The 56829-nt window shown below is 66.3% G+C and carries 50 protein-coding genes and 1 riboswitch (1 of these 51 only partly in view); of the genes, 27 read left to right on the forward strand and 23 right to left on the reverse strand.

Features of this window, described 5'->3' with window-relative positions:
• The 7 genes from ACQR0W_RS31660 to ACQR0W_RS31690 all read left to right on the forward strand — a co-directional run.
• A partial coding sequence (locus tag ACQR0W_RS31660; RefSeq protein WP_434840571.1) for a chemotaxis protein CheW occupies positions 1-189 on the forward strand: 189 nt, incomplete at its 5' end.
• 68 nt (positions 190-257) lie between these two features.
• Positions 258-623, forward strand: coding sequence for a response regulator (locus ACQR0W_RS31665; RefSeq protein ID WP_006613312.1), 366 nt, complete (start codon positions 258-260; stop codon positions 621-623).
• A gap of 74 nt (positions 624-697) precedes the next feature.
• A complete protein-coding gene (locus ACQR0W_RS31670) occupies positions 698-1894 on the forward strand; it encodes a protein-glutamate methylesterase/protein-glutamine glutaminase (RefSeq protein WP_316186697.1) in 1197 nt (398 codons plus the stop codon).
• A complete protein-coding gene (locus ACQR0W_RS31675) occupies positions 1891-2760 on the forward strand; it encodes a CheR family methyltransferase (protein WP_316186698.1) in 870 nt (289 codons plus the stop codon). The genes ACQR0W_RS31670 and ACQR0W_RS31675 overlap by 4 nt, the downstream gene beginning before the upstream one ends.
• Positions 2761-2983: 223 nt before the next feature.
• Positions 2984-4738: a circadian clock protein KaiC gene (gene kaiC / locus ACQR0W_RS31680; RefSeq protein ID WP_316186699.1), complete on the forward strand. Its 1755-nt coding sequence runs from the start codon at positions 2984-2986 to the stop codon at positions 4736-4738.
• On the forward strand, positions 4735-5031 hold the full coding sequence (locus ACQR0W_RS31685) for a circadian clock KaiB family protein (RefSeq protein ID WP_012046401.1): 297 nt from the start codon (positions 4735-4737) through the stop codon (positions 5029-5031). Before kaiC ends, ACQR0W_RS31685 begins: the two co-directional genes overlap by 4 nt.
• 11 nt (positions 5032-5042) lie before the next feature.
• On the forward strand, positions 5043-6530 hold the full coding sequence (locus ACQR0W_RS31690; RefSeq protein ID WP_316186700.1) for an HWE histidine kinase domain-containing protein: 1488 nt from the start codon (positions 5043-5045) through the stop codon (positions 6528-6530).
• Positions 6531-6543: 13 nt separating this feature from the next.
• Here ACQR0W_RS31690 and ACQR0W_RS31695 read toward each other — a convergent pair whose 3' ends face one another.
• From ACQR0W_RS31695 to ACQR0W_RS31720, 6 genes are all read right to left on the reverse strand, one after another.
• Positions 6544-7665 carry a DUF2252 family protein gene (locus ACQR0W_RS31695; RefSeq protein WP_316186701.1) on the reverse strand — a complete coding sequence of 374 codons (1122 nt, stop codon included), beginning with the start codon at positions 7663-7665 and terminating at the stop codon, positions 6544-6546.
• Positions 7666-7701: 36 nt separating this feature from the next.
• The gene (locus ACQR0W_RS31700; RefSeq protein ID WP_315714020.1) at positions 7702-8094 is read right to left on the reverse strand and encodes a hypothetical protein; all 393 of its coding nucleotides are present in this window, start codon (positions 8092-8094) and stop codon (positions 7702-7704) included.
• 117 nt (positions 8095-8211) lie between these two features.
• Positions 8212-9375: a glutathionylspermidine synthase family protein gene (locus tag ACQR0W_RS31705; protein WP_316186702.1), complete on the reverse strand. Its 1164-nt coding sequence runs from the start codon at positions 9373-9375 to the stop codon at positions 8212-8214.
• A gap of 339 nt (positions 9376-9714) precedes the next feature.
• Positions 9715-10110, reverse strand: a complete 396-nt coding sequence (locus ACQR0W_RS31710) for a hypothetical protein (RefSeq protein ID WP_316186703.1) — start codon at positions 10108-10110, stop codon at positions 9715-9717.
• A gap of 2 nt (positions 10111-10112) precedes the next feature.
• Positions 10113-10517, reverse strand: a complete 405-nt coding sequence (locus ACQR0W_RS31715) for a DUF350 domain-containing protein (RefSeq protein ID WP_316186704.1) — start codon at positions 10515-10517, stop codon at positions 10113-10115.
• A gap of 69 nt (positions 10518-10586) precedes the next feature.
• Positions 10587-11342 (reverse strand): GntR family transcriptional regulator, encoded by a 756-nt coding sequence (locus ACQR0W_RS31720; RefSeq protein WP_316186705.1) that lies wholly within the window; start codon positions 11340-11342, stop codon positions 10587-10589.
• Between the two features lie 204 nt (positions 11343-11546).
• Here ACQR0W_RS31720 and ACQR0W_RS31725 point away from each other — a divergent pair, with 204 nt between their 5' ends.
• From ACQR0W_RS31725 to ACQR0W_RS31750, 6 genes are all read left to right on the forward strand, one after another.
• A complete protein-coding gene (locus ACQR0W_RS31725) occupies positions 11547-12548 on the forward strand; it encodes an ABC transporter substrate-binding protein (protein WP_316169628.1) in 1002 nt (333 codons plus the stop codon).
• A 1-nt stretch (position 12549) separates the two neighbouring features.
• A complete protein-coding gene (locus ACQR0W_RS31730) occupies positions 12550-13359 on the forward strand; it encodes an ABC transporter permease (protein ID WP_315767806.1) in 810 nt (269 codons plus the stop codon).
• A 2-nt stretch (positions 13360-13361) separates the two neighbouring features.
• A complete protein-coding gene (locus tag ACQR0W_RS31735) occupies positions 13362-14138 on the forward strand; it encodes an ABC transporter ATP-binding protein (protein WP_316169362.1) in 777 nt (258 codons plus the stop codon).
• Between the two features lie 238 nt (positions 14139-14376).
• Positions 14377-15105: a maleate cis-trans isomerase family protein gene (locus ACQR0W_RS31740; RefSeq protein ID WP_316169361.1), complete on the forward strand. Its 729-nt coding sequence runs from the start codon at positions 14377-14379 to the stop codon at positions 15103-15105.
• Positions 15056-16534, forward strand: coding sequence for a dihydropyrimidinase (gene hydA, locus ACQR0W_RS31745; protein ID WP_315752687.1), 1479 nt, complete (start codon positions 15056-15058; stop codon positions 16532-16534). Before ACQR0W_RS31740 ends, hydA begins: the two co-directional genes overlap by 50 nt.
• A gap of 596 nt (positions 16535-17130) precedes the next feature.
• Positions 17131-19278: a phospholipase D-like domain-containing protein gene (locus tag ACQR0W_RS31750; protein ID WP_316169360.1), complete on the forward strand. Its 2148-nt coding sequence runs from the start codon at positions 17131-17133 to the stop codon at positions 19276-19278.
• A gap of 199 nt (positions 19279-19477) precedes the next feature.
• On the opposite strand, the gene ACQR0W_RS31755 is transcribed toward ACQR0W_RS31750, so the two are convergent.
• The 4 genes from ACQR0W_RS31755 to ctrA form a co-directional block, all read right to left on the reverse strand.
• Positions 19478-20479, reverse strand: coding sequence for an SDR family NAD(P)-dependent oxidoreductase (locus ACQR0W_RS31755; RefSeq protein ID WP_315752689.1), 1002 nt, complete (start codon positions 20477-20479; stop codon positions 19478-19480).
• Between the two features lie 12 nt (positions 20480-20491).
• Entirely contained in the window at positions 20492-22183 is a 1692-nt protein-coding gene (locus ACQR0W_RS31760) for an alginate export family protein (protein WP_316186706.1), read from the reverse strand.
• A gap of 697 nt (positions 22184-22880) precedes the next feature.
• Positions 22881-23285, reverse strand: a complete 405-nt coding sequence (locus tag ACQR0W_RS31765) for a hypothetical protein (RefSeq protein ID WP_315714033.1) — start codon at positions 23283-23285, stop codon at positions 22881-22883.
• Between the two features lie 1216 nt (positions 23286-24501).
• Positions 24502-25203 carry a response regulator transcription factor CtrA gene (gene ctrA, locus ACQR0W_RS31770; protein ID WP_012046382.1) on the reverse strand — a complete coding sequence of 234 codons (702 nt, stop codon included), beginning with the start codon at positions 25201-25203 and terminating at the stop codon, positions 24502-24504.
• 423 nt (positions 25204-25626) lie between these two features.
• On the opposite strand from ctrA, the gene fliI reads away from it, so the two are divergent.
• The 4 genes from fliI (at position 25627) to ACQR0W_RS31790 (ending at position 29223) form a co-directional block, all read left to right on the forward strand.
• Entirely contained in the window at positions 25627-26949 is a 1323-nt protein-coding gene (fliI, locus tag ACQR0W_RS31775; protein WP_315714035.1) for a flagellar protein export ATPase FliI, read from the forward strand.
• Between the two features lie 109 nt (positions 26950-27058).
• The gene (gene fliJ / locus ACQR0W_RS31780; RefSeq protein WP_315714036.1) at positions 27059-27478 is read left to right on the forward strand and encodes a flagellar export protein FliJ; all 420 of its coding nucleotides are present in this window, start codon (positions 27059-27061) and stop codon (positions 27476-27478) included.
• A 153-nt stretch (positions 27479-27631) separates the two neighbouring features.
• Positions 27632-28180: a sigma-70 family RNA polymerase sigma factor gene (locus tag ACQR0W_RS31785; RefSeq protein ID WP_315714037.1), complete on the forward strand. Its 549-nt coding sequence runs from the start codon at positions 27632-27634 to the stop codon at positions 28178-28180.
• A 50-nt stretch (positions 28181-28230) separates the two neighbouring features.
• The gene (locus ACQR0W_RS31790; RefSeq protein WP_316169358.1) at positions 28231-29223 is read left to right on the forward strand and encodes an anti-sigma factor; all 993 of its coding nucleotides are present in this window, start codon (positions 28231-28233) and stop codon (positions 29221-29223) included.
• A 131-nt stretch (positions 29224-29354) separates the two neighbouring features.
• On the opposite strand, the gene ACQR0W_RS31795 is transcribed toward ACQR0W_RS31790, so the two are convergent.
• Complete coding sequence (locus ACQR0W_RS31795) at positions 29355-29555, reverse strand: hypothetical protein (RefSeq protein WP_315714039.1); 201 nt, start codon at positions 29553-29555, stop codon at positions 29355-29357.
• Between the two features lie 371 nt (positions 29556-29926).
• Positions 29927-32053 carry a flagellar biosynthesis protein FlhA gene (gene flhA / locus ACQR0W_RS31800; protein WP_315714040.1) on the reverse strand — a complete coding sequence of 709 codons (2127 nt, stop codon included), beginning with the start codon at positions 32051-32053 and terminating at the stop codon, positions 29927-29929.
• Positions 32054-33028: 975 nt separating this feature from the next.
• Here flhA and ACQR0W_RS31805 point away from each other — a divergent pair.
• Positions 33029-33544, forward strand: a complete 516-nt coding sequence (locus tag ACQR0W_RS31805) for a cytochrome family protein (RefSeq protein ID WP_315752692.1) — start codon at positions 33029-33031, stop codon at positions 33542-33544.
• Positions 33545-33742: 198 nt separating this feature from the next.
• Here the strand turns inward: ACQR0W_RS31805 and ACQR0W_RS31810 are convergent, their stop codons facing one another.
• Positions 33743-34753 (reverse strand): zinc-dependent alcohol dehydrogenase family protein, encoded by a 1011-nt coding sequence (locus ACQR0W_RS31810; RefSeq protein ID WP_316169356.1) that lies wholly within the window; start codon positions 34751-34753, stop codon positions 33743-33745.
• Between the two features lie 85 nt (positions 34754-34838).
• Between ACQR0W_RS31810 and ACQR0W_RS31815 the strand changes: the two genes are divergently transcribed.
• Together ACQR0W_RS31815 and maiA are read left to right on the forward strand one after the other, a co-directional pair.
• On the forward strand, positions 34839-35186 hold the full coding sequence (locus tag ACQR0W_RS31815; RefSeq protein ID WP_315714045.1) for a MerR family transcriptional regulator: 348 nt from the start codon (positions 34839-34841) through the stop codon (positions 35184-35186).
• 81 nt (positions 35187-35267) lie between these two features.
• Positions 35268-35939, forward strand: coding sequence for a maleylacetoacetate isomerase (maiA, locus tag ACQR0W_RS31820; protein ID WP_434840572.1), 672 nt, complete (start codon positions 35268-35270; stop codon positions 35937-35939).
• A gap of 21 nt (positions 35940-35960) precedes the next feature.
• On the opposite strand, the gene ACQR0W_RS31825 is transcribed toward maiA, so the two are convergent.
• The 8 genes from ACQR0W_RS31825 to ACQR0W_RS31860 all read right to left on the reverse strand — a co-directional run bounded on the left by ACQR0W_RS31825 (position 35961) and on the right by ACQR0W_RS31860 (position 45026).
• Positions 35961-37130 (reverse strand): TAXI family TRAP transporter solute-binding subunit, encoded by a 1170-nt coding sequence (locus ACQR0W_RS31825; RefSeq protein WP_315752696.1) that lies wholly within the window; start codon positions 37128-37130, stop codon positions 35961-35963.
• 349 nt (positions 37131-37479) lie between these two features.
• Positions 37480-39711, reverse strand: coding sequence for a tetratricopeptide repeat protein (locus tag ACQR0W_RS31830; protein ID WP_434840573.1), 2232 nt, complete (start codon positions 39709-39711; stop codon positions 37480-37482).
• A gap of 346 nt (positions 39712-40057) precedes the next feature.
• Positions 40058-40351, reverse strand: coding sequence for a DUF1330 domain-containing protein (locus ACQR0W_RS31835; RefSeq protein WP_316169352.1), 294 nt, complete (start codon positions 40349-40351; stop codon positions 40058-40060).
• A gap of 177 nt (positions 40352-40528) precedes the next feature.
• Positions 40529-40825, reverse strand: a complete 297-nt coding sequence (locus tag ACQR0W_RS31840) for a copper-binding protein (RefSeq protein WP_434840574.1) — start codon at positions 40823-40825, stop codon at positions 40529-40531.
• 95 nt (positions 40826-40920) lie between these two features.
• On the reverse strand, positions 40921-41379 hold the full coding sequence (locus ACQR0W_RS31845; RefSeq protein ID WP_315752700.1) for a cupredoxin domain-containing protein: 459 nt from the start codon (positions 41377-41379) through the stop codon (positions 40921-40923).
• 47 nt (positions 41380-41426) lie between these two features.
• Positions 41427-42761, reverse strand: coding sequence for a multicopper oxidase family protein (locus ACQR0W_RS31850; protein WP_434840575.1), 1335 nt, complete (start codon positions 42759-42761; stop codon positions 41427-41429).
• Between the two features lie 13 nt (positions 42762-42774).
• Positions 42775-44187, reverse strand: a complete 1413-nt coding sequence (locus tag ACQR0W_RS31855) for a TolC family protein (protein ID WP_316166488.1) — start codon at positions 44185-44187, stop codon at positions 42775-42777.
• A gap of 371 nt (positions 44188-44558) precedes the next feature.
• Positions 44559-45026 (reverse strand): hypothetical protein, encoded by a 468-nt coding sequence (locus ACQR0W_RS31860; RefSeq protein WP_315714055.1) that lies wholly within the window; start codon positions 45024-45026, stop codon positions 44559-44561.
• Between the two features lie 140 nt (positions 45027-45166).
• On the opposite strand from ACQR0W_RS31860, the gene ACQR0W_RS31865 reads away from it, so the two are divergent.
• Both ACQR0W_RS31865 and ACQR0W_RS31870 read left to right on the forward strand, forming a co-directional pair.
• A complete protein-coding gene (locus ACQR0W_RS31865) occupies positions 45167-46435 on the forward strand; it encodes an MFS transporter (protein ID WP_410052812.1) in 1269 nt (422 codons plus the stop codon).
• 310 nt (positions 46436-46745) lie between these two features.
• The gene (locus ACQR0W_RS31870) at positions 46746-48062 is read left to right on the forward strand and encodes a TAXI family TRAP transporter solute-binding subunit (protein ID WP_316169348.1); all 1317 of its coding nucleotides are present in this window, start codon (positions 46746-46748) and stop codon (positions 48060-48062) included.
• Between the two features lie 19 nt (positions 48063-48081).
• On the opposite strand, the gene proC is transcribed toward ACQR0W_RS31870, so the two are convergent.
• Together proC and ACQR0W_RS31880 are read right to left on the reverse strand one after the other, a co-directional pair.
• A complete protein-coding gene (proC, locus tag ACQR0W_RS31875) occupies positions 48082-48909 on the reverse strand; it encodes a pyrroline-5-carboxylate reductase (RefSeq protein WP_315826166.1) in 828 nt (275 codons plus the stop codon).
• Between the two features lie 163 nt (positions 48910-49072).
• A complete protein-coding gene (locus ACQR0W_RS31880) occupies positions 49073-49573 on the reverse strand; it encodes a YbjN domain-containing protein (protein WP_315714059.1) in 501 nt (166 codons plus the stop codon).
• A 394-nt stretch (positions 49574-49967) separates the two neighbouring features.
• A riboswitch (FMN riboswitch) is annotated at positions 49968-50161 on the forward strand.
• 77 nt (positions 50162-50238) lie between these two features.
• Between ACQR0W_RS31880 and ACQR0W_RS31885 the strand changes: the two genes are divergently transcribed.
• The 5 genes from ACQR0W_RS31885 to ACQR0W_RS31905 all read left to right on the forward strand — a co-directional run.
• A complete protein-coding gene (locus ACQR0W_RS31885; RefSeq protein ID WP_316169347.1) occupies positions 50239-50844 on the forward strand; it encodes a 6,7-dimethyl-8-ribityllumazine synthase in 606 nt (201 codons plus the stop codon).
• Positions 50845-51321: 477 nt separating this feature from the next.
• Complete coding sequence (locus ACQR0W_RS31890) at positions 51322-52530, forward strand: MHYT domain-containing protein (protein WP_315714061.1); 1209 nt, start codon at positions 51322-51324, stop codon at positions 52528-52530.
• Between the two features lie 328 nt (positions 52531-52858).
• Positions 52859-53722, forward strand: coding sequence for an FAD binding domain-containing protein (locus ACQR0W_RS31895; protein WP_316169346.1), 864 nt, complete (start codon positions 52859-52861; stop codon positions 53720-53722).
• Positions 53723-53951: 229 nt separating this feature from the next.
• Complete coding sequence (locus ACQR0W_RS31900) at positions 53952-54452, forward strand: (2Fe-2S)-binding protein (RefSeq protein ID WP_315714063.1); 501 nt, start codon at positions 53952-53954, stop codon at positions 54450-54452.
• Positions 54449-56829: the 5' portion of an aerobic carbon-monoxide dehydrogenase large subunit gene (locus ACQR0W_RS31905; RefSeq protein WP_434840576.1), read on the forward strand. 40 nt of this gene lie beyond the right edge of the window; the window shows 2381 of its 2421 coding nt (coding positions 1-2381); the start codon lies at positions 54449-54451; its stop codon lies beyond the right edge, outside the window. The genes ACQR0W_RS31900 and ACQR0W_RS31905 overlap by 4 nt, the downstream gene beginning before the upstream one ends.

Consider the following 56829-nt stretch of genomic DNA (forward strand, 5'->3'; position numbering starts at 1 on the left):
GGTCTCCTGATCGACCAGATCGGCGAGGTGCTGCGGCTGCCCGAGGAGGGCCGGGAGGAGAACCCCGTCAATCTCGACCCGCGCATGGCGAAGCTTGCCGGCGGCGTGCACCGCCTCGACGGCCAGCTGATGGTCATTCTCGACGTCGATCGCGTGCTCGAGCTCGCCGCCGACAAGATGGCGGCCTGAACACTGCAACGTGCGGGCAGCGGCGCATCATGCGTCGTTGCATTGGATCCTGATCTCGTGAGGCTGATATGAGAACGTGTCTGGTAGTTGACGATTCCAGCGTCATTCGAAAGGTGGCGCGACGGATTCTGGAAGGTCTGGATTTCCAGATCGTGGAAGCGGAGGACGGCGAGCAGGCGCTGGAGATCTGCAAGCGGGGCCTCCCGGATGCGGTGCTGCTCGACTGGAACATGCCCGTCATGGACGGCTACGAGTTCCTCGGCAATCTCCGGCGCATGCCCGGCGGCGACGCGCCGAAGGTGGTGTTCTGCACGACCGAGAACGATGTCGCGCACATCGCGCGCGCGCTGCACGCCGGCGCCAACGAGTACATCATGAAGCCCTTCGACAAGGACATCGTGACGGCGAAGTTTCAGGAAGTCGGGCTGATCTGATCTCTGTCGCGTGCGTCGGTCCCGTGGTCGTCCGGGCTTGCCGTCACCCCGTGCCTCTGTCCTGTTGGTGAACTATGAGCGTCGCGTTGGCCAGTTCTTCGATCCCAAGTTCGACCAGGCAGGAACCTCTCCGCGTGATGGTCGTGGACGATTCCGTGGTCATTCGCGGCATGATCTCGCGCTGGATCGCGTCTGAGCCCGACATGGTCGTGGCGGCGTCGCTGCGCACGGGCCTCGAAGCCGTGAACCAGATCGATCGCGTCAATCCCGATGTCGCCGTGCTCGACATCGAGATGCCCGAGCTCGACGGCATCGCCGCCCTGCCGAAGCTGCTTGCCAAGAAGAAGAACCTCGCCGTCATCATGGCGTCGACGCTGACCCGCCGCAACGCGGAGATCAGCTTCAAGGCGCTGTCGCTCGGCGCGGCCGACTACATTCCGAAACCCGAGAGCACGCGCGAGGCCTCGGCGGCCGACAATTTCCACTACGATTTGATTCAGAAGATCCGCAATCTCGGCGCCAAGGCGCGCCGCGCCGCTCCCGCTCCCGCTCCGCATGCGCCGGCCGCCTCGCCGATCGTCCCGCAAGTCCAGGGGCTCCGGCCTGCGTCAACGGCGCGGCCGATGGTCGCTCCCGTGGCGCCCGCCGCGCCGACCCAGCTGGCGCGCCGCTCCTTCAGCACGCAGATGCCGAAGGTGCTGCTGATCGGATCGTCGACCGGCGGCCCGCAGGCGCTGATGTCGCTGGTGACCGAGCTCGGTCCCGTGATCGACCGCTTTCCGGTGCTGATCACCCAGCATATGCCGCCGACCTTCACCACCATCCTCGCCGAGCATCTGGCGCGCTCGAGCCGCAGGCCGGCCCATGAGGCCGTCGACGGTGAAGTGGTGAAGCCGGGTCAGATCTACCTTGCCCCCGGCGGCCGCCACATGCGTGTGGCGCGCCATGGCGCCGATGTGGTGATCGCGCTGGACAACGGTCCTCCGGTCAATTTCTGCAAGCCCGCCGTCGATCCCTTGTTCATGTCGGCGATCGAGGTCTGGCAGGGCTCGACCCTGGCCGTGATCCTGACCGGCATGGGATCCGACGGCATGCGCGGCGGCAAGGACATCGTCGCCGCCGGCGGCAGCGTGATCGCGCAGGACGAGGCGACCAGCGTGGTCTGGGGCATGCCGGGCGCAGCAGCCAATGCCGGCATCTGCGCGGCCGTCCTTCCCTTGAATCAGATTGGACCGAAGCTGGTTCGTCTGTTTGCTGGAGACCGTTCGTGACACCCCTGGACTATGAGTTCTTGCGTAAGGTCCTGAAGGATCGCTCCGGCCTCGATCTGTCGGCCGATAAGCAGTACCTGGTCGAGAGCCGGTTGCTGCCGCTGGCCCGCCGCTCCAACCTGCCGGGAATCACGGAGCTGGTGCAGAAGATCAAGAGCGGCTCGGAGCAGCTCACGACGCAGGTGGTCGAGGCGATGACCACCAACGAGACGTTCTTCTTTCGCGACAAGATTCCGTTCGATCATCTCCGTGAGGGCATCCTGCCGGCGCTGATCCAGTCGCGCGCCAATCGTCGTTCCCTGCGCATCTGGTCGGCCGCCTGCTCGACCGGACAGGAGCCGTATTCGATCGCGATGTGCCTGCGGGAGCATGGCGCGGCGCTGGCCGGCTGGCGCATCGAGATCATCGCCACCGACCTGTCGCAGGAGGTGCTGGAGAAATCGAAGGCCGGCCTCTACAGCCAGTTCGAGGTGCAGCGTGGATTGCCGATCCAGCTGCTGGTGAAATATTTCACGCAGCTCGGCGAACTCTGGCAGCTCAGCGCCGACATTCGCGGCATGGTCCAGCATCGCCAGCTCAATCTGCTGCAGGACTTCTCGCATCTCGGCAAGTTCGACATCATCTTCTGCCGCAACGTGCTGATCTATTTCGATCAGGAGACCAAGGCCTCGATCTTCGAGCGAATGGCCAAGGTGATGGAGCCGGACGGCACGCTGTTGCTGGGAGCCGCCGAATCGGTCGTCGGCATCACCGACGCGTTCCGGCCCAACCAGGAGCGGCGGGGTCTGTACCAGATCAATCCGGTGCGCAGCCCGCGCGGCGGCGCGGCGCTGCTGCCCGGCCTCAAGGTGGTCGCGGCGCGCTGACGCCGGCCGGAGCCGTCTGTGACCGGGGGGCGCTTCGACCGGTCGGGCGGTCGGCCGTTCCGTCCCGCGTGCGTCCGTCCCGCGCGCGCGGCCGGTCCTTTCTGCGCCCGCAGGCCTCCTTCCGAAGCAAATCTCGCCGACCCCTGGAACTTTTCGGTTCCTGACGCGTCTATTCACGCCTTGGTGTGGACTCACGCGTGTTGAATTGGTGGCGGGGGATTGGATGAAAACGAGTGTGCGTCCTCGAATCGTGACGCGGGATCTCCCTGTCATCGCCAAATCGCCGACCGGGATCGACGGCCTCGACGAGGTCACCTTCGGTGGCCTGCCGCAAGGGCGGCCGACGCTGCTGTGCGGCGCGGCCGGTTGCGGCAAGACGTTGTTTGCGATGACGTTTCTCTACAATGGCGCGGTCGCCTACGACGAGCCGGGCGTGTTCATCGCGTTCGAGGAGCAGCCCGAGGACCTGATCAAGAACGTCGGCTCGCTCAGCTACGACATCGATAGGCTGATCGAGCAGAAGAAGATCGTGGTCGACCACATCCATCTCGATCGCAACGAGATCGAGGAGGCCGGCGACTACGATCTCGACGGCCTGTTCATCCGCATCGGCTTCGCGATCGATTCGATCGGCGCCAAGCGCGTCGTGATCGATACGATCGAGACCCTGTTCGGCGGCCTCGACAACCAGGCGGTGCTGCGCTCCGAGTTGCGCCGGCTGTTCGAATGGCTGAAGAGCAAGGGCGTCACCGCCATCATCACCGGCGAGCGCGGTGATGGTACGCTGACGCGCTACGGCCTCGAGGAATACGTCGCCGACTGCGTCATCCTGCTCGACAACCGCGTGCACGATCAGCTCTCGACCCGCCGGCTGCGCGTCGTGAAGTATCGCGGCACGGCGCATGGCACCAACGAATACCCCTTCATCATCGACCAGGAAGGCATCACGGTGATGCCGATCACCTCGTCGGGACTCGCGCATGATGCGTGGACGGAACGGGTCTCCACCGGCATTGCCGATCTCGACGACATGCTCGAAGGCCAGGGCTACTACAAAGGGTCGAGCATCCTGATCTCGGGCATGGCCGGCTCGGGCAAGTCGACGGTGTCGGCACACTTTGCCAATTCGATCTGCAAGAGTGGGCAACGCTGCATCTATTTCGCGCTGGAGGAATCCCCGCAGCAGATCATCCGCAACATGAAATCGGTCGGTCTCGACCTGCAGCAATGGGTCGATCGCGGCCTGCTGCGGTTCTCGGCGCGGCGCCCCAATCTCTACGGACTGGAAACGCATCTCGCCGCCATGCATCGCGAGGTCAAGGAGTTCGATCCCGCCGCCGTCGTGGTCGATCCCATCTCGGCGCTCATGGGCGCCGGCGTTGCCGGCGACGTGCATTCGATGACGTTGCGCCTCATCGATTTCCTGAAGGCGCGCGGCGTCACGGCGCTGTTCACCAATCTCGGCGCCGGCAGCGCGGAGACGGCGACCACGGAGATGCAGATCTCGTCGCTCACCGACACCTGGCTGCTGCTCTACAATCGCGAGAGCAACGGCGAGCACAACCGCCAGCTCTATCTGCTGAAGTCGCGCGGCATGGCGCATTCCAACCAGGTCCGCGAATTCCTGATGAGTGCCGACGGCATCTCGCTGCGCGAGGTCTATGTCGGCCCGGAGGGCGTGCTCACTGGATCGGCCAGGGTGGCGCAGGAGGCGAGAGATCGCGTCGAGCGCCTGCTGCGCACGCAGGATACGGAACGACGCACGCGCGAGATCGAACGTCGCCGCCGCGACCTCGCGGCTCAGATCGAAACGCTCAAGGCTCAGCTGGCCAACGAGGAGAGCGAGATGGAGCTCATCAATCTGGAAGGCGCTGCCCGCGAGGATCAGCGCGCAGCCGCTCGCCTGGCGCAGATCGAGAGCCGCTCGTCCGGGCCTCGTCCGAGCTCCCCAGCCAACCCGCTGACATCCAGCAAATGACGGCGGCTCCGATGGAACAGGATGGCTACAATCTCCGCCTCTATGTCGCCGGTCAGACGCCGAAATCGCTGGCGGCGCTCGCCAACCTCAAGAAGCTGTGCGAGACGCATCTGCCGGGCCGCTACACGATCGAGGTGATCGACCTGATGAAGGATCCGGCCCTCGCACAACGAGATCAGATCGTCGCAATCCCGACCTTGATCCGTCAACTGCCCGAGCCCCTCAAGCGAATCATCGGCGATCTCTCCAATGCGGAGAAGGTGCTGGTTGGTCTGGACATCGCACCGAGCTGAACGGAGGACGCGTGGCATCAACAGAGGCGATGCAGGCGGGACGGCCGCGTAACGAGGCGGAGGAGACGGTCGAGGCCATTCATCGCGGCAACGTCGATGCCGTGGTGGTGCAGGGCCCGGCCGGACCCCAGGTCATCATGCTGCAGGGCGCGGACGCGCCCTATCATGTTCTGGTCGAGCGCATGAGCGACGGCGCGCTGACGCTCGATGCCGACGGCTGCATCGTCTATGTCAATTCCAGGCTGTGCGCGCTGACCGGCCTCGGCGTACAGCAATTGGTGGGACGCAGCTTTGCCTCGCTGTTTGAGGGAGCGGTGCCCGAGCAGCGCGCCGACGATGCGGCAACCGACGCTCAACTGTGCCGCGCTGACGGCGGCCAGCTGCCGGTGTCGGTGTGGATGCGCCAGATGGCGATGGGCGGCGTGGTGGCCACGCTCGTGACGCTGACCGACATGTCGATTCAGCGGCGCGCCGAGGAGGTCGCCAATGCCGAGCGCTTTGCGCGCTCGATCCTGGAGCAGGCGACCGATGCGGTCGTGGTGCTGGCGCTCGACGGCCGGATCACCCATGCGAGCTGGGTCGCCGAGCAGCTCGCGGAACGACCGCCGGTCGGCCAGTTGTTTTCTGAGGCGTTCCCGCTCGATGGGCAGAGCGCCAGCCAGCGAGGCACGTTGACGCGCTTCTCGCGCGAGAGCCTTGATCAGGCGCTGGCGACCAAGCCCTTCCATGGCGTCGAGGTCGCCTTGCGCAACGCGCAGGCGTCGGGGCGGTCGTTCCTGCTGTCCGGCGGGCCCCTGGTGAACGATCTCAAGGAGACGGTCGGCTCGATCGTGACCCTGACCGACATCACCGAACGCAAGCGCGCGGAAGAGCAGCAGACCGTGCTGGTCGCCGAGCTCAATCACCGGGTGAAGAACATCCTGGCGATCGTGCAGTCGGTGGCGGGGCAGACCTTGCGGACCTCACCGTCGCTGCCGGCCTTCAACAAGGCGTTCTCCGGGCGCATCCAGGCGGTCTCGATCGCGCATGACATCCTGACGCAGACCCGTTGGATCGGCATCGGACTGAACGAACTGCTCACCACCGTGCTGGCGCCCTATGGCATCGGCGAAGGGCGGATCGCCATCGACGGCCCTCCGGTGCTCCTGGAGGCGCGGCTGGTGCTGCCGCTTTCGATGGTGCTGCACGAGCTTGCGACCAACGCCTCCAAATATGGTGCGTTGTCCGCCTCCCACGGCCAGGTCACGATCTCCTGGCGCCTGCGCGACGATGGCCGCCGGCTGGAGCTGATCTGGCTCGAGCGCGGCGGACCGCTGATCGAAGGCGGCGGCGGGCGCGGCTTCGGCACCACGCTGATCGACCGCGTCGTCCGCTTCGATCTCGATGGCGAAGCCCTGCTCGACTTCGAGCCCGCGGGCATTCGCTGCTCGCTGACCTTTGCGCTGACCGCGGAGACGACCCCCGAGCATCTGCCGGCATCGGCCGTGCAGCCGGACTGATCGGATGCCCGCCTCAGCGCGCGATCGGAACGGAGCGTGCCGCCTTGCGGCGCCAGACGTCGTGATCCCTTTCCGTCGCCTCACGCGCGGCGCGCGCTGCTCGGCGCAGCCAGCCTGAACCGCGCTGCTTCAGGTCCGCCGCGATCCCGGCGCCGGCGCGGCGGTCGGCGGCATGGATGGAGGCGAGGTCGGTGCCCATGCCGCGCAGAAGCTCCAGCTTGAGATCGGCGCCGGCTTCCTTGCCGAGATCGATCTTGCGCGAGTCCGCGGACAGGCGTCGGACCACGTAGTCCCCGTCATTGGTTCTGTGAACGTGCAGGAATGGATCGGGCGCGCGATAGGTCCCGGTCGACAGCTCGACGAATCGGTGCGGCGGCGCCGGCTTTGGCTGCATCCTGCCCTTCGTCCTGTTCTTGGCCCAGGTCCAGGCCGAAGGGACCAGCGCCTTGGCCTCGCGGATGACGCGGCCGCCGCGCCATGTCGCGACGACGACGTAGCGCGGACGTCCGCGGCTGCCGCCGCCGGCGAAGCGATGGAAGAATGCGGCATTCTTCGCTTGCTCCGGAAGGCTGGCGGTGAGCAGCTTCCGCACCGCGGATGGAATCGCATCGGCGGCCGCGAGGCCGTTGATCTCCTCCCAGAACGCGCGGCGGCAATCATCCGAGCATTTGACGTAGGGCCTGATCCAGATCTCGTGTTCGTCGAGCAGCGCCGGCCGCGGGTGTTTGAGACCGTCGCGATAGCCTTGGAGGATCGCGTCTGCGGCGTCGCGGCTGTCGATTGCCATGTCGGGCGCGAGCTCGATGCTGGTCGTGAGCCGGACCAGATCGAAGGCGTAGGGCATCCTCGCGGCCTCGTCGAAATCGTTGACGCCCCACACCCAGCGCCCGTCGGCATCACGCCACGTGCCGAAATTCTCCAGATGAATGTCGCCGACGCACAGCGCGACCGGCGCCTCGGCCAGCTCCGGGCAGATCTCCTCGATGCGCCGCGCCCAGCGATAGTAGGTGGCGCGCAGCAGGGCGAACGGAGACTTTCGCATCCGCTGGTGCTTGGCGAGAAGGTCGTCCTCGACCACTTTGCATTGGCTGCGAAGCCAGGCCTCGTAGGCCGCGGTATCTTCGATGATGGACACGCGATGCCTCCCGATGCGCCGGGCGTGAGCGAAGCGTTATGAGTTGCGTTGACGCCGAACGAACGTGGCCTCGCACATCGCGCGCAGCGCGCGCTCGTCGAACGGCTTGGCGAGCCGGGCCAGGCTGCGGAACTCCGGCGGAAACAGCGTCGCATCGTCATAGCCGGAGGTGATGACGATCTTGAGCTCGCGCGCGATCAGCTGCGGCAGGACGGCGAAGATCTGCTCGCCGCGCAGGTTGACGTCGAGCAGCGCGCCGTCCAGGCCGCCTCGCTCGGCCTCGCGCAGCACGTCGCCAACGCGCGAGACGGGACCAACCACCTCGCAGCCGAATCCCTGCAACACCGTTTCCAGCTCGAGCGCGATCAGGCCCTCGTCCTCGGCGACCAGGATACGCAAGCCTTCGAGTTCGGGTTTGTCCGTCGCCATGCCTCGTCCCGGTCATGTCCCGGTCATGCGCGCCCATCGCGCAGGGAGTTCACCCTCGGTCTATCTAATCCTCTCGACCGGCGTGTCGAGGCGTTTTCGTCGGCGGTCGTTAATATCCTACAGGATTGCGTGCGGCAAAAAGCGCGAGCGGTTGCCCGTGATCGGGCTCGTGTCTTCGCGGATCGACAGGCCGCAGGGCTGATGGTCGACGAGCCAGCTGCCGATCACCGGGAACACACCGCCGAAATCCGGCAGCGGCGCCGGCGCCTGGCGGATGAAGCCTTCGGCGCCGTAGGGACCCTCCTGCGTAGAGACGGCGACGCCGTCGGACACCAGGCTGACATTGGCGCCCTCGCGCGAGTAGATCGGCTTGCGCACGAAGCTCGGGCCGAGGCCGGCGGCCTTCGGATCGTCCTCGAAATAGGCCGGCAGCAGGTTCGGATGGCCTTCGTGCATCTGCCAGAGCAGCGGCAGGATGCCCTTGTTGGACAGGATGGCCTTCCACGGCGGCTCGATCCATTGCGTCGGCGCCTGCGCGAGCTTGACGCCGAACGCATCGCGAAACATCCATTCCCAGGGGTACAACTTGAAGGCGAGCGCGATGTCGCCGTTCTCGAGATCGACGAAGCCGCCGCCGCTCTCGCGCCAGCCGATGTCGGCGACGTCAAGGATGGTTGTCGACAGGCCCGCTTGGGCTGCCGTGTCGGCCAGATAGGCCAGGGTCGTGGCGTCCTCGGCGTTGGCGGTCAGCCCGGCCAGATGCACGCGGCGCCGCTTGCCGAGGGCGCGCCAGCGTTCGATCAGGCGCTCATGGATCGAGTTGTACTGGTCCGCGCGCCCCGGCAGGATGCGGCGCTCGATCGCTTGCTCGAGCCACGTCCATTGGAAGACGGCGGCCTCGAAGATCGACGTCGGCGTGTCGGCGTTGTATTCGAGCAGCTTCGCTGGCGTACGGCCGCCCTGATAGCTGAGGTCGAACCGCCCATAGAGGCTGCCGTCCCTCCGGCGCCAGCTCTCCGCCAGCAGCGGCCAGACCGCTTGCGGGATCTTCAGCCGGCGCAGCAGCGCCTCGTCGCCGACGACGCGCGCGACCAGCGCGAGGCACATCTGCTCGAGCTCGGCCGTCGGCTCCTCGATGCCGAGCTCGATCTCGGCGATCGTGAATGCGTAGTAGGCGCGCTCGTCCCAATAGCGCTCGCCGTCGAGTTCGTAGAAGTCGAATCCGCATCGTGCCGCGGTCTCGCGCCAGTCGTCACGTTCGGGACAGGGGATGCGCTGCATCGGCGTCAGCCCAAGGCAGCAGCGAACAAGCCGTGCCCGTGGCAACAGGGCGCAGCACGACCGCGGCCGCCATCAATGATGCGGCCATGATCACGTCCGCGCGGTCCCGGCGCCATCCCGCGCCGGCGACCACGCGATCGCCTGCCAGCAGATTGCTGCGAGGCGGCGGCGGTCGCCGCAGCCCTCATCGTCGCCGGCACCATCAGGTGCCGACATTGCATCGGATCGCTTCCGATCAGTAGGTAGGCCAGTTTTTTATGATTTTGAGTCTGTGTCAAAGATCCGAATCCGAGATAACAGCATGAACGCGGTGTTTTCACGGCGCCGGCGCGACGAAAATCAGCCGCCGCCTCCGAAGCCGTGTCCGAACGAGCCGAAGCCGCCGCGCGAGACATGTGCGGAGGAGGCCTCGGCAACATGGCTCGAGCCGCTGCTTCTGGAATCGCTGTCGCCGCTGGAAAATCCCCAGCGGCCGGAGCCGCTGCCGCCGCCACCACCGCCGCTCGAGCGGCGCGTCGTGCATTCGCCCGTCTGCGGCTGGCCGGCGATGGTCGGCGTCTCGGCGCCTGGCTGCGGGCAGCTCTGCTGCCGCGGCATCAGCGCATAGGCAGTGCTGCCGACGGCGAGCGTGCCCATCAAGAGCAGCGCGACATGGCCGGAGCGCTTCACCGGCGGCGTCGCGGGCGGGGGCGGCATCGGCCGGCGCTTGCCGAATTCGCGGCGTTTCTCGGCCATGGTCAGATGATCATCGAGGCGGCGTTCAGCGCGCCGGCGGAGAGCGACGCAAGGCCGAGCCAGATCGCCGAAGCGAGCTCGCCGGCGACGATGCGCTGGGCGAGATCCGGCACCGGAATGCGGACGAGGTAATAGACGATCACCTGGACGATCAGCGCGACCAGCGCCCAGATCAGGCAGTCCAGCACGTTGGCGGAATGGGCGATGGCGCTGACCAGCGGCAGGGTGAAGCCGAGCAGGCTGAGGCCGAGCGCGATCGCGGCCGAGGGGTGATTGTCCCGGATCAGCTGGAATTCATTGTAGGGCGTGACGCGGGTGTAGACGAACAGGTAGGCCGTCACCGCGGACAGCGCGGTACAGAAGTACACCAGAAAGGCCGGCAGGCCGGCGAGCGATTGCAGGATCATGATCAGGCCAAGCGTGTGGAGCTCTCATCTGTCGCGATGCCAGCATGCCCGGTTCGACGTGAACAAAGTCTATCCGCCCTTCGCCAGATCCCGCCTGGCCTGGTCCAGCATCTGCAGCACCGAATCCCCGGTCTTGCGGGTGTGCTCGGAGAGCGCCTGCGCGAAGCCGTCGCCGTCTCGGGCCCGCAGCAACGCCATGAAGGCCTCGTGCTCCCGGATCGACTCGTCCCAGCGCCGCGCATCGTAATTGGCCACGGCGCGGGCGCGGAAGACGCTCGCGTGCAGCGTGCCCCACATGCTGAGCAGCACGGCGTTGCCGGCGAGCTTGGTGATCTCGGCATGGATCTGCTGGTTGAGCCGGAAATAGGCGGCGCGCTCGGCGGCATGATGCAGCGCCACCAGCTCGGCATGCATGGCGTCGAGCCTGGCAAGGTCGTCCGCCGTCGCACGCGCGGCCGCGGCGCGGCCCGCGGCGGCATCGAGCGACACCATCACGTCGAAGATCTCGGCGATCTCGCGGGCGTCGATCGGCGTCACCACGGGCGTGCGATGCGGCCGCAGCTCGATGAGGCCCTCGGCGGCGAGGATCTTGAAGGCCTCGCGCAGCGGCGTGCGTGACACGCCGAAAGTCTCGCATAGCATGCGCTCGGGCAAGGCAGCGCCGGCGGCGAGCTCGCCGTCCACGATCATCTCGCGCACCCTGGCGACGACCTGATCGTGCAGCGACAGCCGCTCGAGCGGCCGCTTGGAGTGGTCGGACGACAGCTTCAGCCGCGCCGGCTTGAAGCGCGTCTTCAGTCTGGGCCGGGGTGCTGGTGGGGTCATGTGGGCGCGGCTGCTCCGCTGCGAGATGCCTGAAATTCGGGCGATGCGCCCGCGGATCAGGCAGGTCCTTCAAGATTTGATAGTCATTAAATACTGATTTTATTGTATAAAAGCAACATTGCATATCGCATCCAGTTGGCATGTCGCTTGCTGATGAGAGCACAAGCCATGAGAGACAAGCCCGTGGATCGACCTGCCCTGGAGATGGATGTGAAACGTTTCGTGCTGCTCATTCTCGCCCTGCTCGCGCTGCCCTCGCTCAGCTTCGCCGACGACGCCGCCAAGATCAAACTCGGCTACGCCAAATGCGCGCATTGCACGCCGATGTCGCTGACGCCGCAGTTCGCCGAAGGCGTCGCGATCGATGCCGTCAGCTTCAACACCGGCACGGACGCGCTGACCGCGCTGGTCTCGAAGAACATCGACGTCGCGCAGGTGACCTATCTGCATTACGCCATCGCGCTCGACAAAGGCTTCGACGTGGTCGCGATCTCCGGCCAGGTCAATGGCGGCTCGGCGATCCTGCTCGGCAACGATCTCGAGGTCGCGCCGGGCGATTGGAGCGCGCTGAAGGCGCTCATCGCCAAATACAAGGCCGACGGAAAGCCGTTCCGCGTCGCCGCCTCGCGCGGCAATGCGCAGGACATCCACATGCGCGGCGCCTTCGCCAAGCAGGGCATCGACATCAACAAGGACGTGCAGTTCGTCAACATCCCCAATCCGTCCGACCATCTGCAGGCGCTGCGCCGCGGCGAGGTCGAGCTGATCTGCACCGTCGAGCCGTTCGCGACCCAGATCATGCAGGCCAAGGCGGCGAAGTTCTTCGGTTTCCCCTATGATCAGGCCGCCGGCAAGCTGACCAACCTGATCCTGACCCGCTCCGACGTCATCGCGTCGAACCCGAAGGCGCTGGAGGGCGTGGTGCGCGCGGTCGTCAAGGTCGATGCGCACATCGCCGCCGACAAGCCGGCGCTGATCGAGGTCATCTCCAAGATCACCGGCCTCGACAAGGCGATCGCGACCGGCGCGGTCGAGAATCTCGATCCCGACCCGAAGATGTACCGCGCCTCGGCGCTCGCCATCGCCGCGATGATGCGCGACCTGAAATACATCAACTCGGACGTCACGGCCGCCGTCGAGAAGAACCTCGACTACCGCTTCCTGGAAGCGGCCACGGGCAAGCCGAAGACCGAGCTCGGCTACTGAGATGACGGCGCTCGCCCAGCTCAGGAAGCTCGACCGCTATGTCGTGCCGGTGCTCGTGCTCGCCGGCTGGGAGGCGTTCTCGCGCTCCGGCGCGCTGCCGGCAGCGCTGCTGCCGGCGCCGTCGACGGTCGTGTGGGCGTGGGCGGACTGGCTGGTCGGCACCGACGGCAACACCCAGACCTACAGCGGCCATTGGCTCGCCGACATGCTGGCGAGCCTGTCGCGCGTTGCCGCAGGCTTTGCGATTGCCACCGTGCTCGGCGTCTCGCTCGGGGTCGCCATCGGGTGGTCGCGCAAGATAGAGATCGTGATCGAGCCGACGCTTCAGATGCTGCGGCCGATCCCGCCGGTGTCGTGGATCCCGCTCGCCATCATCTGGTTCGGCATCGCCAACAAGCCGGCGATCTTCCTGGTGTTCCTCGGCGCGTTCTTTCCGATCCTGCTCAACACCATCCACGGCGTGAAGACCTGCGATCGCAATCTGATCCGCGCCGGCGCCATGGTCGGCGGCAGCGAGCGCAAGCTGCTGCGCTACATCGTCGTGCCCGCGGCGATGCCGAGCATCTTTGCAGGGCTTCGCATCGGCATCGGCTCGGCGTGGATGCTGACGGTGACGGCCGAAATGGTCGCGGTGAAGAGCGGGCTCGGCTACGTGCTGTGGGATTCCTACTACTTCCTGCGCTACGATCTGGTGCTGGCGGCGATGGCGAGCATCGGCCTGCTCGGCTTCTGCAGCGATCTCGCCATTCGCTTCGTGATGGCGCGCGTGCTGCACTGGCAGCGCAACACCACGCTTCGTGGCGGAGAATGACGATGGCCACGATCGAGATCTCCGGCGTCTCCAAAATCTTCACCGACAAGAAGCGCAACGCCGACGTCACCGCGCTCGCCGACATCAATCTGTCCATTGCCCGCAACGAACTCGTCTGCCTGCTCGGTCCCTCCGGCTGCGGCAAGTCGACATTGCTCAACATGATTGCCGGCTTCGAGAAGCCGAGCGCCGGCAATATCGCCGTCGACGGCCGGTCGGTGACCGCGCCCGGCGCCGATCGCGGCGTCGTGTTCCAGCATGCCAATCTGATGCCGTGGCTGCCGGTGTGGGAGAACGTCGCCTTCCATCTCCTGCTCGGCGGCGGGCAGAAGGCCGAGCGCCGGGCGCGGGCGCAGGTCTATATCGACATGGTCGGCCTGAGCGGCTTCGAGAACCACTATCCGTCCGAGCTGTCGGGCGGCATGAACCAGCGCGTCGGCATCGCCCGGGCGCTGCTGATGAATCCGCAGGTGATCCTGATGGACGAGCCGTTCGGCGCGCTCGACGAGCAGACCCGCATGGACATGCAGACCGAGCTGGTGCGCATCTGGCAGCAGCACCAGGGCACGATCGTGTTCGTCACCCATGGCATCGACGAGGCGCTGACCTTGGGCACGCATGTTGCGGTGATGAGCGCACGGCCGGGGCGCATCGTCGAGATCATCCCGATCGATCTGCCGCGGCCGCGTGATATCACGTCACCGCAGTTCAATGAGTTGAAGCGGCATATCCTGGCGTTGTTGCGTGGCGAGCGGGCGGAGCAGGGGGCGAGTGCATGATTGCTGCTCAATCGCGCCCGCCCAAGCGCTGCATGTTCAGGTCCAGCCCTCGCCACAACGGCAGTGCGCCCCCTCTCCCGCTTGCGGGGGAGGGCTGGGGTGGGGGCGCCGCACGGCGCGCTGCCCGAGCGGATAGAGTTCCCCCACCCGGATCGCATCTGCGATGCGATCCGGCCTCCCCCGCAAGCGGGGGAGGCTCTCCCGCTCGCCATCCGCGATCGAACGAGGTCGTTCACCCATGACCAAACGCACGCTGCTCGGCATGCTCACGCCGTCGTCCAACACCGCGCTGGAGCCGATCACCTCGGCGATGGTCGCGAGCCTGCCCAACGTCTCCGCGCATTTCTCGCGCTTCAAGGTCACCGAGATCGCGCTCTCGTCCGACGCGCTCGCGCAGTTCGACATTTCCAACATCCTGCGCGCCGCCGAGCTGCTGGCGCATGCCAAGGTCGACGTCATCGGCTGGAACGGCACCTCGTCGGGCTGGCTCGGCTTCGAGGCCGACGTGAAACTGTGCGAGCATATCACCGCAGCCACCGGCATCCCTGCGACCACCTCGATGCTGGCGCTGAACGAGATCCTGGCGGCGGCGAAGGTCACCTCGCTTGGCCTCGTCACGCCCTACCGCGACGACGTCCAGGCGCGCATCATCGCCAACTACGACAGGCTCGGCATCGCCTGCCGCGGCGACCGGCACCTCAACCTGCAGGACAATTTCTCCTTCGCGGAAGTGACGCCGTCCGAGATCGAGACCATGATCCGCGAGGTCGCGCGCGAGAAGCCGGATGCGATCGCGGTGGTCTGCACCAACATGCGCGCCGCGCCGCTGGTCGCGCGGCTCGAGCTGGAGACCGGCATTCCCATTCTCGACACCATCGCCACCGTGGTATGGAAATCGCTGAAACTGGCAGGGGTCGATGTCAGCGGCGTCAGCGGGGGGGGATCGCTGTTTCAGAAATTCGCTTGAATCTGGACTAGGGAGAGCGCGTCACATGGCTGCCTTCGACACCGTCATCCGCAACGGCACCGTCGCCACCGCGAGCGATACGTTCAAGGCCGATGTCGCCATCAAGAGCGGCCGCATCGTCGCGATCGGCGAGGCCATCACCGATGCCGACGAGATCGTCGATGCCACGGGCCTGCTGGTGCTGCCGGGCGGCATCGACAGCCATGTCCATATCAGCCAGCCCTCCGGCCCCGGCATCGTCATGGCCGACGATTTCGAGAGCGCGACGCGCGCCGCCGCCTTCGGCGGCAACACGTTCGTCATGCCCTACTGCCTGCAGGAGAAGGGCCAGCCCTTGCGATCAGCGCTGAAGGACTATCACGCGCTCGCCGACAACGCCTGCTACGTCGATCACTCCTTCCATCTCATCATCGCCGATCCCACCGACGCCGTGCTCGGCCAGGAGCTGCCGGCGCTGGTCGCCGACGGCTATTCGTCGCTGAAGATCTTCATGACCTATGAGGGGCTCGCGCTGAACGACTACGAGATCCTCGGCGTGCTGCAGGTCGCGCGCGAGCGGGGGGCCCTGGTGCAGATCCACGCCGAGAACTACGACGCGATCCGCTTCCTCACCGATCGCCTCGAGCGTGCCGGCCACATCGCGCCGTACTATCACGGCAAGTCGCGCCCGATTCCGGTCGAGCGCGAGGCAACGCATCGCGCGATCTCGCTGGCCGAGCTGATCGACGTGCCGATCGTGATCGTCCACGTCTCCAACCGCGAGGCGATGGAGGAGATCCGCCGCGCGCAGGCTCGGGGTCTGAAGATCCATGGCGAGACCTGCCCGCAATATCTGGTGCTGACGGAGGAGGACATGCAGGGCCTCAACATGGAAGGCGCCAAATATGTCTGCTCGCCGCCGCCGCGCGACAAGGCCAGCCAGGAGGCCTGCTGGGAGGGCCTGCAGCAGGGCGTGTTCTCGCTGTTCTCCAGCGACCACTGCCCGTTCCGCTACGACGACGAGGCCGGCAAGCTGACGCCGAAGGGCCGCACCAGCTTTCGCTGGGTACCGAACGGCATCCCCGGCGTGGAGACCCGGCTGCCGATCCTGTTCTCCGAAGGCGTCAGCAAGGGCCGCATCACCCTGAACCAGTTCGTCGCCTTCACCGCCACCAACCATGCCAAGACCTACGGCCTGAAGGGCAAGGGCTCCATCGCGATCGGCTACGACGCCGACATCGCGCTGTGGGACCCGGCGAAGACCGCGAAGATCAGCCAGTCCGGCCTGCACCACGGCTCCGACTACACGCCCTATGAAGGCATCGAGATCACCGGCTGGCCGGTGGCGACCATGCTGCGCGGAAAATTCGTCGTGCGCGACGGCGAGTTGATCGGCGCCAAGGGCAGTGGCCGCTACGTCACCCGCGGCAAGCCGGGCGGCCTGGCCTGAGCGGCCTGAGCGCGCTCTCTCGACGCGTCATTGCGAGCGAAGCGAAGCAATCCAGAGTCGTGAACGGGACTCTGGATTGCTTCGTCGCTGCGCTCATCGCAATGACGAGTTGGACACAGGTGCCCACCCTCCCCTGGACGGCAGGGCGATCGCATATGACGAATGCGACAAGCGCGGCAGCGACGCCTGCCGGCTAGTTACTCCGTCATGGCCGGGCTTGTCCCGGGCATCCACGTTGCTCCCAGGGCGCCGGACGACGTGGATGGCCGGGACGAGCCCGGCCATGACGACGTGGAAACAGACGAGAGCAATCCGTAGGGGGCCATATGCGATCGCTCTGCCCGGGAGGTTGAGGCTACGCGCGTCGTCCATCCGGAAGGCTTCCTCGCCAATCCATCTCATTCACCTCATGTGTGGGTAGTCTGTCCCCCACCCCGGCTCTCCGGAGGAGGGTGAGCAGCGATCCGGTCGAGCCACTGCCCTCCCGCACCGCACCATCTTCCCTCGCGACCTCCGACTAGCCACTTCTTGTTCCGGATGTGTCGAACCCTTGTCACAACCGCACGACATATCCTTGTCAGACAAGGAGTGCCGCCATGCCCGCGCTTGCCTTTTCCAACAATGATATTGCCGTCATCGCCTGGACCTTCGATCGCCGTCTCGACGGCTGTCTCGGCTTCGCCATTCATCGCATCGATCTCGCCGATCACACCGACACCGTGCTGCCGGCGCTGGCACGGTTTGCCGGGCAGACCGCGGACAAGCTCACCACCGAGCAGGCGCCGATCCAGAAGTTCTGGTGGAAGGATCTGTTCGCCAAGCGCGGCGGCACCTACAAATATCGCATCGTGCCGATGGCCGGCACGCCCGGCCAGGCGCTGACGCCGCTCGAAGGCGTCGCGCCGCTGGAGAGCAATCCGGTCACGCTGACGCCGGAGCGGCCGCCGTTCCACGTCTATTTCAACCGCGGCATCACCGCGACCCAGGCGCTCAGCCATGCGCTGAACGACAAGCCGAGCGTGTCGGCGCTGGCCCCGCACATCCTCGATCCTGCCGATCCCATTCGCATCCGCCTGATGGGCCAGCTTCAAGACGGCCTGACCTCGCTGCTGGCGCGCGCCGATGCCGGCGGCGGCGCCATCCATGCCGCCCTCTACGAGCTGAACGATCCCGACGGCCTCGAGAAGCAGCTGCACCAGAACCCGAACAGCCGCACGGTCATCCTCGGCAACGAGCAGGGCAAGGACACCGACGACGCCGACGCCGAGAACCGCGCCGACCTCAAGTCCGCCGGCGTCACCGTGATCGACCGCATCCTCGGCAAGGGCAGCATCCCGCACAACAAGTTCATGGTGCTCACCGAGAACGGCAAGCCGAGCGCGGTGCTGTCCGGCTCGACCAACTGGACCTCGACCGGCCTGTGCACCCAGACCAACAACGCGCTGGTGGTGGAGAGCCCAGTGTTGGCGCAGCGCTATCTCGGCTATTGGAACGCGCTGAAGGCCGACGTCGACGCCGCCGCCGGCGACAAGTCGGCGCTGCAGTCGAAGACCTTGCGCGACTTCGCCCGCGCCAACAATGCCGACGCGATCCAGGCGCCGGTCGACCTGGGCCACGGCGTCACCGTCGAGCCGATGTTCTCGCCGAACACCCACGGCAAGCTCGGCAAGAATCCCGATACGTCCGGTGACATGGGCCGCGTGTTCGAGCTGATGCGATCGGCCAAGCACGCCGTGCTGTTCCTGGCCTTCGATCCCGGCAACAACTCGATCCTCGACGTCGCCGGCCGGTTGCTCAAGGACAAGCCCGATCTGTTCGTGCGGGGCGCGCTGACCAGCCCGGTGCGCGCGACGAATTTCTCCGCCGCGCTGCATTCCGGCGGCCATTCGGAGGTGCCGGCGGAGGAGGGAGCGGACGACACCGCGCCCCAGGTGACGGTGGTCGGCGAGGCCGGCAAGCCGAAGAAGCCGGGCGCCAAGGGCAGCATCGATTTCCGCGCCGTGCCGGCCGGCGCGGTGCAGGACGCGTTCGGCAAGTGGGAGAGGGAGCTCGGCAAATACGGCTTCGCCATCATCCACAGCAAGATCGTGGTGATCGATCCGTTCAGCGACGACTGCGTCGTCGTCACCGGCTCGCACAATCTCGGCTTCCGCGCCTCGCACAACAACGACGAGAACATGCTGATCATCCGCGGTCACCGCGGTCTCGCCGAGGCCTATGCCTGCCACGTCCTCGACCTCTACGACCACTACGCCTGGCGCTTCCTCTTGCAGCAGCACCCGGAGATCTTCGGCAAGCCGCTGCAATCCGACGACACCTGGCAGGACCGTTACATCAAGGGCGCGGATGAGAAGTCGCCGGAGCTGCGGTTCTGGCTGTCGGCGGCGGGTGGCGGCGGGGCGGTCGAAACGCCACCGACGCCGAAGAAGCCCGCCAAGCCAACCGGCACCACCAAGCCGGCCAAGACACCGGCTGCGACGACGAAGCCCGCGAGGCCGTCGACCAAGCCGGCCAAGAAGGCCCAAAAGAAGACCGCCGCTGCAGCCAAGACCTCGGCCGGCCGCAAGACAAGCACGACAAAGAAGGTCGCGAAGAAGGCGTCGAAAACGGCAAGCCAGCGTGCCGCCTCAGCGAAGAAGGCGAAGGCCAAGGCGACCAAGACGGCGGCCAAGCGTCCGGCGAAGAAGACCGCGACCAAGACCGCCAGGCGAGCCAAGACGAGCGCCAAGAGGAAAGGGCGCTGAGCGTTGCGCCCGCGCTGAACCGTCGCCGCGCAGACGAGGCCATGGGATCGTGATGCGAGTCCGCGGGATCGCATCATGATCTCGTCTCTTGCCCGAAGCGGATCGCGGGCACACGAGCGTTCCAGTCCTCAGAGCATGATCCAAAAAAATGGAAACCGGTTTTCCGAAAAGATCATGCTCTAGCCGTCTTGAAGCGGGCTCAGTAGGCCGTCCATCCGCCATCCGTCGCGTAGAACGCGCCGGTCAGGTTCGACGCCTCGGGCGACAGCAGGAACAGCATCACCGCGACCTGCTCCCACACGGTGGCCGGACGATGCCTGGGATCGGCATAGCTGAGGATCGAGTTTGTCTTCAGCCGTCCCATGCCGCCGTCGGCCGGCGACCGCTGCATCTTGGCCGCGACGGCCTGCGCGGCCCGCGCGATCATCGGCGTGTCCGTCGCCGCCATGTTGACCGAGTTGATGCGAATGCCGTGGGGCGCGTAGTCGACCGCGGCGTTGGCGGTCAATCCGTTGACGGCGTGCTTGCTGGCGACATAGGCCGGATTGCCGGCCAGTCCGGTCAGGCCGGCGATCGAGGCGACGTTGACGATCGCCCCGCCGCGCTTCTGCGCGACCATCTGCCGCAGCTCGGCCCGCATGGCGCGGAACACGCCGGTGGCGTTGGTGGCGAGGACATTGTCCCAATAGGCATCGGAGGCTTCGTGGATCGGCGCGAACAGCAGGTCCTTCTGCTTGTCGTAGTCGAACGCCTCGCCGGAAAATACGCCGTCCATGACGCCGGCATTGTTGATGGCAAAATCCAGTCCGCCGAATTTCTCGACCGCCCGCCTGACCATCATGTCGCAGGTGTCGCCCTTCGCGACATCGCCGACGAGAAATTCGATCGCGCCACCCTCGCGCTGGATCATGGCCGCCGTCTCGCGCGCCGTGTCCGGCAGCCAGTCGATCCCGACGATGTTGGCGCCCTCGCGCGCCGCCCGCAGCGCGGCGGCGCGGCCCATGCCGCGGGCAAATCCGGTGATGGCGATCGTCCGTGACTTGAAGCGATCCTTGATGAAGTAGTCCGGATCGATCGGGCTGATCGCGAGGTTGGCCGGGCCGACGGGCTCAGCCGCCTCAGCGCCTCCCGGAAGCAGTTGCGCCAGCGGAATCGTCACGGCCCCCGAACCCAGGCTCTGCAACATGCTGCGGCGATCCATCGACATCTCCCCTCAGAAGCTGATCCGGGCCAGCGACATCGCGCTGAACCACGGGCGGGTGTTGCCGACAACGGCCTGGCTGACGCCGGACAGCGGCGCCGTCAGCGCGACGCCCGACTGGAACATCACGTTGCGGCTCATGAAATACTTCACCGTCAAATTGACCTCGTAGCCGAGCAGATGCCCGGCCAGCGTCGAGGTGGTGCCGCCGATATTGTTGAGCTGCTGCGCCTGGAACAGCCAGGCCTGCGGCACGAGCTCCCATTGCGGCGCCGGCCGCAGGATCGCCTGCAGGCGATGGGCGATCAGGTTGGTGTCCTGAAACAGCTTGTAGTGGTTCAGCCCCTGCACCCATTCCTCGCCGGTGCCGCCCGACAACAGCGGATCCCAGCGCTCATAGGTCCGCGTCGCCGGATTGTCGCCGCTGAATCCGGACAGCCGATAGCTCAAAGTGGGGCGCCACAGCGCCTCGTTGAAGGTGTAGCCCGCCTCGACATAGCCGCCCCAGGCGCGCATCGGAAACGCGTTGCGGTCGTTCCATTGCAACGCCAGCTCCGTCTTCGCATAGGGACCGGACGCGCCGATGGCCGGCGTCCAGTAATAGCGCACGTCGGCGACCTGCAGCCCCTGGCGCGTGCCCTGCGCCGTCGCCGTGTACCAGCCGTAGTCGGAGCGCGGCACGGTCAGATAGGTCAGTCCGAGCTGATGCGGCGTGCCCAGGCCCGTCTCGAGGTTCGCGCCGGCGATGACGGTGTGGGTATCGATCGCCGGCAGCTCGTCGGGGGCGAGACGGAAGGCCTCGAATTTCGTGGTGTTGTAGCGAGCCTGCGCGAGGAACAAACTGTCGGCAGCCCAGCGCGGATTGAGCTGCAGCGCGGCGCGGTCAAAACCGTTGGCTGCCGTGATCCTGATCAGCATGCCGTCGGCAATCTGGAACGGCTGCCGTCCGCCGGACAGGTTGATCACCAGCCGCGAGCCGTCGTCGCCCGTGATCCCCGTGATGAGGCCCGCATAGGCGTCCTCGATCGCGCCATGGCGGCGCGGGCCGGTGACGAACAGGTCCGTGCCGGTCGAGCCGCTGGCCAGATAGGAGAGGCTGCCATAGGCATAGATGTTGTTGCCGACCGGTCCGATGCCCTGCAGCCCGCCCTCCAGCGCGGCTTCGCCGAACGACGACCAGCCGGCGCCGGCCGGTCCCTTGGCGAGTGGATTGGCGCCGACGAAGGCCTGCGGCCGGCCATACCAGGCATCGTGATTGGCGTAGCCGAGCGTCGCGGCCGTCAGCTTGAGCTTCAGCAGGCTGTCGTCGCCCTGATGAAGATAGGGGAAATCGACGCGGCCCGGATCCGCCTGCGGCCGGTCGCCGACGACGACGCTGAGCTCGACCGCAACGCCGCCGGTGTTGCCGTCGACGTAGTTGATCGAGGCCGTGGCCACGCCGGGGATGCGCTTCACCTTGGCGAGCCCGAAATCGACCATCAGGTCGTGAAGCTGCGACCCCGGATAGATGTTGAGTGCCCGCCGAATGCGATCCTCGAACGCGACCCGCTGCGCCCCACTGGGCACCACGCCCGACAGCACCAGACGCACCGACTCGATCGGCCGGTTCTCGAACGTGGGCCCCAGTGCCTGGGCGCCGGCGGCAGAAACGAGCAGCAGCGAGAACAGCCACGCCGCCAGGTGCGGACCGAGGCTTCCGCGCATTGGGAGACGTCTGCCGTCCGGCATGGCTCTGCCACCAGCTCATTGCGTGATCCGATGATCGGCGAGGCCAAGGTAGCGCGATTGATCTTGATCAACCAGAGCGAAATGTGCCGCAGGCCACCCATCCGGTCCGCGCCGCTGCAGCGAGAGCGACCGGACGGACTCATGGACGTGCTTTTGGCGAGGCTCGCCGTTGGAGGAGGATCGCGCGGTAGTTTTCCGATAGTTTTCTGCAGCGTCACCGTAATCAAGGAGTGCCGCTAGGTCCGCGGCTCTTCCGAGGCCCTGAGATCATGATGCGGGTCCGCGGGATCGCATCATGATCTCGTCTCTTTGCTCGAAGCTGATCGTGGGTGAACGATCGTTCCAGTCCTCAGCGGACTGGAAGCGGGTTCAATAGGCCGTCCATCCGCCGTCCGTCGCGTAGAACGCGCCGGTCAGGTTCGACGCCTCGGACGACAGCAGGAACAGTATCTTTGCGACTAGCTCCTACATGGCGTCCGCGCGTACGGTGCCGCCAGCGCGACCGGCCAGACTCATGGGCCCACCGTTACACAACGGCCGAGATGATAGTTTTGTGCAGTCGAGCAGCGTCACCGTAATCGCTGTCGGTGAATGCAAGGACCGCTAGTTTTCGTGGACGTGAAAGCCCGGTGCGCGGAACGCTCCGGGCCAATCACGTGGTCGCAAGAAACGACTATTGATGCACCCGCAGGGTCCCGTCCGCGTTGTAGTCACTCTTGGGATTGTAACCGGAATCGCGGTGCGTTCTACGATGTAGGGCAGCGTTGCTGCCGCTTACGCCCGGAGTTCCGCTATCAACCCGCATGGTCCCGTCTGCATTGTAGTCACTCTTCGGCCCGTAGCCGGAATCGCGATGCGTTTTTGCATGTAGGGCAGCGTTGCTGCCGCTCAGGCCCGGAGTTCCGGGATTGACCTGCATATTTCCATATTGGTCGCGATCACTTTTGCTCGCCCCGACCTGCTGAGCCGCACTGGCTTTTGCATGAGTACCTTTTGCATGATGAGTACGATGTCCTGCCAAGGCCGCAGATGTAGAGACGGCGAGAATAGCAAGACCAACAGCAATGCTTCTAGCCATAGTGAACTCCTCACGTTGAAGGACCATTGATGACGGATACGCCGTCAGTGCTAGCCTGCCACGGAAATTGCTGGCCGTCTTTGATGCAACTCAAGGTAATAAGGGCGGGTGCGACGTCACGGTCCGCACACCTTTTGGCATCATTTCTTCGGCTCTGGTGCGGTGCCCGGCGGAGCCGATGTCGCTCCGCAACATGCCTCTGACGTTGGGACCGATCTCTGCGCCGCATGGGCATCGCAGGTGACTTGCGCGAAGCCGCACATGGCAGATCGTCGATCCGAAACAGGAGCGTTCGACAGAGTCTCGATCGGGAACGCAAGCCTTGACGGTGGCCGTTCGAACGGCTGGAAGAAATATGATTTCTGTTTATCGAAATTCTATTTTGTTTTTACGAAAAATGTGCTTTACTCCGCGCGTCCCGCCCCAACGAGGGGACGCTTCGCGGTCGTCACGGACGTCGGGTGTGGGATGCGATGGGCGCTTGGGATCGCAGCATGGTTCGCCGTGCCGACGAACGATCCCGGGCGCACGGTGAAGTCGCGTGGTCCTGGCCTCCCGGTGCTGAGGTCGAGCCTGCGGGCGTTGCTGATGAGCTGCCTGCGGGTGATGGGGGCAAGACAGCCGGTCCCCAGGGAGATCGCGTATAAATCGTAAAGCCATCGCGCAGGGAGGGCCGGGTGTTTCGGCCAGACCTGTGGTGACTGCCGCCTGCTTTCTTTTCTGCAGGCGGGCCACGGGCGCGGCCAGCGCCCGGCCTTCCCTGCGCCCTCGGTTAGGAGAGGGCGGTGAGAATGGCACATAGCTCGGGCGCTGGGCGCCGCGAGATCGCGAGGGTTTGTCCGCAGGGTCGCATAAGGTGCATCCGCAGATGTCGTGCGTGCTTCTCGGGTTGAACGTCGCCCCCGGGCGTCATTGCGAGCGCAGCGAAGCAATCCAGGGGCCAGGGTGGGACTCTGGATTGCTTCGTCGCTTCGCTCCTCGCAATGACGGAGATGGGGGGCAGCAGATCGCGCCCGACTGCCAGGCTTGCCCTGCCGGGACAGGCGATGCGCCGCAACCGCCGGAGAAGGGAGCGCAATGTTCGCGAAGCCGCAGCCTGTGCGCGACGTTCTTCGCCTCGATCGACCCAGCCCACAAACAAAAACCCCGCCATTCGCGGCGGGGCCCAGTCTGGGAGGAGCAAGCCGTGAGGCTCGCCGGTGGACCCAGTGAAAGCTCAGGCGGGGATGCGCTCGTCCATGTCGTGCGGCTCGCGCAGCACGTAGCCGCGGCCCCAGACGGTCTCGATGAAGTTGCGGCCTTCGGAGGCGTTGGCGAGCTTCTTGCGCAGCTTGCAGATGAAGACGTCGATGATCTTCAGCTCGGGCTCGTCCATGCCGCCGTAGAGATGGTTGAGGAACATCTCCTTGGTCAGGGTGGTGCCTTTGCGCAGCGAGAGCAGCTCCAGCATCTGGTATTCCTTGCCGGTCAGATGCACGCGCTGGCCGCCGACTTCGACCGTCTTGGTGTCGAGGTTGACGACGAGGTCGCCGGTCTGGATGACCGACTGGGCGTGGCCCTTGGAACGGCGGACGATCGCGTGGATGCGGGCGATCAGCTCGTCCTTGTGGAACGGCTTGGTCATGTAGTCGTCGGCGCCGAAGCCGAGACCCTTGACCTTGTCCTCGATGCCGGCGAGGCCGGACAGGATGAGGATCGGCGTCTTGATCTTCGAGACACGCAGCTGCTTCAGCACGTCGTAACCGGACATGTCGGGCAGATTGAGGTCGAGAAGGATGATGTCGTAGTCGTACAACTTGCCGAGGTCGACGCCTTCTTCGCCCAGGTCAGTCGTGTAGACATTGAAGCTTTCGGACTTCAACATCAGTTCGATCGACTGCGCGACGGCGCTGTCATCCTCAATCAGCAAAACGCGCATGCCAGTTCCCCATAGTCGCCGCTCCGGGCGTCAGGTCGGCCGCCATCTGCGGCACTCAAAACGCCTTTGAACAACTGATTCGGATCCTGACGAGAGATGGTTAACAAATCCTGATTCCCCTCCGCAAGCTCTATCCGTGCAATTTTTATCGAATCGCCGTAAGGTGTTGCGATGAAGCAGTTTTTCTTAGCCGCTCTCGTTCAAGCTCCATGTTAAGAGATGGACCTAACCGACTCTCGGATCTCACCGCTTTTTGAGGGCGGCAAAGCGAAGCACGTCAGTCACTCCAGACCATGACGTAATGATTAATGATGCGAGTAAACACAGAGTTAAGCCGACGACGCGAATCTGCCCCTACTTAAGGTTTTCGCAATGAAGGCTCTGGCCCAATGACAGCTCTCTCGCGATGAAGGCGCTTTGGCAATGAAGGCTCTGGCCGAGCAGATCAGCGACATCGACGCCGTGAACACCTATGGGCGTGTCGTCGGCGTGAAGGGACTCATGGTGGAGATCGCCGGGCCGATTCATGCGATGTCGGTCGGCGCGCGCATCGTGATCGAGACCGGCAACAATTACATCCCTGCCGAAGTGATCGGTTTCTCCGGCAAGAATGCCGTGGTGATGCCGTTCGCCGGGCTGGAGGGCGTGCGCCGCGGCTGCCGCGCCGTGATCGCCAATGCCGCCAATCAGGTGCGGCCGTCGCCGGCCTGGCTCGGCCGAGTCATCAATGCGATGGGCGAGCCGATCGACGGCAAGGGGCCGCTGCCGCAGGGCGCCTCGCCGGTTCCTTATCGGAACAATCCGCCGCCGGCGCATTCGCGCCGGCGCGTCGGCTCGCCGCTCGATCTCGGCGTCCGTGCATTGAACACCTTTCTCACCTGTTGCCGCGGCCAGCGACTCGGCATCTTCGCCGGTTCCGGCGTCGGCAAATCGGTGCTGCTGTCGATGCTGGCGCGCAACGTCGACGCGGCGGTGTCGGTGATCGGGCTGATCGGCGAGCGCGGCCGTGAGGTGCAGGAGTTCCTGCAGGACGATCTCGGCGAGGAGGGTCTCGCGCGCTCGGTCGTCGTGGTCGCGACGTCCGACGAGCCGGCGCTGATGCGAAGGCAGGCGGCGTATCTGACGCTCGCGATCTCGGAATATTTTCGCGACGAGGGCAAGGATGTCCTTTGTCTGATGGACTCGGTCACGCGCTTTGCGATGGCGCAGCGCGAGATCGGGCTGTCGGCCGGCGAACCGCCGACCGCGAAGGGCTACACGCCGACGGTGTTCACCGAGCTGCCGAAACTGCTCGAGCGGGCGGGGCCGGGCAGCGGCGAGGGCACCATCACCGGGATCTTCACGGTGCTGGTCGATGGCGACGATCACAACGAGCCGGTGGCGGATGCGGTGCGCGGCATTCTCGACGGCCACGTGGTGATGCAGCGTTCGATCGCCGAACGCGGCCGCTATCCGGCGATCAACGTCCTGAAATCGGTGTCGCGCACGATGCCGAAATCGGCCGACCCCGTATTCTTGCCGACGATCATGCGCGCGCGCCAGGTGATGGCGACCTATGCCGACATGGAGGAACTGATCCGGCTCGGTGCCTATCGCGCCGGTTCCAGTCCGGAGGTCGACGAGGCGATCCGGCTGCACGAGCCGCTGGAGGCGTTCCTGCGCCAGCGCAAGGACGAGGTCTCGACGCTGCAGAACGGGTATCGGGAGCTGGAACAGATCCTGGGGCGCTTGGAAACGGAAAGCTAACTTTGTCGGGTAATCATCCCCTCCATGTAATGAGCCTAGTCGGCGAGCCCAGCAAGGGCGGCCGGCCCTGTCCCGCGCCGTACACGGGACTTCTGGGGAGTATGAGTCGATGAAGTCGCGCGAAACGCTGATCCGTCTGAAGAAATTTCAGGTGGATGAGAAACGCCGCCGGGTGACGCAGATCGAGGGCATGATCGCTGACTTCCAGCGCATGTCGGCCGAGCTCGAGCGGGAGATCCAGACCGAGCAGGAGCGGGCCGGCATCAACGACCCGACCCATTTTGCCTATCCGACCTACGCCAAGGCCGCGATCCAGCGCCGGGAAAACCTGACGCGCTCGGCCGACGAGCTGCGCACCCAGCTCGAGGACGCCAAGGCCGCGTTGTCCGAGGCGTTCGAGGAAATGAAAAAGGTCGAGCTGCTCGACGAGCGTGACCAGGCCCGCGAGAAGGCCGAGGAGAGCGCCCGCGAGCAGGCCGACATGGACTCTATCGGCCTGATGCGCGCCCGGCTCGGCGTCATCGCCTGAGCCTGTCGCCGTCACGGCTGTCGCTTTCGAAAACCCGGGCCGCGAGGTCCGGGTTTTTCGTCGCGCCCGCCCCGGTGGAGAGTTGCCCAGGACTTGTGCTACGGGAGGACGTAGGCTCGAACGAGGGAGTGGGGCGATTTTCGGGGACGCTGAATGCTGACGCCGGCAGAGCTGGTCTGGTTGCTTGCCGCTGTTGCCAAAGGGGACGAGGCTGCCTTCGAGCGCCTCTACGCGGCGACGCGCGCGAAACTCTATGGCGTCGTGCTCCGTATCTTGCACCGACAGGACCTCGCCGAGGAGGTCGTCCAGGAGACCTATGTGAAGGTCTGGAACAACGCCGCACAGTTCAACCCAGCGGTGTCTTCCCCGATCACCTGGATGGCCGCCATCGCCCGCAACCGCGCCATCGACCTGGTGCGAAAGCGCGGTGAGCTGTCTTTGGAGGATGAGCCCTCCGCGCTGGAGGTTGCGGCCGAGACGCCGGATCCGCTGGCGCGCCGCGAGATGTCGGAGGAGCTCAAGCGTCTTTTGGAATGCGTCGGCCAGCTCGAGCCCGACCGCCAGAAGCTCGTGCTGCTTGCCTACTACAACGGCTGGAGCCGCGAGCAATTGGCGACCAAGTTCGAGGCGCCGGTGAACACGGTGAAGACCTGGCTGAGGCGGAGCATGATGGACATCCGCCAATGCCTCGGTCTCGGATGAGGTGCTGTTGGACCGGCGAGAGACCTTGTAGGACGTGACCTGGACCTGTGATGGCGTATAGCGAAGACCATATCGCGCTGGCGGCGGAATACGCGCTCGGGACGCTCGACGCCGCCGAACGGGCGCAGGTCGAGACCATGATGGCGGTCGACAAGGATTTTGTCGCGCTGGTCCAGGCGTGGGAATTTCGCCTCGGTCCGCTCAATCAGATGGTCGGGCTGGTCGAGCCGCGTCCCGAACTGTGGGAGCGCATCAAGGCCGAGATTGCGCGGTTGCGCGCGAACGCGGAGAGCGCGCCGGCTGGACAGGTGACGATCGTCGAGGCTCAGGTCGTTGCCGCTCAGCCCGAGCCCGCACCTCCCGAGGTCCCACCTGTCGAAGCGGAAGCTGCGCCGATCCATGCGTCTCCCGTCAGCGAACCAGAGCCTGAGGTCGCGGCGCCGGTCATCACGCCGACACGCAGCACGTTCGCGGCTGGCGAGATCGCGAACGACGACACCAATGTCGTTCAGCTCTCGTCCAAGGTCCGGCAGTTGCGCGCGGTTGCCAACGTCATGACCGCGCTCGCGGCCGTGCTGCTCGCGCTGGTCGGCGTCCAGGTTTACCGCCCCGACCTCCTGCCGCGGCCATTGCAGCCGAAGCCGCGGATCCAGACTGTTGAGGTCAAGGTGCCGGTCGCGCAGCCCTCCGCCCAGTTCGTTGCCCTCCTGCAGAAGGACGCGGCGTCGCCGGCCTTCATCCTGACCGTCGATGCCGCCAGCAAGAGCTACACCGTGCGCCGGGTCGGCGCCGCGCCGGAGCCGGGCAAGAGCTTCGAGTTGTGGCTCGTGTCCGACAAGCTGCAGAAGCCGCGCTCGCTCGGCGTGATCGGCGGCAGCGACTTTACCAGCCGTCCCGTTCTCTCGTCCTACGACGCCGACACCGTCAACCGCGCAACCTACGCGGTCACGGTCGAGCCGGAGGGCGGGTCGCCGACCGGGCAGGCGACCGGGCCGATCGTTTTTACCGGCAAGCTGATCGAGACGGTGCCGTCGGCGCGGTGATTCAACGCCCAAAAGAGAAAACGCCCGTGGGGAGCGGGCGTTTTCAGTAGTCGACTTGGGGTTGGGTCTACTACATATCCACGCGGCCAGTTGGGGGGCTGTGAGAACCGCGTGAATTCCGGGAATTCCTGTCAGCGAACTACCGACATCTCCGAGCTCGTCACCACGACCGGCTTGCCGGCCTTGAGGACCTTTGCCGTCTGCGCGTAGTTCGGCTCTGCATTCAGTCGGGCGGAGATGCCGAGGCCGGCCACTGCGATGCCAGCCACGAGCGCAACCACCACGATCTTGAGGTGGGTCGTACGATCCGCGCTGTAAATCGAGTGGTTCATGGAAGCCTCCTGCCGTCTTCCGTCCTTCGCTGATTCGTGTGAGCCGGGGGCTTTCCGGTTCATCGTCTCGCGTGAACTAACGTAGGAAACCTCAATTCTGTTTCGTAGGCCACATCACAAGTGTGTGATAAGGCGTGATGTCTCGCGATCGAAAGTCGATGAAATTCAAATTAATGCAGATGTATCAATAGTTTGATTAGTTGTTCGGTATGCGGATGAAATTTCAGCCACCTAACGCAGAATTAAGAATTCGTTTGCCTGTGGCGGTAAAGCAAGGGGTGGTCCGCCGGTAAAAACGGCAAAAGCCGACGCCTCGCGCCGGCCCCGCCGATCAAACGCGCCCGGAATTCTGCGGTTCCGCAACGTCAGCGTCACACGCTCCCCACCGTCTTCAGCCGCGCCCGCGGATGGATCTCGGCCTGCGACAGCACCGTGGTCTGGGCCCGGAAGCGCTCGACCAGCGAGCGGACGAACGGCCGGATCGCCGCCGACGTCACCAGCACCGGCGATTCGCCTTCGCGTGCGGCGCGCTCGAAGGCATCGCGCGTCGCGGTCATGAACTCCGACAGCTTCGACGGCTGCATCGCGAGGCTGCGCTCCTCGCCCTGGCCGATCAGCGATTCCGCAAACGCCTGCTCCCACCTGGCCGACAGCGCGATCAGCGGCAGGTAGCCCATCGGCGAGGTGTTCTGGGCGCAGATCTGGCGGGCGAGGCGGGCGCGCACGTGCTCGACGATCGTTGCCGGGTTGCGCGAGAACGCGAGCGCGTCGGCGATGCCTTCGAGGATGGTCGAGAGGTCGCGGATCGAGATGCGCTCCGACAACAGCAGTTGCAGCACGCGCTGGATGCCGGAAATCGTGATCTGCGTCGGCACGATGTCCTTGACCAGCTCGCTCTGCTCCTTCGGCAGCTCCTTCAGGAGCTTCTGCACCTCGCCGTAGGACAGCAGGTCGCTCATGTTGGCCTTGAGCAGCTCGGTCAGGTGCGTCGACAGCACGGTCGCCGCGTCGACGACCGTGTAGCCCTTGAGCGTCGCCTCTTCCTTCAGGCCGGCGTCGACCCAGGTGGCGGGCAGGCCGAAGGTCGGCTCCGTCGTGTGGATGCCGGGCACCGCGACCTGGTTGCCGCCGGGGTCCATGACCATGAACTGGCTCGGCCAGATCTTGCCGGAGCCGGCGTCGACCTCCTTGATCTTGATGATGTAGGTGTTGGCCTCGAGCTGCACGTTGTCGAGGATGCGCACCGACGGCATCACGAAACCCATCTCGATCGCGAGCGACCGGCGCAGCGCCTTGATCTGGTCGGTCAGGCGGTCGGTGCCGTCGGGTGCGTTCACGAGCGGCAGCAGCGCATAGCCGAGCTCGATCTTGAGGTCGTCGATCTTGAGCGCGGCCGAGATCGGCTCCTCGGCGGCCGCGGCGGTGGCAGCCGCCGCGGGCGCTGCAGCCGCGGCGACCTCCTCGGCCTTCGCGACCTCCTTCTGCTTGCGCGCCTTGAGGGCGAGCGCGGCGGCGCCGCCGCCGAGCGCCAGGAACGGAAGGGTCGGGATGCCCGGCAGCAGCGCCAGCACCAGCATCACGGCGGCCGACATGCCGAGCGCCTGCGGATAGCCCGAGAACTGCTTGATCAGCGCCTTGTCGGCGGCACCGCTGACGCCGGCCTTGGAGACCAGGAGGCCCGCGGCGGTCGAGACGATCAGCGCCGGCACCTGGGTGACGAGGCCGTCGCCGACGGTCAGCGTGGTGTAGGTGCGGGCGGCCTCGGCAAAGCCGAGACCCTGCTGGGCGACGCCGATGATGATGCCGCCGATGATGTTGATGAAGACGACGAGCAGGCCGGCGACCGCGTCGCCGCGGACGAATTTCGAGGCACCGTCCATGGCGCCGAAGAAGCCGCTTTCGTCCTCCAGCTCCTTGCGCCTGATCTTGGCGACCTTCTCGTCGATCAGGCCGGCGGAGAGGTCGGCGTCGATCGCCATCTGCTTGCCGGGCATGGAGTCCAGATGGAAGCGCGCCGCGACCTCGGCGATGCGGCCCGAACCCTTGGTGATGACGACGAAGTTCACCGTCACCAGGATCGCGAACACGATGATGCCGATGACGAAATTGCCGCTCATCACGAAGTTGCCGAACGCCTCGATGACGTGGCCGGCCGCATCGGTGCCCTCGTGGCCACGCGACAGGATCAGGCGGGTCGAGGCCAGGTTCAGCGACAGCCGGAGCATCGTCGAGATCAGCAGGATGGTCGGAAAGGACGAGAATTCCAGCGGCGCCTGGATGAACAAGGCGGTCATCAGGATCAGGATCGAAAGGGTGATCGAGATCGCCAGGAACAGATCGAGCACCAGCGAGGGCAGCGGCAGGATCAGCACCACCAGGATGGTGAGGATGCCGAGCGCCAGCGCGATGTCGCCGCGCAGGACTGCTGTCTTGAGGTCAGCGAATGAGAACCCGCCGGCCGGAGATCCGACCCCCTGACCCGCCGTGACGTCGACCATGGCTTTCGCCCCTTCCCGCGGGCCGCGTGTGCCGGCCCCAAACGACTGCGCGACGGCCGCAGGGCCGCCGTTCCGAAACTGAGGTACCGCGCCGGCGTCCACGGAAGGTCTCCTCCGTCAACTGCACCCAACCACGACACGCACATTCCACCCGGCAATTTTTGCCCGGTGGTTGGTTAGCGTTCGGTTAATGGCGGTTAACAAAGGGTTGCGGGGGCAGGAGAGCGGGCGCACTTGGCGAGCCAGGCGCTGGTCTGCATCGGTCGGTCTCCTGCATCGGCTTGGTTGGCGTGCGCCCACGGTCTCGCGGCGCCGCGCGCCCGAGTTGTGCGTCAGGTCCGCCCTCGATCGGATGGAGGGCGCAGGGAAGGCCGGGCGCTGGCCGCGCCCGTGGCCCGCCTGCAGCAAAAAAAGCAGGCGGCAGTCACCACAGGTCTGGCCGAAACACCCGGCCTTCCCTGCGCGACGGTTGGAACGGCTTATACGTGGTCTCCCTGGTGCGCCGGGCTTGTTGGCCACCATCACAGGCGCAATGCGTGAGCACCGCCACCCGCTTGATACCAGCGTCGGGGTATCAGGACCGCACGATTTCGCCGTGCGCAACGAACCGTTCGTCCGCGCGGCACGAAGCCACGCTGCGATTCCCTGCGCCCATCGCATCCCACCTCCCACGTCTCGTGACGGTCGCGACACGCCCCTCCGGCGGAAGCAGGATGGGAGATCATATACACGATTTCGGAAAAAATGAAACAAGAATATTTCGTCAAATCAAAATTCAGGTTTTCTGCTGACCCGGGGCTCGGCGCTTGCGCGTCGTCCGGCTGCGCGCGTGGCGCCGAGCAATGTGTCGATATCGTGCGTGTCGCGCGGCGCGCGGCATCAAGTTTTTCTGATCGCTGCGATCAGCGTTTGCGATTGGCGGCGAGGGATGGTGCTCTTTAGAAGGCTTCTAAATTGAATGCAGGAGAACCGAAAATGCGTCGACAGAAGCTCCCCCATGGTCTGCGGCTGACAGCGACGGCTGCTGGCCTGGCCGGGCTTGCATCGCTCATCGCGGTCGCCGCGCCCAGGGCGGAGACGCCGACACCGACCCCGGCGCCAGCCTACCTGCCGACCGTCAGCGACCTGATGATCGCGACCATCCAGCCGCGCCATCTCAGGCTCTGGATCGCCGGCCATAGCGGCAACTGGGCGTTCAGCGCCTATGAGCTCGGCAATCTCAAGGGCGCGTTCAACCGCGTCAGCCGGGCGCAGCCACTGGTCGAGGGCAATTCGTTTGCCGACATGACGACGGCCGTGACGCAGCAGCCGTTCGACGAACTGGCGCAGGCCATCAAGCAGAAGGACATCGGCCGCTTCGAGCGCTCCTATGCCGACCTCACCGCCGCCTGCAATTCCTGCCACCAGGCGCTCAATCGCGCCGCCGTGGTCATCAAGGTGCCGCAGACCGCCAGCGTTGCCGACCAGGACTTCACGGCCGGTGCGGAGTGACAGCAGGGGGACGGTGAGGCACGATCGGTCACGCGCCGTCCGGCGCTGCTGCCGGCCGGGGCCACGCGTGCGGATCAGCGAGGCGTGATCGACCCCTCGGTTTGTTGCGTGGGTTGATTCCAACCCGGAGAGATTGTGCCAACTCCGGGGGGGCGCTTTCCGGCGTCGCAGATCGGCGAAGTGCTCACATCCTCTCGCCTATAGCTTCACAACGATCTTGCCGAAGTGCGAGCCGGACCGGAGACGGGCGAACGCTTCGGGAGCGTCGTCAAAGTCGTAGACCCGATCGACGATCGGGTGGATCGCGTGTTCGGCCAGGAATCGATTCATGGCCGTGAAATGTTCGACCGAACCCACGGTGACGCCGATGATGTCGGCATTCTCCCACTGCAGGCGGGCGAGGTCGGGCTTGGGGCCGAACCCCGTCAAGACACCGATCTGGACGATCTTGCCACCCGAAGCGACCGACCGCAGCGATCGGTCGTAGGTGCCGGGGCCGCCGAGCTCGAGGACATGCGTGGCGCCTTCGCCGTCCGTCGCTTTCATCACGGCCACATCCCAATCGGGCGTGTCGCGGTAGTTGATCAGGATCGAGGCGCCGAGCGCCTGGGCGCGGGCGAGCTTCTCATCCGAGGACGAGATGACGATCGCGCGCGCGCCCAGCGCGGCCGCGAACTGAAGGCCGAACAGCGCGACGCCGCCGGTTCCCTGGACCAGCAGCGTGTCGGCCTTGCCCATTCCGCCACGGGTGATGAGGCCGTGCCAGGCCGTCACGCCGGCACAAGGCAGGGTCGCGGCTTCGATCGACGTGAGGTGCGCCGGCACGGGGACCAGCGCCGTCGCCGGCAGCACCACGTACTCCGCCAGCATGCCATCCATCGTGCTGCCGCCGAGGGCTGACGGAACATAGCTCGCCTTGAACGGCCCGGAAATCCAATCGCGAAAGAACGATGCGGCCACACGGTCGCCCGGGCGCCATTGAACGACATCGGAGCCTACGGCATCAACGATGCCTGCGCCGTCGGAGAGCGGGACGCGGCGGTCGAAACCGCCTTCACCCGCTCGGTCGAGGATCAGGAGGTCGCGGTAGTTGAGACTTGCCGCCTCGACCCGAATGCGGACCTCGCCAGGGGCGGGTTCAGGTTTGATGACGTCGGTGCGCACCAGGCGACCCGCGCCCGCATGGCCATTCAAATGATAGGCTTTCATCGTTGCTCCCGTCACAAGGGGACTCCACTTGGATGAGCACGATCTGTAAGGTCTGACAGCGCTGTCAGGGTCAAGAGGTTTTCAGGTGAAGATCGGCGAACTTTCCCGGAGGACGGGAGTCAGCATCCGGATGCTGCGTTACTACGAGGACGAAGGCTTGCTTGCGCCGCACCGAACCTCGTCCGGTTACCGCGACTACGGGCCGGCGGACGAGGAAGCCGTGCGCCGGATCAAACTGCTCGGCTCCGCCGGCATGACGCTCGAGACGATCAAGCAGTTGCTCCCCTGCGTGCGCAACAACCGTCCAGATTTCAGGCCTTGCGACAATTTGCGAAGAATACTGGCGCAGCAGGTCGGCCTCATCGATCAACGCATCGAGGCACTCAGCCAGAGCCGGACGATTCTCGCAGGCTTCATCTCGAGCGTGAACTGATCGCCGGATATCGAATGTCGACCGTGGGCGACGGATCGATCGAAGACGTCGACATTCACTCGCCTGCCCAGGGGGACCCGCATGAAGCTCTATTCGTTCTGGCAGTCGCTGGCGAGCTTTCGCGTGCGCATCGCGCTCAACCTCAAGGGCATCGCCTATCAGCAGGTCGCGGTCGATGTCGACCGGCAGCAGCATCGCGACGAGGCCTATGCCGCGCTCAACCCGCAGATGGCGCTGCCGGCGCTGGTGCTCGATGACGGCACCGTGCTGACGCAGTCGCTGGCGATCCTCGAATATCTCGACGAAGCCTGTCCGGGCGCGGCGCTGCTGCCTGCCGATGCCAAGGGGCGCGCGCGGGTAAGGGCACTGGCGGCGATGATCGCCTGCGATGCGCATCCGCTGACGACGCCGCGGGTGCAGCGCTATCTCACCGAGGTGCTGCACGTGGACGACGCGGCGCGCGCGGCCTGGCTCAGGCACTGGGCGGCGGAGATGCTGGTCGCGATCGAGGCCCAGCTTGCCGGCCATGTCGCGACCGGCCGGTTCTGCCATGGCGATGCGCCGACGATGGCCGACATCTGCCTCGCCGGCCACGCCGTCTTCGCGCGCAATAAAGGCCTCGACCTCGCCGCGACGCCGACGGTGCAGCGCGTCGTCGAGGCCGCGATGGCGCTGCCGGCGTTCGCGTCCGCCCATCCGCTGGCGCAACCCGACACGCCGGCGGCGCTGCGCCGCAATCCGGCGGTGTCGTAGTCGACGCCACGACCATCGGCGCTATCGCGCCGGCTGGCCGCCGTCCCGCTTCATCCAGTCGCGGAACTGCTCGAACAGGACCCTGGTCTCGTCCTCGCTCATCCGTCGGCCGCCGGTCGGCGCCCGCGTGCTCATCCACTCGTCGAACTGCTGCTTGACGGCGGCGCCGTCGGCCTGCGGCGGGCGCGTGCTGGCCAGCAGCTCCTCCGCGGCGCGGAAGCGGGTCCAGCCGGGCAGCGAGGAGGCGAGGTTGATCTCGTTCCATTTCGGATGGAACGGCGGCTGCTTGAACTGGTCGAACCGCTTGAACAGATAGTCGACGAAGCGCGCGACGCGGCGGTAGCGCTCGGTCTCCGGCGGCCAGTTGTAGACCGCCAGCACCTGCGGCACGCCGATGGTCTCGACGCTCTCGCCGGGCTTGAGCAGATTGGGGTAGTCCTGCGAGGTCAGCTTGGTCGGCACGTAGTAGTCCTGCAGGCTGCGCGCGAACGGAATCGGCAGGAAGTGGAAGCCCGGCTCCGGCTTGAACTTGGCGAACAGATCGGTCGGCTTGCCCGTGACGTGGACGACGCCGGCGATCTCGCCACTGCGCATCTTCTCCAGCGCCACCGAATTGTTGATGAACACCTTTTCCGCGCCGATCTTGAGCCGGTCGAACACGATGCCGCCGGTGAGGTTGGCGGCGCTGCCCACGGTGTTGAAGGAGACCTTCTTGCCGGCGAGATCCTCCAGCGTCCTGATCTCCGGGCGGACGTAGACATGCATCTCGTTGATGTAGAACGAGCAGATGTAGCGGATCCGGTTCTTGATGTTGGCGAGCGTGCCGTTGCGGACGAACTCGTCGAGCACGTCGGCCGAGGTGATGGTGACGTCGACGCCGCGCAGATACAGCAGGTCCTCGATGTTGCCGAGCGCGCCGTAGGTCACCATCGGCAGCACGCGCAGGTTCGGGCGGTCGTCGAGCACCTTGGCCATCTCGGCGGCAAAACGGATGTTGGTGCCTTCGAGCAGGCCGCCGGCGACGCCGACCGTCCATTCGTTGGACTCCTGCAGCTTGCCGCCTTCGCCGGCCGCAGCGGCCGTTGCCGCCGCCGGCCTTCCGGTCCGCGCCGTCTGTGCCATGGCCGGGAGCAACGGTGCCGCCAAACTCAATCCCGCCGCAACGACGCAACTCAACAACGCGACCCGCATGCCCCGAATTCCTCCGTTGCCGGCCACACCGCGATCGCGTGGCACGGTCGATTTTCGCGCATTATCTCCTTGGTTGATGAATCAGGTCTACTACTCGCCGGTTGGGCGCAACCGGGGCTGCTGCGAGGCGCATCCTCGCCGCCAAAAAGCCATAGGCTTGATTGCGCCTTGGTCTGGACGGAGAAACGCCGTGGTATCAGTCCGAGAGCCGCGCGCGAGATCGCACGCGGCCAAAATGGCACAGCGGAAATCGATGCAGCTTGCGGTTGCAGGGGGGCGGTCGAAGCCGAACGTTCGTGCGATCGGGCGTCGAGGGCTGCTGCGAGATCGAGGCCTTGGCACGGCGCGATCAGGCGCCGGCCTTGCTTCCCTTGGCGCAATAGTCCCGCCAGAACTGCCGATAGCCGGCTTCGACGCAGCGCGTGTAGTTGGCGACGTCGCCAGCCGCCGAGCGCGCGACCAGGCCGGGTAGTTCGGGCCGCAGCTTCACCAGCAGCTCGGGCTGCGCGGCAAAGCTCTTGGCGATCCGGATGTAGCCGTCATCATCGCCGGCGACCCAGTCGGCGAGGCCGGCCGCGGTCAGGATGCCGCCGGCGGCGCGCGAGGCCGCGCCGGCGCCGAGCTTGGCGACGACCGGCACGCCCATGTAGAGCGATTCGAACGTCGAGATGCCGCCGTTCTGCGGGAACGGGTCGAGCGAGACGTCGATGCGCTCGTAGGACTTGAGATGCTCGACGCGCTCGCTGGCGCCGAGGCAGAGGATGCGCGCCTCGGGCACGCCGTGTGCGACGAAGCGGGCGAGCAGCCCGTCGCGCACCGCGGGATCGTTCAGCGCGAGATGCTTGACGACGAGCTTCGCGTCAGGGATCTCGGCGAGCAGCCGCGCCCACAGCGCGATCGCCGCGTCGGAGATCTTGTCGATGCGGTTGTAGACGCCGAAGGTGACGTGGCCGTTCGTCAGCATCGGCAGCGGCGACGGCGGAACGTCGAGCACCGGATCGATCGTGATCACCGAGGGCAGGTCGTGGACGTGCTCGGCGAACAGCGGCCGGACGCTCTCGGGCACCGTGACCGGATCGGCGAAGAAGTAGTCCATGGTGGCAAGGCCCGTGCCGGTGCCGCTGCCCCAGGCCGTGACCTGGATCGGCGCCGGCTTGCGCGCGAACACCGGCATGCGCGTGCCCGTGGTGTAGCCGGAGAGATCGACCAGGATGTCGACGCCGTCGGCCTGGATGCGGTCGGCGAGCTCGTCGTCGGACAGGCTCGAGGCCTCGACCCAGACGTCGGCGATCGACTGGAACGTCGCGGTGTAGGAATCGTGCCGCGGCGAGGTCGAGTAGCAGTTGACCTGGACCTGCGTCTTGTCGTGGCCGCGCAGCACGGGCAGGAAGGCGAAGGCCGCCGAATGCATGCGGAAGTCGGCCGAGACGTAGCCGACGACGATGCGCCGGTCGGGATCGAGCGAACGCGGCGCAAGCTTGCGGCGCGGGAATTTGGAGCCGACCGCCATCCACCAATATTGCCGCGCCGCCTGCTGGACCGCGAAGTCGGCGCCGGGCAGGAAGTCGAGATAGAAGATCTTCTTGGTGATCGCCTCGTCATAGTCCGGCTGCACCGCGAGCGCCTGGTCGAACTGGGCGATGGCGCCTGCGACGTCGCCGAGCCGGCCGCGACAGGCGCCGAGCAAAGTGAGCGCGACCTGCGCCTTCGGATTGGTGTCGAGCACGCGCTTGCAGGCGGCCATCGCCTGCGCGACGTTGCCGTTGAGGATGCAGATCTGCGCCTTGCCCTGCCATCCCAGTTGCAGATTGGGATCGAGCGTCACGGCGGCGTCGAAATCGGCTTCGGCTTCCGCCGTGCGTCCGGAGATCATGTAGAGCCGGCCGCGATGCGCCCGCAGCTCGGCGTGGGCCGGGCGTGCCGCCAGCGCCGCATTGAAGGTCGCTTCCGCCAGCTCGAAATGGTGCAGCTCGAGATGGGCGAGGCCCTTGTTGACCGTGGCCTCGAAATGGTTCGGGTTGAAGGCCAGCGCGCGCTCGGCGCTGGCGGCAGCGGCGTCCCACCGCCGCAGCATCAGCTCGGCGACGCTGCGATTGCACCAGGCATCGACGTCGTCCGGCTTGAGCTCGAGGGCGCGGGTCGCGGCCGCGAGCGAGGCCTCGCCCTGTCCGAGCCGCAGCAGCGCGATCGCGAGGTTGCGCAAGGTGATCGGCGCATTCGGGCGCAGCGCCAGCGATCGCTCCAGCGCGGCGCGCGCCTCCTCGTAGCGCTCGCAATTGATCAGCGCCCAGCCGAGATTGGACTGCGCGTCGGCGGAATTCGGCTCCATCGCGACGGCCTGCGTCAGGAAGGCGGTGGCCTCGGCGAAGCGCGCCGATGACACCAGCGACACGCCGAGCAGATGCATGGCATCGAAGCAGCCGGGGACCTCCTGCAGCAGCTTCGCGCACAGCGCCTGCGCCTCCGCCTGGCGTCCGGCCTGGAAGGCCTTGTACGCCGTCGTCAGCTGCGTCTCGACGAGCTTCTTCTGCTTCTTTTCCTGCCGCGCCTTCTGGAAGGCGCGCGAACCGACGGTGCTCAAGGACTTGGGTCTCCGGACAGACAGGACGGCATGGCGTCGGACGCCGCAGCGGCGCGCTGCGGCCGGCAACCGGCCCGCCGCCATGCCCGGCGGCAGCAAAGCCCAGGATGTCCTGTGGTCGTCCGGTCGCCGGCCACGCGCAGCGCGACGCGGCGAAGCTTGCCCGCGCCATGGTTAGCAAATGGTTAACGGCACGATGGCGAACGGTCTTTGCGCCCGAATGACAGGGGCAGCTCGCGTACGGCGGATCAGCGCAGCGTGATCCGCCGCTTGCGGATGTCGCGCCGGGCTATAGGGGTCTTGCCAAGCTGTGCGCTGTCCACCTGCACAACATTGCAACGCACGCTCACTCGGTGCAGCCGTCGACCAGCACCAGCCGGCTCGTCGTGGTGCGGTGCCGGATCGCGAACAGCTCCTGGATGTCGGGATCGCTGAGAAAGCCGGTCGCGTTCTGCCGCGACGGGAATTCGAGGATCACCATCCGCTCCGGCGTCCAGTTGCCTTCGACCGGAGTCGGCATCGCACCTTGCACGATATAACGGCCGCCGTGCCTGGCGATGAAAGCGGGGATCGCCTCGATGTAGACCTTGAATGCTGCGAAGTCGTGAACGGCGAGATCGAGGACGAGATAGGCTTTCATGGCATGCTCCGCGCAGGGAGCCGCGATCATACGATCCGAACTTGGAAAGCAAACCGGCCACCGGTTCGTGGCCTGATCCATCCGCACGTCATTCCGGGCTCGCGCTGTCCGGCGACGTCGTCGCCGCGCGCGCCCCGGAATGGCGGTGGAGAAGGGGACGGCTCGAAACGCTGCCGCCTACTTGCCCTTCTCGATCTTGGTCACCGTGTAGCCGGAGGCGTCCTCGACCGCCTCGAACTTCACCTTGTCGCCGGCCTTGAGGCCTCTCAGCAGCGCAGCGTCCTTGACGCGGTAGACCATGGTCATGGCCCCGTCCATGCCAAGACTCTTGGCCGGGCCGTGGTGGAGCGTGATCTTGGCGTTGGCCTCATCGACCTTCTTGACGTCGCCGCTGATCGCCTCGGCGGCGAGGGCAGGGGTCGCGAGAGCGAGAACCAATGCGGCGGCGGTCGTGAGCTGAGAGAACGTCTTCATGATGTGTTTCCTTCTACTGGTGAACTCATGGCGAGGCGTAGGGCGAATGACGCGGCGATGATCCGCCCTACGCGTTGTCAAGACGGCTTCATCCGTCACTTCACGGCAACGTGGCCGGTCATGCCGAACTCGCGATGATCTGGGATCAGGCAGGAATATTCGAACGTGCCGGGCTTGGTGAACCGCCACAGCAGCTCGGCGGTCTTGTTCGGCGCGAGCCGGGCGCCGTTGGGCTCGTCGTGCTCCATATGCGGGTGCTTCTTCATGACCGCGGCGTGCTTCAGGTTCTCGGCCTTGGTGGCGAGCAGGAACTCGTGATCCTCCTTGCCGGTGTTGCGCAGCACGAAGCGGATCTGCTCGCCGCGCTTCACCTCGATGCGCGCCGGCGTGAACTCCATCTCGCTCAGCAGCACCTCGATGGTGCGTGACGGCTGTTTGGGATCACCCGGCTCACCGGCGGAATAGCCGCGCGATCCGTGCTGCTCATGGCCACGGGCCGGTGCTACGATCAGAGCGGCCGCCGCCATTGCGCTGATCGCGAATGCAGTCTTCATGGATATCTCCTGATGGTGGTCGTCGGTTGATGCGGTGTTTGGTGAATTCAGCGCTGGGTGCGGACCTGCGTCGGTGCGCCGTCGCTTCGCCGCACCGGCTCCGGCGCGCTTGCGACCTCGTAGGCCACGATGCCCTTGGGGAACTGATACGGGCCGGGATCGCGGTAGTCGTCGCGGGCGAGGCCCTCGCGCACCTTCACGGTCGTGAACATGCCGCCCATCTCGATCGGCCCGAACTGGCCGCTGCCGGTCATCATCGGCAGCGTGTTGTCGGGGGCCGGCATCTCCATGTTGCCCATCGCCATGCCGGTGTTGCCCATCACCATGCCGTCGGGCGCGAGCTTGCCGACGGCGGCGGCCAGCTCCTTGCGCGGCACGCCGATCAGGTTGCGCATGTCGTGGCCCATCGCATTCATCGTGTGATGCGACTTGTGGCAATGGAACGCCCAGTCGCCGGGGTTGTCGGCGGTGAAGTCGAGCACGCGCACCGCGCCGACCGGCACGTCGGTCGTGGTCTCCGGGAATTGCGCCGTTTCGGGAAGCCAGCCGCCGTCGGTGCCGATCACCTTGAACTTGTGGCCGTGGAGGTGGATCGGATGGTTGGTCATGGTGAGATTGCCGATGCGGATGCGGACGCGATCGCCGAGCCGCACCGGCAAGGAATCGATGCCGGGAAACACCCGCGCGTTCCAGGTCCACATGTTGAAGTCGGTCATCTCGGTGACCTTCGGCAGATAGCTGCCAGGCTCGATGCGATAGGTCGACATCACGAACACGAAGTCGCGGTCGACCGGCGGCGGCACGTTGTCGCGCGGATGCACGACGATCATGCCCATCATGCCCATCGCCATCTGCACCATCTCGTCGGCGTGCGGGTGATACATGAAGGTGCCGGCATGCTTCATCTCGAACTCGTAGACGAAGGTCTTGCCGGGCTTGATGTGCGGCTGCGTCAGTCCGCCGACGCCGTCCATGCCGCAGGGCAGGATCACGCCGTGCCAGTGCACGGTGGTGTATTCCGGCAATTTGTTGGTGACGAAGATGCGGAGCCTGTCGCCCTCGACCGCCTCGATGGTCGGGCCCGGCGATTGGCCGTTGTAGCCCCACAGATGCGTGGTCATGCCGGGCGCGAACTCGCGCGTGACCGGCTCGGCGACGAGATGGAATTCCTTCCAGTCGCCGTTCATGCGGAACGGCAGCGACCAGCCGTTGAGCGTGACCACCGGCTGATAGTCGGGGCCGGCGCTGGGATGCAGCGGCGGCTGCATCACGGTCTTGTCCATGGTCGGCGCCTCCGGAATGGAAGCAGCCTGGACGCGGCCGGAGACGGCGGAGGCGCCGGCCAGCGCCGCGGAGCCGAGCAGGGTTCGGCGGGACAACATGTTGGCTCTCCTCTCAGTCGTTGCTTGGCGCGAGCGCGCTCGCGGTCTGCTGTGCGCTGTCTTCGCCGCTCGCGACTCCGCCATTGACGGCGGCCGACAGCTCGGCCTCGGCGAGGAAGAAGTCTCTGACGGCGTCGATCGCGGCGCGGCGCGAGGCCAGGCGCTGCCGCGCCTCGAGCAGCAGCGCGAAGATGTCGACCTGCATGCTGGAATAGCGCAGCTGCATCTCCTCGCTGATGATCCGGCGCAGCGGCAGCACCTCGCGGGCGTAATGGCCGGCGATGTCGAAGGCCGCGCGGTAGCTGCGATAGGCGTCGCGCGCCTCGGAGCGGACGGTGACGGCGCGCTCGGTCAGGCGGTTGAAGGCGATGTTGTAGGTCTCGGCCGCCTGCCGCACGCGGACCTCGCCGCCGTCGAAGATCGGGATCTGGAACTGCACGTCGTAGCCGCGTTCGCGGATGATGCGGCCGTCGGGCTCGACGGTCTTGCGGTCGAGACCGGCGAGATCGAGCAACGTGACGAAGCGCGTCGCCTCGCTGAGCTGCAGCGCGGTGGCGAGCGCCGTGAGCTCGAGGCGGGCGACCTGCAGATCGATGCGATGGCCGACGGCATCGGCCTCGACGAAGGGCTGGCTCAGCGGGCGGCGCGGCAGCGCCGGCAACCGATCGGGCAGGCGGAAATTCAGATCGTCGCCCCACAGGCCCATCAGACGGATCAGCCGCTCGCGGGCGCTTCCTGCGGCACGGCGGGCGGTGGCGAGCTCGGCCGTGGTCTCGGCATAGAACACCTGCTCGCGCGCCTGATCGAGCCGGTTGAGCGCGCCGGTCTCGCCGAGCTTCGAGGCGAGCTTCGCGGTCGCCTCCGCGGCCGATTGCGCCTCGACCAGCAGGGCCACCAGCTCGTTGGCGGCGACGACGCGCACATGCGCGTGGCGCACTTCCGCGGCGAGCCGCAGCGTCGCCAGCGCGGCCTTCAATTGGGCCTGGCGAAACCGCTCGCGCGCGATCTCCGAGCGCAGCGGCAAGGTGGCGAGCGCCAGGATGTCGCCGGCGACCTGACGCTCGGCCTCCAGCGCGCCGTCGCCGCTGATGCGCATCAGGGAGAAGGTCGGGTTCGGCGGCAGGCTGGCCTCGACCATGTCCGCCTCGCTGAGCGCGAGCGCGTTGTAGGTCGCCTGCAGGCCCTTGTTGTTGAACAGCGCGACCTGCACGGCGGCATCAGCCGACAAGGGCCGGGCGAGCAGGCGGCGCGTCGCAGCGCGGACGCGTTCGGCGTCGTCATTGCCTCTCACCGAGGCGACCTCCTTGCCGGTGGTGTGGCCGGCGATGTCCGCGACGGCGCTCATGCCGCCGTCCGGCGAGAACGAGGCGCAGCCTGCGAGCGCAAGTGCTGCGGCGAGCGCCGCGAGCCTGATGGTCCCCTGCATGTGGCGCTCCTTAGCGGCTCGGCTCAGGGCGCGGTGCGCCGGGGTCGGTGCGCTGGCCATAGGGCGGCCGGCGCGGCCGGGCGCAGTGGCGTGTAGGGTCCGACGACGCCCGACATGCGCACGGGCGCAGCGTTCGCCGCCGGATCGGCCGGATCAGCCCCTGCTAACGCGACCGTGCGCGGCTGGCAGGCGGCGAGGCTCGTCGCGGCAAGCAGCGTCAATGCGCTGGCGACGACGGAGAATGGCAGGCTGCGCCGCGCCGGACATGCGGCAGCGGGCGTCGCCCTGGATTGCGACAACATGAGGTATCCTTGGTCTGATGAAACGCGAGCGGCCGCGCGTCATTTGCGCGCGAAGCCGGGGTCGTTCGCTCAGGCCAGGACGATGGGGGGACGGTACAGGCGCGGCGGCGTGCGGCCGGGCAGGCCTTCGTCGCGCGCAACGACGCCGGTGGCAGCGAGGCGGGCGGGGAGGGCGACTGCCGGCAGCGTGGCGGCCAGGCCCACGGCGCACATCATGGCGCAGCACGGGCCCGGCATCTTGCCATGATCGTGGTGCGACGGTGCGGAAGCTGGAGCGTGCATCCCGGCGTCTGCGACAGGGTGAGCATGATGATGGACGTGCGCCGCAATTGTCTGTGGCATCGCCGTCATGACCATCTCGTGGCGAGCCGCATCATGAGGCGAGACCACAGCGCCAACGACGGTCTCGTCGAGACAGGGCGCCGCCCCCGCGCCGAGCGCGAGCGCCACGCCGGGGCTGACCACGCAGACGAGGTAAGCAAGGACGAGCAGCCGTCCTGCCACCATCAGCATCTTTCGTGTCAGTCCCAACGACATGCGCGGCCAATCACTCCAACCCGGCGCGCAACCTAATGATAAAGCGTTGCGCCGCCAAGAGGGCCGAACCGTGATCGTGCAGATCCCTCCTGTTGCGCTGCTTCTGCATGCCCATTGCCGCAGCAATGTGGCTTGACCTGATGCGGTGCGGCAACGAAGTTGCTGAAATCGTGCACGGACCCAATACAAGATTCGAGGAAGCGCCTCATTTCATTCCGGACTCGCGCCAAGCCTGGGCGCGGCTGGCGCTTGCGCTTGTCATCGGTTCCATCGGCGGCGCCGGGATGTGGACCGTCGTCGTCGTCCTGCCGGTCGTGCAGGCCGAGTTCGCCGCCAGCCGCGGCGCGGTCTCGCTGGCCTACACGCTGACGATGTTCGGCTTCGGCCTCGGCGGCGTCATCGTCGGCCGGATCACCGACCGCTTCGGCATCGTCACCGCAATGGCGCTTAGCATCGCGACGACGGCCGCGGCCTATCTGCTCGCCGGCGCCTCGGTGACGCTGTGGCAGTTTCAGGCGGTGTATTTCCTGGTCGGGCTCGGCTCGTCCGTCACCTTCGCGCCGCTGATGGCGGAGGCGTCGCACTGGTTCGTGCGCTATCGCGGCCTCGCCGTCACCATCGTCGCCTCCGGCAACTACGTCGCCGGCACGGTGTGGCCGCCGCTGGTGAATTGGGGCGTGCAGCAGATCGGCTGGCGCGCCAGCCATGTCGCGCTCGGTGTCTTCTGCGCGGTGACGATGAGCGCGCTGCTCCTGGTGTTGCGCGCCCGCATGGATGGCGCCGGCGCGCAGAATCATGCCAGCGCGGCGCCGCCGCAACTGGAGTTGCCGATCTCCACCAATGCGCTGACGGTGCTGCTCAGCGTCGCCGCGATCGCCTGCTGCGTGGCGATGGCGATGCCGCAGGTGCACATCGTCGCCTATTGCGGCGACCTCGGCTACGGCGTCGCCATCGGCGCGCAGATGCTGTCCTTGATGATGGCGCTCGGCATCGTCAGCCGGATCGGCTCCGGCTTTCTCGCCGATCGCATCGGCGGCGTCAGGACCTTGCTGATCGGCTCGCTGGCGCAGGGTTTTGCGCTGCTGTTCTATCTGTTCTTCGACGGCCTGACGTCGCTCTATCTGATCTCGGGCATGTTCGGCCTGTTCCAGGGCGGTATCGTACCGAGCTATGCGATCATCGTGCGTGAGGCGATGCCGGCGCGCGAGGCCGCCACCCGGGTCGGCATCATCATCTTCGCCTCGGTGTTCGGCATGTCGTTCGGCGGCTGGGTCTCGGGCGTCATCTTCGACGCCACCGGGTCCTATTCGGCGGCCTTCGCCAACGGCGTCGCGTGGAATGGTCTGAACTTGGCCATCGTCGTGACGCTGCTGATCCTGGCACGACGGCAACACCGGCTGGCAGCCTGAAACAAGAGGCGTTGCACGAGAGCCACAGCCGGAGTCCAATATCCGGCTTATATGCACGTCGTCATACAAAATCCCGGCGGCCGCCGCAAATCGATCGAATCACGTCACGCAACTATGGAACTCGATCGGAGCCGATCGCGGCCATTTGGCCTCGGGCGCGCTCCGCATCGCGAGGTTGGTTGTCGCGAGGTCTCAGCCGAGGCCGCGGTCGCCCGTCGCATGCCTGACGCAGGCAGGCCTCGAGGTGAATGCTCCGGACGGGTCGAGAACGCTGCGGCGGCATCGCGATGGTGCAGGAGGCCGTTGCGCTATGTCCATCGTCACGAAGGCAGCTTCGCAAGTCGCGCTCGCCGCGCTCGCAGCCGGACTCATGCTGAGCCAGGCATCGGCGCAGGCCTGGCCGCAGCTGCAACAACAACCGCCGCAGCCGCCGCGCCCGGCAGCGACCCGCTCCATCATCGTGCCCGTCGCCCCGGCTGCGCGGCCGAACGGCGCACCCGTGATCCCCGCGCCGCCACGTCCCGCCGGCCTGCCGGCGTCGCTGTCGCCCGCGCCCGGCAGCGGGCCGGACGTGTGGCGGCTGCCCAACCCGACCGATGTCAACGACGGCACCGTCACCGTCATCACCGCGCCGGCCGGCGGCGCCACCTCCGTGTTTGGCTCGGACATGGCGCGCGTGCTCGATGATCAGACCAACGTCCGCGTGCTGCCGGTGCTCGGCAAGGGACCGGTGCGCAACGTCTCCGATATTCTGTTCCTGAAGAGCATCGACATGGGCGCGGTCGCCGCCGACGTGCCCGAATTCTACCGCCTGCAATACGGCATTCCCGACATCACCTCGCAGCTCCGCTACATTGCGCGGCTCTATCACAACGAGATCCATGTCATCGCGCGCTCCTCGATCCGCTCGATCTTCGATCTCAACGGCAAGCGCGTCATCGCGCCGACCGATGTCGGCTTCTATTCCGCGCGCGTGATCTTCAACCGGCTGGGTCTGACGGCGTCATTCGACTACGCGACCGATGACGCCAAATCGATCCAGAAGCTGATCGATGGCGACGCGGACGCCTACATCGTCTCCACCGGCAAGGTGTTCCAGCTCGCCCGGAACATCAGGAACGACAACCGCGCGCTGCACCTGGTGACGATCCCCTACGACCGTCGGCTGCAGGACCTCTATCTGCCGACGACATTGTCCTCCGAGGAATATCCGAACCTGCTCAACCCCGGCGAGACGATCGAGACGGTGGCGATCGGCATGCTGCTCGTCAGCTACAATTGGCCGGAGAATACCGAGCGCTACCGAAAGGTGGCGCGCTTCGTCGAGGCGTTCTTCGCCAACTACGACGAGTTCATGAAGCCGCCGCGGCATCCGAAATGGCGGGAGTCGAGCATCGTCGCCGCGATCCCGAACTGGAAGCGGTTCAAGGCCGCGGACGAGTGGCTGCTGGCGCACAACATGGTGCCGCGACCGCAGGTCGCCGACGTGCGCCAGACCCAGTTCGAGAGCTTCGTGCGCCAGAGCGGGGGACAGCTGTCGAACGATCCGGCTGAGCGCAGCGCTCTGTTCCGCCAGTTCCTGCAATGGCGCCAGCAGCATGGCGGGCCGCCGACGCCGTCGCGCTGAGCTGTCAGCTCGCGGTTGTCTACTTCGCGAGCTCTTTCGAACGCGCCGTGGCCGCGGCGACCGCCTTGGTCAGCAGCGGCTGGAAGCCGTCGGCTCCCATCAGCACCGACAGCGCCGCCGCTGTGGTGCCGCCCGGCGACGTGACGTTCTGGCGCAGGGTGGCGGACGGCAGGTCCGATTGGCGCAGCAGCTCGCCGGCGCCCGACACGGTGTGGCGCGCGAGCTTCGTCGCCAGGGACTCGGGCAGGCCGGCGGCGACGCCGGCGCGGGCGAGTTCCTCGGCGAGCAGGAACACATAGGCGGGCCCCGAGCCGGACACGGCAGTCACCGCGTCCATCAGCGCCTCCTCGTCGACCCATTCCACTGCGCCGGTGGCACGCAGCAGCGCGTCCGTCAGCCCCCGCTGCGCGGCGCTGACGTTGCCGGCCGGCACGGCCACGGTGATGCCGCGGCCGATCGCGGCGGGCGTATTCGGCATCGCGCGCACGACCGCGCCGCCGATCGTTTGCTGCAGGCCGGCGATCGTCGTCCCCGCCATGATCGACAGCACCAGCGTCGCGTCGCCGACCCACGGCTTCAAGGCGGGGCCGGCGTCGGGGAACATCTGCGGCTTGACGGCAACGATGACGACCTCGGCCGGCGCAGTTGCCGTCGGATTGAGGCGGACGCCTCGGGCCTTTAGCGCCGTGATCTCGGCCGACGGCATCGGCTCGATCACGACCACGCGCGCGGGATCAAGGCCGCCGGCCAGCCACCCGGTCAGCATCGCCCCGCCCATCTTGCCGGCGCCGGCCAGCACGATGGTGCCGGTGAGCTGATGAAGCAGGTTGTTGTCCGCTGATGTCACGACGCACTCCGCTGTCGTCTCTGCGAAAGCAGGGACCCATAACCACCGGCGGTTCTAGTGGAGCAGGGGCAGAGCGACAAGCGTCGCGCGCCACACGGACATCACGCGGTATGGGTCCCTGCGTGCGCAGGGACGACACCGCGTGTGATGGAGCGGCGGCGGCTTACGCCTCGCCCTCTGTATCGAACAGCGCCGCCGCCATGGCCTCCTGGGTCGACTTGCCGGCCCAGACCACGAACTGGAAGGCCGGGAAATAGCGCTCGCAGGCGTGGATGGCGCCCGCCAGCATGCTCTCGCATTGCAGTCCCGACGCGGTGATCCCGCCGGGCAGCACCAGGGCCTGGCGGTGCATCACCATGCCGGTGTGGGTCCAGATGTCGAAATGGCCGAGCCAGAGCTGCTCGTTGATCGCGGCGATCAGCCGCTGCACCTCGGCGCGGCGCGCCTCGGGAATCTTCATGTCGAAGGCACAGGCCAGATGCAGCGCCTCGATCTCCGCCATCCAGGTGAAGGAAAGCTGATAGTCGGTCCACTGGCCCTTGGAGGCGATCGTGATCTCGTCCTCGCCGGAGCGCTCGAACATCCAATTATTGTCGGCCGCAATTGTCTCGACCACGCTCAGCGGATGATCTGCGGAATCGATAGTGCTTTCGAGCAGGGACATGCCGTCTCGACCTCGTCTTCTTGATCTCGTTGGTACATACGCGGCGACCCGGCCCACGCCCTCTTGGCGCTTCGCGACCCGGCTTGCAGTCCCGGAGGTACCCCGAGGCGTGCGAGGACAAACTGATGTGATTTGCGGAATCTGCGCAACGGGGGGGCGAGTCCGTCCACAGCCAAACACCGCTTCGTCCACAACTCCTGTCCGGCCTGTGGAATCATCGGCGAACGAGAACAAAACGGAATCGGACACGCCGCAGCCGCTCGGTCTGAGGTGATTTGGCCGCAGGAACGGCCGTGAGCGTCTGCATGGCCGCCCGTCGCGGACCGCGGGCGTGAGGCCTTGCCGCAGCCGCCGACCGCCTGCATAGTTCATTCAGGCCGTCCATCCGGGCGGCCGATGTTCTCAGGGCGGGGCGAAATTCCCCACCGGCGGTAAGCGTTCTCGGTCGAGCGCGAGCCCGCGAGCGCCTTCTCGGCAAGGCACGGTCTGGAGAATTCTGTTCTCCGGAACGTGTCGCGCAGAGAAGGGTCAGCAGATTCGGTGCGATTCCGAAGCCGACGGTCACAGTCCGGATGAAAGAGAACGGGTCCCGGCACCCCGCGCAATCCAGCGTGGGGGCGTCGTCGTTCCGTGTGCCCTGATTCTGGTCTCTGACGAGGACAACCATGAATCAGATGTTGCAAGACGCGCCTACTGATACGCCCACCGACACCATCACCGCAGGAACGTCGCCGCCGGCGGATACGCCGGTCGCGTCACCGCCCGACGAGTCGCCACCGGCGCCGTCGCATCCGCGCTTCAGCAAGCCGCAGCGCGTCGCCTTCGTGCAATCGGCCTGGCATCGCGACGTCGTCGCCGAATGCCGTCTGGCCTTCCTCGACGAGATCGAGGCGCGCCACATCCCGCGCGATCGTGTCGACATCTTCGAGGTGCCGGGCTCGTTCGAGATCCCGCTGCATGCGCAGCTCCTGGCCAAGACGCGGCGCTATACAGCGATCGTCGCGGCCGGCCTCGTCGTCGACGGCGGCATCTACCGCCACGAATTCGTCGCCGACACCGTCATCAAGGCGCTGATGGACGTGCAATTGCGCACCGAGGTGCCGGTGTTCTCCGCGGTGCTGACGCCGCAGCAATTCCACGAGACGCAGGCGCATTTCGAGTTCTTCCGCAAGCATTTTGCGACCAAGGGCATCGAGGTGGCGACCGCCTGCGCCGAGACGCTGCTGAGCCTGGAGCGGCTGCGCAGCCAGGTCGCGGCGGGGATTATCTGAGGCGGACGGTGTGTGGCCGGTCACGGCCGGCCACACATGCTTCAGTGTCGGGAGCCGAGGTCTCACCGCGACGGCGGCCTGCTCCCCTCCCCCTTGCGGGGAGGGGTTGGGGGTGGGGGTCTCCGGGTGCTGAACTTGGTGATGCGCACCGTTGTATTTACCGATCTAGGACGGACTCAATGATGCGAGTCGTTGCCGTCGTGCTCCGCAGAATTCGATTGGTCATCAGCTAAGGTACGACTCGGGGACCCCCACCCCCAACCCCTCCCCGCAAGGGGGAGGGGAACTCACCGCGTTCGCCGCTCCAGATCGAATCCAACGTCTGGCGCCACGCCAATCAAGCTTGCCGCCCTCGCTTGTCCCCCAGCGACAACACGCCCCCTCACGCTCCCCGCCTTGTGTTGTCAATTTCCTCGCCACCCCTGTAAAATCTCCCCTGGGAGGAGGCTGGCCCGTGGCGACGGGCGGCCGACAAGGATGATCGAAGGATACGATCCTTATCTCGTCGCGCTCTCGGTCGTGATCGCGAGCCTGGGTGGCTATACCGGTTTCAGTCTCACCGCGCGCATCCGCAGCGGGCCGGGAGAGAATGCGCGCGTGCTGCTGTCCGGCGCCGCCGGCATTCTGGCTGTGGGCATCTGGACCATGCATTTCGTGGGCATGATGGCGGCGCCACTGCCGCCTGATGCCGTCTATCTGGTGCTGCCGACCATCATCTCGTTCCTGATCTGCGCGCTCGTGATCGGCATCTCGCTGTTCTTCGTCAGCATCGGCGATCCCTCCCCCCGGCGCGTCGTCCCTTCCGCGCTGCTGCTCGGCGCCGGCATCGCCAGCATGCATTATGTCGGCATGCACGGCCTGTCCGGCTCATTCGGGTTGACGCATGATCCGGCGCTGGTGGCGCTGTCGGTGGCGATTGCGATCGGCGCCGCCTATGGCGGCCTGCGCATCTTCCTTGCGCGGCAGGACGGGCTACGGCTCGCCATCAGCGCGGTTGCGTTCGGCATCGCCGTGTCCGGCATGCATTACACGGCGATGCTGGGAATGCATGTCGTGCCGATGGGCGAGGGACACCACCACGCCGCACCGGGACTTGCTGCGTCGCCGCAAGCGCTCGCGATCGTCGTCGCCGTGCTGTGCTTCGTCATCGCCGCCGGATTTTTGCTGTCGCTGGTGCCGGACCCGCGCCGTCAATCGCAGCCGATGCCGGCCGTTGCCGAGGCTGCGCCGCAATTGGCGCCGGAGCCGGCCGCGACGGCGGCCGAGCCGGTGGTCGAGGTCGCCGCCATGAGCCGGGCGACGGCGGCGCCGCTGGGGGGCATCGGCCAGCCGCCGCGCGCGACCGCGGCGCGATTGCCGCTGGAGGGCGCCAACGGCACCCATTTCATCGATGCCGGGGACGTGCGCAGCGTGCGCGCCGATGCGCACTACACGCGGATCCACGACGGCACCCGCGAGCGGATGTGCCCATGGTCGATCTCCGAGGCCGAGGCGCAGCTCGATCCCGGCCGCTTCATCCGCGTGCACCGCAGCCACATCGTCGCGATCGAGCATGTGATCTACGTCGGTCGCGAAGGCGAGGGCGCGATCATCGAGCTCGATGGCCCCTCGAAGCCGCGCGTGCCGGTGAGCCGCGCCAAGGTCGCCGAGGTCAAGGCGCGGCTCGGGCTGCGGCGGCCGGCCTGAGTTCAGCGCTCGTTTCGCTGCTGCAACAGAGCGCCGCCATTCTCCCCAACGCATGCAACACCGCGCGCGCGTCTTGCGCGGCCGCTCACGCCGTCACTCGCGCGATTGGGTCGCCCTCGCTGACGCAATTCGTGCGCGATCAGCCGCAATTCGTGCGATTTCGCCGCTCTCCGTGCCGGCTTCGTTGCGCGGCCAGCGATCCCGATCGACGCTCCGCGCCAATCCGCGATGCGTCCGCGTTCGCACTTCGCTCTCGCAGCACGAACGCCCGCCGCAACAACGCGACGGCCTTGCCGATAAGGCAGGCCAGCACAGGAGAGGAAATGTCATGATTCCTGGCCCGTTCGACTATCACCGGCCGGCGAGCGTCAGCGATGCGATCAAGCTGCTCGCCGACCTCGGCGATGACGCGCGACCGCTCGCCGGCGGCCACAGCCTGCTGCCGATGATGAAGCTGCGACTGGCGACCCCGGCGCATCTGATCGATCTGCACGGCATCGCCGGGCTCAAGGGCATCCGCCGCGATGGCGACCGCATCGTCATCGGCGCGATGACCACGCAGGCCGAGCTGCTGGCCTCGACCGAGATCGGAGCCAGCCTGCCGATCCTGCACGAAACGGCGCTTTTGATCGCCGATCCGCAGGTGCGCTACCGCGGCACGCTCGGCGGCAACGTCGCCAATGGCGATCCCGGCAACGACATGCCGGCGCTGATGCTGGCGCTCGATGCAAGCTACCGTCTGGAGGGGCCGAACGGCGCCCGTGAGGTCGCGGCGCGGGAATTCTACCAGGGCGCCTATTTCACCGCGCTGGAGCCGGGCGAGATCCTCACCGGGATGAGCATTCCCGTTCCGCCTGCGGGACACGGCTACGCCTATGAGAAGCTGAAGCGCAAGGTCGGCGACTACGCGACCGCCGCGGCGGCCGTCGTGCTGACCATGGCCGGCGGCAAGGTGGCGAGCTGTGTGATCGCACTCACCAATCTGCACGAGACGCCGCTGCTCGCGACCGACGCGGCCAACGCCGTGATCGGCACGGCGCTCGACGATGCCGCGCTGAAGGCCGCCGCGACGGCGGCGCGCGCGATCATGCAGCCGGCGTCCGATGCGCGCGGCCCGACCGAGTACCGCATCCATGTCGGCGGCATCATGGTGATGCGCGCCCTGCAGCGCGCGGCGAGCCGGTCGAAGTAACAGCGTTAGCGGACACCGCGGCCCGGCATGCGGTGCTACCTCGCCACGCGGCGAGCTCTCTCATCTCCCTCCCCCCTTGTGGGGGAGGGGCGGGGAGGGGGGTAGCCCCAAGCGAGACTTCCGCCGTGGACCCCCACCCCCGACCCCTCCCCGCAAGGGGGAGGGGAGCTCACCGCCCGGGAGGCTGATAGCCGGGCCAAAGCTCAAACAAATTTCAAGGGAGCACCAAATGCCCAAAACCCATATCACGATGAAGGTGAACGGCAGCGAGGTCGAAGGCCTCGCCGAGCCGCGCACGCTGCTGGTTCATTTCCTGCGCGAGCAGGCGCAGCTCACCGGCACCCATATCGGCTGCGAGACAAGCCATTGCGGCGCCTGCACCATCGACATCGACGGCATGAGCGTGAAGAGCTGCACCATGCTCGCGGTGCAGGCCAACGGCTGCGAGATCACCACGATCGAGGGCATGGCCAACGCCGACGGCACGCTGTCGCCGCTGCAGGAAGGCTTCCGCATGATGCACGGCCTGCAATGCGGCTTCTGCACGCCCGGCATGATCATCCGCGCGCATCGGCTGCTGCAGGAGAATCCGTCGCCGACGGAGGCGGAAATCCGCGCTGGCATCTCCGGCAACATCTGCCGCTGCACCGGCTACCAGAACATCGTCAAGGCGATCCAATACGCCGCCGCCAAGATCAACGGCGTGGAATTCCAGGAGGCCGCGGAATGAACGACCTGACTCCCACGCGGGAACAACGCGAAGCCGCGCTCGAAGGCATGGGCTGCCGGCGCAAGCGCGTCGAGGACATCCGCTTTACCCAGGGCAAGGGCAACTACGTCGACGACGTCAAGCTGCCGGGCATGCTGCACGGCGACTTCGTGCGCTCGCCGCATGCGCATGCGCGGGTGAAGGCGATCCACACCGAGGAGGCGCTGAAGGTGCCCGGCGTGCTCGCGGTGATCACCGCCGAGACCCTGAAGACCGTCAACCTCGCCTGGATGCCGACCTTGGCCGGCGACGTGCAGATGGTGCTCGCCGACGGCAAGGTGCTGTTCCAGAACCAGGAGGTCGCCTTCGTCGTCGCGACCGACCGCTATGCCGCCGATGACGGCGTCTCCAAGGTGGTCGTCGAATACGAGCCGCTGCCGGTGCTGGTCGATCCGTTCAAGGCGATGGACCCGGACGCGCCGGTGCTGCGCGAGGACCTTGCCGGCAAGACCTCCGGCGCACACGGCCCACGCAAGCATCACAACCACATTTTCGAATGGAGCGTCGGCGACAAGGAGCTCACCGACGCCGCGTTCAAGAAGGCCGACGTCACCATCAAGGAGATGATCTCGTATCACCGCACCCATCCGTCGCCGCTCGAGACCTGCCAGTGCGTCTGCGCGTTCGACAAGATCAAGGGCGAGCTGACGATCTGGGGTACCTTCCAGGCGCCGCATGTCATCCGCACCGTGGTGTCGCTGATCGCCAAGATCCCGGAGCAGAAGATCCACGTCATCGCGCCGGACATCGGCGGCGGCTTCGGCAATAAGGTCGGCGCCTATCCCGGCTATATCTGCGCGGCGGTGGCCTCGATCGTCACCGGCAAGCCGGTGAAATGGGTCGAGGACCGCATCGAGAACCTGACCGCGACTGCCTTCGCCCGCGACTACCACATGACCACGGAGATCGCGGCGACCAAGGACGGCAAGGTCACCGGCCTGCGCGTCCACGTGCTCGCCGACCACGGCGGCTTCGACGCCTGCGCCGACCCGTCGAAATGGCCCGCCGGCTTCTTCAACATCGTCACCGGCTCCTATGACTTCCCGGTCGCGCATCTCTCCGTCGACGGCGTCTACACCAACAAGGCGCCGGGCGGCGTCGCCTATCGCTGCTCGTTCCGCGTCACCGAGGCGGCCTATTGCATCGAGCGCGGCATGGACATTCTCGCGCAGAAGCTCGGCATGGACCCGGCGGAGCTGCGCCTGAAGAATTTCGTCAAGCCGGAGCAGTTTCCCTATCACTCGGCGCTCGGCTGGGAGTACGATTCCGGCGACTACCACACCGCCATGCGCAAGATGATGGAAGCGGTGGACTACGCAGGCCTGCGCAAGGAGCAGGCCGAGAAGCGCGCGGCGTTCAAGCGCGGCGAGACCCGTGAGATCATGGGCATCGGCGTCTCCTTCTTCACCGAGATCGTCGGCGCCGGTCCGTCGAAGAACTGCGACATCCTGGGCATCGCGATGTTCGATTCCTGCGAGATCCGGCTGCACCCGACCGGCGCCGGCATCGCGCGGATGGGCACCAAGAGCCAGGGCCAGGGGCACGAGACCACCTGGGCCCAGATCATCGCCAGCGAGATCGGCATTCCCGCCGACAACATCATGGTCGAGGAGGGCAACACCGACACCGCGCCTTACGGCTTGGGCACCTACGGCTCGCGCTCGACGCCGGTGGCAGGTGCGGCCATCGCGATGGCCGCGCGCAAGATCAAGGCCAAGGCGCAGATGATCGCGGCCTACAAGCTCGAGGTCCATGAAGACGATCTCGAATGGGACATCGACGGCTTCCGGGTCAAGGGCCTGCCCGAGAAGGTGATGTCGATGAAGGACATCTGCTGGGCGGCCTACAACTCGGTGCCGCCCGGCATGGAGCCGGGGCTGGAGGCGGTGAGCTATTACGATCCGCCCAACATGACCTATCCATTCGGCGCCTATCTCTGCGTGATGGACATCGATGTGGATACGGGCGTGTACAAGGTCCGACGCTTCTATGCGCTGGATGATTGCGGCACCCGCATCAACCCGATTATCATCGAGGGCCAGATCCATGGCGGCCTCACCGAAGCCTTCGCCATCGCGATGGGCCAGGAGATCCGCTACGACGCCGAGGGCAATGTCGTCACCGGCTCGTTCATGGACTTCTTCATGCCGACCGCGGTGGAGACGCCGCATTGGGAGACCGACTTCACGGTGACGCCTTCGCCGCACCATCCGATCGGCGCCAAGGGCGTCGGCGAAAGCCCCAATGTCGGCGGCGTGCCGGCGTTCTCCAATGCGGTCAATGACGCGTTCTCGTTCCTGGGCGCGACGCACATCCAGATGCCCCACGACTTCTGGCG

This window comes from Bradyrhizobium sp. HKCCYLRH1034, from assembly GCF_051168375.1.
Lineage (GTDB): Bacteria > Pseudomonadota > Alphaproteobacteria > Rhizobiales > Xanthobacteraceae > Bradyrhizobium.

Excerpts from the sequence above, each read along its gene's own strand:
- ACQR0W_RS31665 (WP_006613312.1), top strand. The coding sequence starts at position 258 with ATGAGAACGTGTCTGGTAGTTGACGATTCCAGCGTCATTCGAAAGGTG.
- ACQR0W_RS31670 (WP_316186697.1), top strand. The coding sequence starts at position 698 with ATGAGCGTCGCGTTGGCCAGTTCTTCGATCCCAAGTTCGACCAGGCAG.
- kaiC (WP_316186699.1), top strand. The coding sequence starts at position 2,984 with ATGAAAACGAGTGTGCGTCCTCGAATCGTGACGCGGGATCTCCCTGTC.
- ACQR0W_RS31685 (WP_012046401.1), top strand. The coding sequence starts at position 4,735 with ATGACGGCGGCTCCGATGGAACAGGATGGCTACAATCTCCGCCTCTAT.
- ACQR0W_RS31700 (WP_315714020.1), bottom strand. The coding sequence starts at position 8,094 with ATGGCGACGGACAAACCCGAACTCGAAGGCTTGCGTATCCTGGTCGCC.
- ACQR0W_RS31705 (WP_316186702.1), bottom strand. The coding sequence starts at position 9,375 with ATGCAGCGCATCCCCTGTCCCGAACGTGACGACTGGCGCGAGACCGCG.
- ACQR0W_RS31710 (WP_316186703.1), bottom strand. The coding sequence starts at position 10,110 with ATGGCCGAGAAACGCCGCGAATTCGGCAAGCGCCGGCCGATGCCGCCC.
- ACQR0W_RS31715 (WP_316186704.1), bottom strand. The coding sequence starts at position 10,517 with ATGATCCTGCAATCGCTCGCCGGCCTGCCGGCCTTTCTGGTGTACTTC.
- ACQR0W_RS31720 (WP_316186705.1), bottom strand. The coding sequence starts at position 11,342 with ATGACCCCACCAGCACCCCGGCCCAGACTGAAGACGCGCTTCAAGCCG.
- ACQR0W_RS31725 (WP_316169628.1), top strand. The coding sequence starts at position 11,547 with ATGGATGTGAAACGTTTCGTGCTGCTCATTCTCGCCCTGCTCGCGCTG.
- ACQR0W_RS31730 (WP_315767806.1), top strand. The coding sequence starts at position 12,550 with ATGACGGCGCTCGCCCAGCTCAGGAAGCTCGACCGCTATGTCGTGCCG.
- ACQR0W_RS31735 (WP_316169362.1), top strand. The coding sequence starts at position 13,362 with ATGGCCACGATCGAGATCTCCGGCGTCTCCAAAATCTTCACCGACAAG.
- ACQR0W_RS31740 (WP_316169361.1), top strand. The coding sequence starts at position 14,377 with ATGACCAAACGCACGCTGCTCGGCATGCTCACGCCGTCGTCCAACACC.
- hydA (WP_315752687.1), top strand. The coding sequence starts at position 15,056 with ATGTCAGCGGCGTCAGCGGGGGGGGATCGCTGTTTCAGAAATTCGCTT.
- ACQR0W_RS31750 (WP_316169360.1), top strand. The coding sequence starts at position 17,131 with ATGCCCGCGCTTGCCTTTTCCAACAATGATATTGCCGTCATCGCCTGG.
- ACQR0W_RS31755 (WP_315752689.1), bottom strand. The coding sequence starts at position 20,479 with ATGGATCGCCGCAGCATGTTGCAGAGCCTGGGTTCGGGGGCCGTGACG.
- ACQR0W_RS31760 (WP_316186706.1), bottom strand. The coding sequence starts at position 22,183 with ATGCGCGGAAGCCTCGGTCCGCACCTGGCGGCGTGGCTGTTCTCGCTG.
- ACQR0W_RS31765 (WP_315714033.1), bottom strand. The coding sequence starts at position 23,285 with ATGGCTAGAAGCATTGCTGTTGGTCTTGCTATTCTCGCCGTCTCTACA.
- ctrA (WP_012046382.1), bottom strand. The coding sequence starts at position 25,203 with ATGCGCGTTTTGCTGATTGAGGATGACAGCGCCGTCGCGCAGTCGATC.
- fliI (WP_315714035.1), top strand. The coding sequence starts at position 25,627 with ATGAAGGCTCTGGCCGAGCAGATCAGCGACATCGACGCCGTGAACACC.
- fliJ (WP_315714036.1), top strand. The coding sequence starts at position 27,059 with ATGAAGTCGCGCGAAACGCTGATCCGTCTGAAGAAATTTCAGGTGGAT.
- ACQR0W_RS31785 (WP_315714037.1), top strand. The coding sequence starts at position 27,632 with ATGCTGACGCCGGCAGAGCTGGTCTGGTTGCTTGCCGCTGTTGCCAAA.
- ACQR0W_RS31790 (WP_316169358.1), top strand. The coding sequence starts at position 28,231 with ATGGCGTATAGCGAAGACCATATCGCGCTGGCGGCGGAATACGCGCTC.
- ACQR0W_RS31795 (WP_315714039.1), bottom strand. The coding sequence starts at position 29,555 with ATGAACCACTCGATTTACAGCGCGGATCGTACGACCCACCTCAAGATC.
- flhA (WP_315714040.1), bottom strand. The coding sequence starts at position 32,053 with ATGGTCGACGTCACGGCGGGTCAGGGGGTCGGATCTCCGGCCGGCGGG.
- ACQR0W_RS31805 (WP_315752692.1), top strand. The coding sequence starts at position 33,029 with ATGCGTCGACAGAAGCTCCCCCATGGTCTGCGGCTGACAGCGACGGCT.
- ACQR0W_RS31810 (WP_316169356.1), bottom strand. The coding sequence starts at position 34,753 with ATGAAAGCCTATCATTTGAATGGCCATGCGGGCGCGGGTCGCCTGGTG.
- maiA (WP_434840572.1), top strand. The coding sequence starts at position 35,268 with ATGAAGCTCTATTCGTTCTGGCAGTCGCTGGCGAGCTTTCGCGTGCGC.
- ACQR0W_RS31825 (WP_315752696.1), bottom strand. The coding sequence starts at position 37,130 with ATGCGGGTCGCGTTGTTGAGTTGCGTCGTTGCGGCGGGATTGAGTTTG.
- ACQR0W_RS31835 (WP_316169352.1), bottom strand. The coding sequence starts at position 40,351 with ATGAAAGCCTATCTCGTCCTCGATCTCGCCGTTCACGACTTCGCAGCA.
- ACQR0W_RS31840 (WP_434840574.1), bottom strand. The coding sequence starts at position 40,825 with ATGAAGACGTTCTCTCAGCTCACGACCGCCGCCGCATTGGTTCTCGCT.
- ACQR0W_RS31845 (WP_315752700.1), bottom strand. The coding sequence starts at position 41,379 with ATGAAGACTGCATTCGCGATCAGCGCAATGGCGGCGGCCGCTCTGATC.
- ACQR0W_RS31850 (WP_434840575.1), bottom strand. The coding sequence starts at position 42,761 with ATGTTGTCCCGCCGAACCCTGCTCGGCTCCGCGGCGCTGGCCGGCGCC.
- ACQR0W_RS31855 (WP_316166488.1), bottom strand. The coding sequence starts at position 44,187 with ATGCAGGGGACCATCAGGCTCGCGGCGCTCGCCGCAGCACTTGCGCTC.
- ACQR0W_RS31860 (WP_315714055.1), bottom strand. The coding sequence starts at position 45,026 with ATGTCGTTGGGACTGACACGAAAGATGCTGATGGTGGCAGGACGGCTG.
- ACQR0W_RS31865 (WP_410052812.1), top strand. The coding sequence starts at position 45,167 with ATGCGGTGCGGCAACGAAGTTGCTGAAATCGTGCACGGACCCAATACA.
- ACQR0W_RS31870 (WP_316169348.1), top strand. The coding sequence starts at position 46,746 with ATGTCCATCGTCACGAAGGCAGCTTCGCAAGTCGCGCTCGCCGCGCTC.
- ACQR0W_RS31880 (WP_315714059.1), bottom strand. The coding sequence starts at position 49,573 with ATGTCCCTGCTCGAAAGCACTATCGATTCCGCAGATCATCCGCTGAGC.
- ACQR0W_RS31885 (WP_316169347.1), top strand. The coding sequence starts at position 50,239 with ATGAATCAGATGTTGCAAGACGCGCCTACTGATACGCCCACCGACACC.
- ACQR0W_RS31890 (WP_315714061.1), top strand. The coding sequence starts at position 51,322 with ATGATCGAAGGATACGATCCTTATCTCGTCGCGCTCTCGGTCGTGATC.
- ACQR0W_RS31895 (WP_316169346.1), top strand. The coding sequence starts at position 52,859 with ATGATTCCTGGCCCGTTCGACTATCACCGGCCGGCGAGCGTCAGCGAT.
- ACQR0W_RS31900 (WP_315714063.1), top strand. The coding sequence starts at position 53,952 with ATGCCCAAAACCCATATCACGATGAAGGTGAACGGCAGCGAGGTCGAA.